This is a genomic window from Methanoregula sp., assembly GCF_049518935.1.
Lineage (GTDB): Archaea > Halobacteriota > Methanomicrobia > Methanomicrobiales > Methanospirillaceae > Methanoregula.
This window is the reverse complement of the sequence record NZ_JBEKRH010000002.1, coordinates 169,843-223,372: the sequence shown is the minus strand read 5'-3', so window position 1 is coordinate 223,372 and position 53,530 is coordinate 169,843. Positions and strand designations below refer to the sequence as shown.

At 55.4% G+C, this 53,530-nt stretch carries 63 protein-coding genes and 1 tRNA gene (2 of these 64 running past the window's edge); 29 read left to right on the top strand and 35 right to left on the bottom strand.

Features of this window, described 5'->3' with window-relative positions:
• Both ABSE13_RS03075 and ABSE13_RS03070 read left to right on the top strand, forming a co-directional pair.
• Nucleotides 1-533 carry the 3' portion of a flavodoxin family protein gene (locus tag ABSE13_RS03075; RefSeq protein ID WP_424027024.1) on the top strand. 313 nt of this gene lie to the left of the window's left edge, so the window shows 533 of its 846 coding nt (coding positions 314-846); the start codon falls outside the window, past its left edge; it ends in the stop codon at nt 531-533.
• Nucleotides 534-899: 366 nt separating this feature from the next.
• Complete coding sequence (locus ABSE13_RS03070; RefSeq protein WP_424027023.1) at nt 900-3,350, top strand: PAS domain S-box protein; 2,451 nt, start codon at nt 900-902, stop codon at nt 3,348-3,350.
• Nucleotides 3,351-3,352: 2 nt separating this feature from the next.
• Here ABSE13_RS03070 and ABSE13_RS03065 read toward each other — a convergent pair whose 3' ends face one another.
• On the bottom strand, nt 3,353-3,667 hold the full coding sequence (locus ABSE13_RS03065) for a DUF4389 domain-containing protein (RefSeq protein WP_424027022.1): 315 nt from the start codon (nt 3,665-3,667) through the stop codon (nt 3,353-3,355).
• 144 nt (nt 3,668-3,811) lie between these two features.
• Here ABSE13_RS03065 and ABSE13_RS03060 point away from each other — a divergent pair.
• Nucleotides 3,812-3,885, top strand: a tRNA-Val gene (locus ABSE13_RS03060).
• A 345-nt stretch (nt 3,886-4,230) separates the two neighbouring features.
• Nucleotides 4,231-4,617 (top strand): nuclear transport factor 2 family protein, encoded by a 387-nt coding sequence (locus ABSE13_RS03055; RefSeq protein WP_424027021.1) that lies wholly within the window; start codon nt 4,231-4,233, stop codon nt 4,615-4,617.
• Nucleotides 4,618-4,635: 18 nt separating this feature from the next.
• On the opposite strand, the gene ABSE13_RS03050 is transcribed toward ABSE13_RS03055, so the two are convergent.
• Both ABSE13_RS03050 and msrA read right to left on the bottom strand, forming a co-directional pair.
• Nucleotides 4,636-4,890, bottom strand: a complete 255-nt coding sequence (locus ABSE13_RS03050) for a hypothetical protein (RefSeq protein ID WP_424027020.1) — start codon at nt 4,888-4,890, stop codon at nt 4,636-4,638.
• A 62-nt stretch (nt 4,891-4,952) separates the two neighbouring features.
• On the bottom strand, nt 4,953-5,444 hold the full coding sequence (gene msrA, locus ABSE13_RS03045; protein WP_424027019.1) for a peptide-methionine (S)-S-oxide reductase MsrA: 492 nt from the start codon (nt 5,442-5,444) through the stop codon (nt 4,953-4,955).
• Nucleotides 5,445-5,552: 108 nt separating this feature from the next.
• Here msrA and ABSE13_RS03040 point away from each other — a divergent pair, with 108 nt between their 5' ends.
• The 3 genes from ABSE13_RS03040 to ABSE13_RS03030 all read left to right on the top strand — a co-directional run bounded on the left by ABSE13_RS03040 (nt 5,553) and on the right by ABSE13_RS03030 (nt 8,217).
• The gene (locus ABSE13_RS03040) at nt 5,553-6,656 is read left to right on the top strand and encodes a glycosyltransferase family protein (protein ID WP_424027018.1); all 1,104 of its coding nucleotides are present in this window, start codon (nt 5,553-5,555) and stop codon (nt 6,654-6,656) included.
• Between the two features lie 57 nt (nt 6,657-6,713).
• Nucleotides 6,714-6,956 (top strand): hypothetical protein, encoded by a 243-nt coding sequence (locus ABSE13_RS03035; protein ID WP_424027017.1) that lies wholly within the window; start codon nt 6,714-6,716, stop codon nt 6,954-6,956.
• A gap of 109 nt (nt 6,957-7,065) precedes the next feature.
• The gene (locus tag ABSE13_RS03030; protein ID WP_424027016.1) at nt 7,066-8,217 is read left to right on the top strand and encodes a hypothetical protein; all 1,152 of its coding nucleotides are present in this window, start codon (nt 7,066-7,068) and stop codon (nt 8,215-8,217) included.
• Here the strand turns inward: ABSE13_RS03030 and ABSE13_RS03025 are convergent.
• From ABSE13_RS03025 to ABSE13_RS03010, 4 genes are all read right to left on the bottom strand, one after another.
• The gene (locus tag ABSE13_RS03025) at nt 8,208-9,860 is read right to left on the bottom strand and encodes an ATP-dependent DNA ligase (RefSeq protein ID WP_424027015.1); all 1,653 of its coding nucleotides are present in this window, start codon (nt 9,858-9,860) and stop codon (nt 8,208-8,210) included. The genes ABSE13_RS03030 and ABSE13_RS03025 overlap by 10 nt on opposite strands.
• A 214-nt stretch (nt 9,861-10,074) precedes the next feature.
• Complete coding sequence (locus tag ABSE13_RS03020) at nt 10,075-10,863, bottom strand: MBL fold metallo-hydrolase (RefSeq protein ID WP_424027014.1); 789 nt, start codon at nt 10,861-10,863, stop codon at nt 10,075-10,077.
• A 134-nt stretch (nt 10,864-10,997) separates the two neighbouring features.
• Nucleotides 10,998-11,180 carry a hypothetical protein gene (locus ABSE13_RS03015; RefSeq protein WP_424027013.1) on the bottom strand — a complete coding sequence of 61 codons (183 nt, stop codon included), beginning with the start codon at nt 11,178-11,180 and terminating at the stop codon, nt 10,998-11,000.
• Nucleotides 11,181-11,191: 11 nt separating this feature from the next.
• Complete coding sequence (locus tag ABSE13_RS03010; RefSeq protein WP_424027012.1) at nt 11,192-11,380, bottom strand: hypothetical protein; 189 nt, start codon at nt 11,378-11,380, stop codon at nt 11,192-11,194.
• A gap of 297 nt (nt 11,381-11,677) precedes the next feature.
• Between ABSE13_RS03010 and ABSE13_RS03005 the strand changes: the two genes are divergently transcribed.
• Entirely contained in the window at nt 11,678-12,811 is a 1,134-nt protein-coding gene (locus ABSE13_RS03005) for a putative sulfate/molybdate transporter (RefSeq protein WP_424027011.1), read from the top strand.
• Nucleotides 12,812-12,842: 31 nt separating this feature from the next.
• On the opposite strand, the gene ABSE13_RS03000 is transcribed toward ABSE13_RS03005, so the two are convergent.
• The 7 genes from ABSE13_RS03000 to ABSE13_RS02970 all read right to left on the bottom strand — a co-directional run bounded on the left by ABSE13_RS03000 (nt 12,843) and on the right by ABSE13_RS02970 (nt 20,452).
• Nucleotides 12,843-14,744, bottom strand: a complete 1,902-nt coding sequence (locus ABSE13_RS03000) for a molybdopterin biosynthesis protein (RefSeq protein ID WP_424027010.1) — start codon at nt 14,742-14,744, stop codon at nt 12,843-12,845.
• Between the two features lie 187 nt (nt 14,745-14,931).
• Nucleotides 14,932-15,687 carry a SagB/ThcOx family dehydrogenase gene (locus tag ABSE13_RS02995; RefSeq protein WP_424027009.1) on the bottom strand — a complete coding sequence of 252 codons (756 nt, stop codon included), beginning with the start codon at nt 15,685-15,687 and terminating at the stop codon, nt 14,932-14,934.
• 141 nt (nt 15,688-15,828) lie between these two features.
• The gene (locus tag ABSE13_RS02990) at nt 15,829-16,635 is read right to left on the bottom strand and encodes a formylmethanofuran dehydrogenase subunit C (RefSeq protein WP_424027008.1); all 807 of its coding nucleotides are present in this window, start codon (nt 16,633-16,635) and stop codon (nt 15,829-15,831) included.
• A gap of 9 nt (nt 16,636-16,644) precedes the next feature.
• Nucleotides 16,645-18,375 carry a formylmethanofuran dehydrogenase subunit A gene (locus ABSE13_RS02985; protein WP_424027007.1) on the bottom strand — a complete coding sequence of 577 codons (1,731 nt, stop codon included), beginning with the start codon at nt 18,373-18,375 and terminating at the stop codon, nt 16,645-16,647.
• 1 nt (nt 18,376) lies between these two features.
• Nucleotides 18,377-19,759, bottom strand: coding sequence for a formylmethanofuran dehydrogenase subunit B (locus ABSE13_RS02980; RefSeq protein ID WP_424027006.1), 1,383 nt, complete (start codon nt 19,757-19,759; stop codon nt 18,377-18,379).
• Nucleotide 19,760: 1 nt separating this feature from the next.
• Entirely contained in the window at nt 19,761-20,171 is a 411-nt protein-coding gene (locus ABSE13_RS02975; RefSeq protein ID WP_424027005.1) for a molybdopterin dinucleotide binding domain-containing protein, read from the bottom strand.
• A gap of 17 nt (nt 20,172-20,188) precedes the next feature.
• Nucleotides 20,189-20,452, bottom strand: a complete 264-nt coding sequence (locus ABSE13_RS02970) for a 4Fe-4S binding protein (protein WP_424027004.1) — start codon at nt 20,450-20,452, stop codon at nt 20,189-20,191.
• A gap of 297 nt (nt 20,453-20,749) precedes the next feature.
• Here ABSE13_RS02970 and ABSE13_RS02965 point away from each other — a divergent pair, with 297 nt between their 5' ends.
• From ABSE13_RS02965 to ABSE13_RS02955, 3 genes are read left to right on the top strand one after another with little or no spacing between them, the layout of a single operon-like run.
• On the top strand, nt 20,750-21,274 hold the full coding sequence (locus tag ABSE13_RS02965) for an OsmC family protein (RefSeq protein ID WP_424027003.1): 525 nt from the start codon (nt 20,750-20,752) through the stop codon (nt 21,272-21,274).
• Between the two features lie 49 nt (nt 21,275-21,323).
• On the top strand, nt 21,324-21,788 hold the full coding sequence (locus ABSE13_RS02960; RefSeq protein ID WP_424027002.1) for a C-GCAxxG-C-C family (seleno)protein: 465 nt from the start codon (nt 21,324-21,326) through the stop codon (nt 21,786-21,788).
• 32 nt (nt 21,789-21,820) lie between these two features.
• A complete protein-coding gene (locus ABSE13_RS02955) occupies nt 21,821-22,972 on the top strand; it encodes a double-cubane-cluster-containing anaerobic reductase (RefSeq protein WP_424027001.1) in 1,152 nt (383 codons plus the stop codon).
• A gap of 333 nt (nt 22,973-23,305) precedes the next feature.
• Here ABSE13_RS02955 and ABSE13_RS02950 read toward each other — a convergent pair whose 3' ends face one another.
• From ABSE13_RS02950 to ABSE13_RS02925, 6 genes are all read right to left on the bottom strand, one after another.
• On the bottom strand, nt 23,306-23,884 hold the full coding sequence (locus ABSE13_RS02950) for a class I SAM-dependent methyltransferase (protein ID WP_424027000.1): 579 nt from the start codon (nt 23,882-23,884) through the stop codon (nt 23,306-23,308).
• Nucleotides 23,881-24,264 carry a hypothetical protein gene (locus tag ABSE13_RS02945; protein ID WP_424026999.1) on the bottom strand — a complete coding sequence of 128 codons (384 nt, stop codon included), beginning with the start codon at nt 24,262-24,264 and terminating at the stop codon, nt 23,881-23,883. The genes ABSE13_RS02950 and ABSE13_RS02945 overlap by 4 nt, the downstream gene beginning before the upstream one ends.
• Nucleotides 24,236-25,420 carry an aminotransferase class V-fold PLP-dependent enzyme gene (locus ABSE13_RS02940; RefSeq protein ID WP_424026998.1) on the bottom strand — a complete coding sequence of 395 codons (1,185 nt, stop codon included), beginning with the start codon at nt 25,418-25,420 and terminating at the stop codon, nt 24,236-24,238. The genes ABSE13_RS02945 and ABSE13_RS02940 overlap by 29 nt, the downstream gene beginning before the upstream one ends.
• 198 nt (nt 25,421-25,618) lie before the next feature.
• Entirely contained in the window at nt 25,619-26,401 is a 783-nt protein-coding gene (locus ABSE13_RS02935; RefSeq protein WP_424026997.1) for an acyl-CoA dehydratase activase, read from the bottom strand.
• A 125-nt stretch (nt 26,402-26,526) separates the two neighbouring features.
• Nucleotides 26,527-27,771, bottom strand: coding sequence for a DsrE family protein (locus tag ABSE13_RS02930; protein ID WP_424026996.1), 1,245 nt, complete (start codon nt 27,769-27,771; stop codon nt 26,527-26,529).
• 104 nt (nt 27,772-27,875) lie between these two features.
• Complete coding sequence (locus tag ABSE13_RS02925; RefSeq protein ID WP_424026995.1) at nt 27,876-28,448, bottom strand: coiled-coil domain-containing protein; 573 nt, start codon at nt 28,446-28,448, stop codon at nt 27,876-27,878.
• Nucleotides 28,449-28,536: 88 nt separating this feature from the next.
• On the opposite strand from ABSE13_RS02925, the gene ABSE13_RS02920 reads away from it, so the two are divergent.
• Together ABSE13_RS02920 and ABSE13_RS02915 are read left to right on the top strand one after the other, a co-directional pair.
• Nucleotides 28,537-29,412, top strand: coding sequence for a ferredoxin-like domain-containing protein (locus tag ABSE13_RS02920; protein ID WP_424026994.1), 876 nt, complete (start codon nt 28,537-28,539; stop codon nt 29,410-29,412).
• A 116-nt stretch (nt 29,413-29,528) separates the two neighbouring features.
• Nucleotides 29,529-29,747, top strand: coding sequence for a hypothetical protein (locus ABSE13_RS02915; RefSeq protein WP_424026993.1), 219 nt, complete (start codon nt 29,529-29,531; stop codon nt 29,745-29,747).
• 187 nt (nt 29,748-29,934) lie between these two features.
• Here the strand turns inward: ABSE13_RS02915 and ABSE13_RS02910 are convergent, their stop codons facing one another.
• From ABSE13_RS02910 to ABSE13_RS02880, 7 genes are all read right to left on the bottom strand, one after another.
• On the bottom strand, nt 29,935-30,198 hold the full coding sequence (locus tag ABSE13_RS02910) for a rubredoxin (RefSeq protein ID WP_424026992.1): 264 nt from the start codon (nt 30,196-30,198) through the stop codon (nt 29,935-29,937).
• Between the two features lie 30 nt (nt 30,199-30,228).
• Nucleotides 30,229-31,029, bottom strand: a complete 801-nt coding sequence (locus ABSE13_RS02905; RefSeq protein WP_424026991.1) for a formylmethanofuran dehydrogenase subunit C — start codon at nt 31,027-31,029, stop codon at nt 30,229-30,231.
• Between the two features lie 11 nt (nt 31,030-31,040).
• A complete protein-coding gene (locus ABSE13_RS02900) occupies nt 31,041-32,747 on the bottom strand; it encodes a formylmethanofuran dehydrogenase subunit A (RefSeq protein WP_424026990.1) in 1,707 nt (568 codons plus the stop codon).
• Entirely contained in the window at nt 32,748-34,073 is a 1,326-nt protein-coding gene (locus tag ABSE13_RS02895; RefSeq protein ID WP_424026989.1) for a formylmethanofuran dehydrogenase subunit B, read from the bottom strand. It abuts the gene before it with no gap.
• Between the two features lie 6 nt (nt 34,074-34,079).
• The gene (locus tag ABSE13_RS02890) at nt 34,080-34,490 is read right to left on the bottom strand and encodes a molybdopterin dinucleotide binding domain-containing protein (protein ID WP_424026988.1); all 411 of its coding nucleotides are present in this window, start codon (nt 34,488-34,490) and stop codon (nt 34,080-34,082) included.
• A gap of 22 nt (nt 34,491-34,512) precedes the next feature.
• A complete protein-coding gene (locus ABSE13_RS02885; RefSeq protein WP_424026987.1) occupies nt 34,513-34,776 on the bottom strand; it encodes a 4Fe-4S binding protein in 264 nt (87 codons plus the stop codon).
• Nucleotides 34,777-35,122: 346 nt separating this feature from the next.
• On the bottom strand, nt 35,123-35,557 hold the full coding sequence (locus tag ABSE13_RS02880; protein WP_424026986.1) for a hypothetical protein: 435 nt from the start codon (nt 35,555-35,557) through the stop codon (nt 35,123-35,125).
• Nucleotides 35,558-35,772: 215 nt separating this feature from the next.
• Here ABSE13_RS02880 and ABSE13_RS02875 point away from each other — a divergent pair, with 215 nt between their 5' ends.
• Both ABSE13_RS02875 and ABSE13_RS02870 read left to right on the top strand, forming a co-directional pair.
• A complete protein-coding gene (locus tag ABSE13_RS02875) occupies nt 35,773-36,435 on the top strand; it encodes an FmdE family protein (protein WP_424026985.1) in 663 nt (220 codons plus the stop codon).
• A gap of 122 nt (nt 36,436-36,557) precedes the next feature.
• Entirely contained in the window at nt 36,558-36,716 is a 159-nt protein-coding gene (locus ABSE13_RS02870; protein ID WP_424026984.1) for a hypothetical protein, read from the top strand.
• Between the two features lie 69 nt (nt 36,717-36,785).
• Here the strand turns inward: ABSE13_RS02870 and ABSE13_RS02865 are convergent, their stop codons facing one another.
• Both ABSE13_RS02865 and ABSE13_RS02860 read right to left on the bottom strand, forming a co-directional pair.
• Nucleotides 36,786-38,081, bottom strand: a complete 1,296-nt coding sequence (locus ABSE13_RS02865; RefSeq protein WP_424026983.1) for a TolB family protein — start codon at nt 38,079-38,081, stop codon at nt 36,786-36,788.
• A 193-nt stretch (nt 38,082-38,274) separates the two neighbouring features.
• A complete protein-coding gene (locus ABSE13_RS02860) occupies nt 38,275-38,886 on the bottom strand; it encodes a hypothetical protein (protein WP_424026982.1) in 612 nt (203 codons plus the stop codon).
• Between the two features lie 174 nt (nt 38,887-39,060).
• Here ABSE13_RS02860 and ABSE13_RS02855 point away from each other — a divergent pair, with 174 nt between their 5' ends.
• Entirely contained in the window at nt 39,061-39,825 is a 765-nt protein-coding gene (locus ABSE13_RS02855; RefSeq protein ID WP_424026981.1) for a winged helix-turn-helix transcriptional regulator, read from the top strand.
• Nucleotides 39,826-39,974: 149 nt separating this feature from the next.
• On the opposite strand, the gene ABSE13_RS02850 is transcribed toward ABSE13_RS02855, so the two are convergent.
• Nucleotides 39,975-40,706 carry a hypothetical protein gene (locus tag ABSE13_RS02850; protein WP_424026980.1) on the bottom strand — a complete coding sequence of 244 codons (732 nt, stop codon included), beginning with the start codon at nt 40,704-40,706 and terminating at the stop codon, nt 39,975-39,977.
• Between the two features lie 120 nt (nt 40,707-40,826).
• On the opposite strand from ABSE13_RS02850, the gene ABSE13_RS02845 reads away from it, so the two are divergent.
• The gene (locus ABSE13_RS02845) at nt 40,827-40,973 is read left to right on the top strand and encodes a hypothetical protein (RefSeq protein WP_424026979.1); all 147 of its coding nucleotides are present in this window, start codon (nt 40,827-40,829) and stop codon (nt 40,971-40,973) included.
• Between the two features lie 115 nt (nt 40,974-41,088).
• Here the strand turns inward: ABSE13_RS02845 and ABSE13_RS02840 are convergent, their stop codons facing one another.
• The gene (locus tag ABSE13_RS02840) at nt 41,089-41,832 is read right to left on the bottom strand and encodes a metal-dependent hydrolase (protein ID WP_424026978.1); all 744 of its coding nucleotides are present in this window, start codon (nt 41,830-41,832) and stop codon (nt 41,089-41,091) included.
• Nucleotides 41,833-42,185: 353 nt separating this feature from the next.
• Here ABSE13_RS02840 and ABSE13_RS02835 point away from each other — a divergent pair, with 353 nt between their 5' ends.
• The 5 genes from ABSE13_RS02835 (at nt 42,186) to ABSE13_RS02815 (ending at nt 45,809) form a co-directional block, all read left to right on the top strand.
• Nucleotides 42,186-42,854, top strand: coding sequence for a type IV pilin domain-containing protein (locus ABSE13_RS02835; protein WP_424026977.1), 669 nt, complete (start codon nt 42,186-42,188; stop codon nt 42,852-42,854).
• A gap of 3 nt (nt 42,855-42,857) precedes the next feature.
• On the top strand, nt 42,858-43,406 hold the full coding sequence (locus ABSE13_RS02830; RefSeq protein WP_424026976.1) for a type IV pilin N-terminal domain-containing protein: 549 nt from the start codon (nt 42,858-42,860) through the stop codon (nt 43,404-43,406).
• Between the two features lie 50 nt (nt 43,407-43,456).
• Entirely contained in the window at nt 43,457-44,464 is a 1,008-nt protein-coding gene (locus tag ABSE13_RS02825; protein ID WP_424026975.1) for a type IV pilin domain-containing protein, read from the top strand.
• The gene (locus tag ABSE13_RS02820) at nt 44,461-44,988 is read left to right on the top strand and encodes a type IV pilin N-terminal domain-containing protein (protein WP_424026974.1); all 528 of its coding nucleotides are present in this window, start codon (nt 44,461-44,463) and stop codon (nt 44,986-44,988) included. Before ABSE13_RS02825 ends, ABSE13_RS02820 begins: the two co-directional genes overlap by 4 nt.
• A 170-nt stretch (nt 44,989-45,158) precedes the next feature.
• Nucleotides 45,159-45,809, top strand: a complete 651-nt coding sequence (locus tag ABSE13_RS02815; protein WP_424026973.1) for a class I SAM-dependent methyltransferase — start codon at nt 45,159-45,161, stop codon at nt 45,807-45,809.
• Nucleotides 45,810-45,914: 105 nt separating this feature from the next.
• On the opposite strand, the gene ABSE13_RS02810 is transcribed toward ABSE13_RS02815, so the two are convergent.
• Both ABSE13_RS02810 and ABSE13_RS02805 read right to left on the bottom strand, forming a co-directional pair.
• On the bottom strand, nt 45,915-46,793 hold the full coding sequence (locus ABSE13_RS02810; protein WP_424026972.1) for a Rossmann-like domain-containing protein: 879 nt from the start codon (nt 46,791-46,793) through the stop codon (nt 45,915-45,917).
• A 54-nt stretch (nt 46,794-46,847) separates the two neighbouring features.
• A complete protein-coding gene (locus ABSE13_RS02805) occupies nt 46,848-47,411 on the bottom strand; it encodes an FmdE family protein (protein ID WP_424026971.1) in 564 nt (187 codons plus the stop codon).
• A 211-nt stretch (nt 47,412-47,622) separates the two neighbouring features.
• On the opposite strand from ABSE13_RS02805, the gene ABSE13_RS02800 reads away from it, so the two are divergent.
• The 5 genes from ABSE13_RS02800 to ABSE13_RS02780 all read left to right on the top strand — a co-directional run bounded on the left by ABSE13_RS02800 (nt 47,623) and on the right by ABSE13_RS02780 (nt 50,969).
• Nucleotides 47,623-48,438, top strand: a complete 816-nt coding sequence (locus ABSE13_RS02800) for a hypothetical protein (protein WP_424026970.1) — start codon at nt 47,623-47,625, stop codon at nt 48,436-48,438.
• Nucleotides 48,439-48,501: 63 nt separating this feature from the next.
• Nucleotides 48,502-49,305, top strand: coding sequence for a hypothetical protein (locus ABSE13_RS02795; protein WP_424026969.1), 804 nt, complete (start codon nt 48,502-48,504; stop codon nt 49,303-49,305).
• A 62-nt stretch (nt 49,306-49,367) separates the two neighbouring features.
• Nucleotides 49,368-49,559, top strand: coding sequence for a hypothetical protein (locus tag ABSE13_RS02790; protein WP_424026968.1), 192 nt, complete (start codon nt 49,368-49,370; stop codon nt 49,557-49,559).
• 8 nt (nt 49,560-49,567) lie between these two features.
• A complete protein-coding gene (locus ABSE13_RS02785; RefSeq protein ID WP_424026967.1) occupies nt 49,568-50,395 on the top strand; it encodes a radical SAM protein in 828 nt (275 codons plus the stop codon).
• Between the two features lie 196 nt (nt 50,396-50,591).
• Nucleotides 50,592-50,969: a DUF5658 family protein gene (locus ABSE13_RS02780; RefSeq protein ID WP_424026966.1), complete on the top strand. Its 378-nt coding sequence runs from the start codon at nt 50,592-50,594 to the stop codon at nt 50,967-50,969.
• Nucleotides 50,970-50,999: 30 nt separating this feature from the next.
• Here the strand turns inward: ABSE13_RS02780 and ABSE13_RS02775 are convergent, their stop codons facing one another.
• Both ABSE13_RS02775 and ABSE13_RS02770 read right to left on the bottom strand, forming a co-directional pair.
• Complete coding sequence (locus ABSE13_RS02775) at nt 51,000-51,911, bottom strand: hypothetical protein (RefSeq protein ID WP_424026965.1); 912 nt, start codon at nt 51,909-51,911, stop codon at nt 51,000-51,002.
• Nucleotides 51,908-52,357 carry a type IV pilin N-terminal domain-containing protein gene (locus tag ABSE13_RS02770; protein WP_424026964.1) on the bottom strand — a complete coding sequence of 150 codons (450 nt, stop codon included), beginning with the start codon at nt 52,355-52,357 and terminating at the stop codon, nt 51,908-51,910. The genes ABSE13_RS02775 and ABSE13_RS02770 overlap by 4 nt, the downstream gene beginning before the upstream one ends.
• A gap of 234 nt (nt 52,358-52,591) precedes the next feature.
• On the opposite strand from ABSE13_RS02770, the gene ABSE13_RS02765 reads away from it, so the two are divergent.
• Entirely contained in the window at nt 52,592-53,254 is a 663-nt protein-coding gene (locus tag ABSE13_RS02765; protein WP_424026963.1) for a type IV pilin N-terminal domain-containing protein, read from the top strand.
• A protein-coding gene (locus ABSE13_RS02760) for a type IV pilin domain-containing protein (protein ID WP_424026962.1) crosses the window boundary here: on the top strand, nt 53,251-53,530 show its 5' portion. 227 nt of this gene lie beyond the right edge of the window; 280 of the gene's 507 nt are visible here — the first part of the coding sequence; it begins with the start codon at nt 53,251-53,253; the stop codon falls past the right edge of the window. Before ABSE13_RS02765 ends, ABSE13_RS02760 begins: the two co-directional genes overlap by 4 nt.

Below are 53,530 nucleotides of genomic sequence, written 5' to 3'. Positions count from 1 at the left end.
ACATCAGCGAGTACGCGATCAACCACTGTTGGTGCTGCTACAGCATGCGGGATGCGGCCTGCACGTACCCGTGCCGGGACCAGCTGGACGACATGCCGGCCTTCCACGAGATGGTGATCGCGGCAAAGGCGGTCATTGTGGCTTCACCGGTCAACTGGAACAACATGTCCGCCCGGCTCAAGGACTTTCTCGACCGGCTCAACTGCATCCAGAACCGCTACCCGCTCAAAAAACCCGGCTTGACCGAAGGGAAAGTGATCGGGATTACCGTCTCGGGCCACGAGGACGGCGCGACCAAGACCGCAATGGAAATCTTCCTCTACTTCCAGCAGATGGGGTATATCCTGGCACCGTTCGGCATCTCCTACCGGAACCACGGGGCCCAGTTCAACACAATAACGGACGCGGAATTCTTCCGGACCGATCCGCTGGTTGTGAGCAAGACAAAGGGCATGGCGAACAATGTCGTGGAGCTGATGCGACTCGGGGCCGAGGAGAAACTCAAGGGGAAACTGGCACCGGTTTGCGAGTGAGATGCCCGTGCACAAACCAAGGAAAAAAGGAATGTTCTCATCTGCCTTCGGAACCGATGGCGACCAGATTGCGTACCCGTTCTTCTTCAGGCTGAAGATCTTCGGTCCGAACCTGGGTGCCCCTTTGGCATTGGCGCATCAGCGACCCGGCAGTTCTGTACCCGGGACGAAAGCCCCGCACGGGTCGCAACCTCTTTTTGAGAAGGATTTCTCCAGAACAATTAATTCGGATTCCCGGGAAGTATTCCCGGGATTTACAAAATTGCCGGAGAACCGCTTTTCCCTGTTTCAGAATTGGAGTGAATGCTTCATGGCACGGTTTTATATCCGATTAACTCAGGAGAGACTGTCAGGAGTATAGCTATCGTGGCAGAACCGAATGCAGGTGCAGCGGCATCCGGCGGAAGAACTGCAGTCCCGGCGGATGGCTTCCGTCAATCCACTATTCTTTTTGCTGCCGGAGCTGCCTCTGTCGGCATTCTGGGACTCGTAGGGCTGGTGCTCGATATTCCGGTACTCAGGAGTATTTACCCGGGATACCAGACCATGGCGTTCAGCACCGCCGTGCTCTGCATAGTGTTCGGGACGATACTCGCATCCCACTCACTACGGCCGTTCCGGGGAAAGGCCCGTGTCTTCCTACAGCTCGTCGTCGCAGTAATCGCTGTCATCGAAGCGCTCGAACTCCCCTTTAATATCCAGGGGAATCATTTCATCATTGAAACCCTGATGGTCCGGATCGGCAACGTGATTGCCGGCCAGCCTACCTCGGCAATCTCACCGGGGAGCGTAGTCCTTGTGATCCTGTCGGCGATCGCGATCTTCCTCCTGCTCGGGTTGCCCGATCCTTCAGAGGGACGGCACCGGGATCAAAATGCTGCCAGTATAACCGGCGTTGTCATAGTTCTGGTAAGTCTCACGTTCTTCCTGAGTTATGTCTACGGAGCCCCGTTCCTCTACGGGACACCGCTGATCCCCATCGCTGCACCGACGGCACTTGCGCTGACCTGCATCGGGGCCGGTCTTGTGGCTGCCGCTGGCCCGGCTGCAGTTCCCCTCCGGTATTTCGTTGGTCCCTCCACCGTTGCCCGCCTCCTCCGCACCTTTCTCCCGCTGACGCTCGCGATCATCCTCTTCGAAAGTTTCCTGGATGTTACCCTGCCCTTGTTCAGCAAAACCCATGATGCGCTCCAGGTGTCGGTTTCCCTTGTTGTATTCTCCCTCATCACCGGGTATGCAGTCATCCGGGCAGCCCGGGGGCTGGGAAGAGCTCTGGAGGCCGAGGAGCGGAAACGAAAAGAAGCAGAAGAAGAACTTTCCCAAAAAAACGACGACCTCACCGCCATGAACGAGGAACTCACTGCCACGGGAGAAGAGATCCAGGCAAACCTCGATGAGCTCGCCCGGAGGGAGCAGGAGTTACGGGAAAGCGAGGAGAAGTACCGTTCTCTCTTTGAGAACCTGCTGGACGGTTATGCCTACTGCCGCATGATCTATGACGATACCGGGCGCCCGGTGGATTTCATCTACCTCGAGGTCAACCGGGCCTTCGACGAGATACTCGGGACAAAGACCGTCAAGGGGAAGAGGGTCACGGAAGTGTATCCCGGGATAAGGGAAGCGTTCCCCGACCTGTTCGGGATCTATGGCAGGGTCGCATCGAACGGGAAGCCGGAGATCTTTGACCTGGATTTCACCCCGTCCGGGAAATGGCTGCATATCTCTGTCTATTCCCCGGCACGACAGCACTTTGTCGCAATTTTTGAAGATATCACCGTCCGCAGGAAAGCCGAGGAGGTCCTGACGCTGTACAAGATCTTCACCGAAAACGCCCACGACATCATCCTCTTCATCCGCAAGCGCGACGGCCGGATCATCGAGGTAAACAAGACCGCAACCATGAACTATGGGTATACGCGGGAAGAGCTGCTCGGCATGACCATCTTTGAGCTCCGGGCCTCCGAGAAGATCGAAACCGTCACAATGCAGATGGACCGGGCTGCACAGGAGGGGATCGTATTTACTACGCTGCACCGGAAAAAAGACGGCAGCGATCTCCCGGTCGAAGTCAGCTCGGTCTCGATGGTCTTCGAAAACGAGCAGGTCCTCGTCTCCATCATCCGCGACATCACCGAACGGGAACGGGCAGAGGAGGCGCTGCGGCAGGCAAACAAAAAGCTGAACCTGCTCTCGAGTATCACCCGGCACGATATCAACAACCAGCTCTTTTCCTTAAAGGCATACCTTGAACTCTCCAAGGTGTCTCTTGGCGATGCTGCAAAGATGTCTGAGTATATCCTCCGGGAAGAGCGGGCTGCGGGGGCCATCGAACGCCAGATCGTTTTCACGAAGGAGTACCAGGATCTCGGGGTAAATGCACCGATCTGGCAGAACGTGGAAGAAACCTTACAAAAAGCGCTGGCTATGCTGCCCATGCGGGACATCAGGGTTACCGCAGACGTCACCGGTCTCGATGTGTATGCAGATCCCCTTTTCGAGAAGACGTTTTATAACCTTGTCGACAACTCCCTCCGGTACGGGGGGCCGGAAATGACAACGATCCGGATCTTCTCGCAGGAATCCGGCAGGGGGCTGGTGATCACCATCGAGGATAATGGTGTCGGGATACCGGCAGAGGACAAGAAGCGTCTCTTCGAACGCGGCTTCGGACACAACACCGGCCTTGGTCTCTTCCTCTCCCGCGAGATCTTCGCGATTACCGGCATCATGATCACCGAGACCGGGGAACACGGTAAGGGGGCGCGGTTTGAGATCCTTGTACCGGACGGTGCGTACCGGTTCAAAGGACGGTCCTGAACCTATGCTTCCTCGTAGATCTTCACCGTCACCGGCATAATCTCCGGCCGCCTGTCAGTCATGAAATACGTGTATGGCATGACATGCACCGTGTACTCAAGGTAGCCTTTCGCAAGATTGGAGAGCCCCTCGTTCCTGCACCCGAGGATCAGGATATGGAACCACTGGATGAAAAGCACGATGAACGCGATGATCCCATAGACCCAGAGGACGATACCGATCAGGATCCAGTAGACGATACGGATGAGCAGCTCGAGCCGTCCCGCTTCGGACTCGAACGTGAAGAGCTGGTTCTGTGCAGGTGTTCCATCGGTCATAAGTACCTGACCGGAGAAGGCGATCCGTGCACATAAATGATCCGGCTTATTAACCCGCAGGTAACGGAAGACGCCCGGGCCGGGCACCAGTGCACTAATTTTTAATAATACCAGAACAGATGCTATAGAGCATCAGACACACGCGGGCTCGTGGTCTAGTTGGCTATGACGTCGCCTTGACATGGCGGAGGTCCTGAGTTCGAATCTCAGCGGGCCCATTATTTTCTTTTCCTTGTGGTTTACCGGTAGAGCCTTGGCCCTGACTGATTCCCAATCTGCGGGCTGATGGAACTGGCAGCCACGTTGAATGTTATTATCGGGAACAGGCCGCCGAAAAGACGGAACGGATTTCCGGTAACGATCTGTCGGTTTCATAAGAGATCCCCGGGCCTGGCCATCTGTACCGGGGAGCGCCTTTGCGTGACCGGGCATTTCCGCAGAATTATATATTGACAACGTGCTTATACCCTTCTTACCTGAGGATCCTTTCCGGGGCGACTTCCGGAGCGGAAGAGCTGCGGAGATCCTTTCAGAACCATGGAACATCAGGCACGGGACACATCATGAAAGACCAGCTGGAAACCAACAAGATGATCGTGCGGGATTTTTACAATCTCGCAATGAACCTCAAGACGCCGGAAGACGCGGTGGCACAGTTCATGGGACCCACTTACCGGCAGCACAACCCCGGGGCAGGGGACGGTCCCGGACCGTTCGTCGCGTTCGTGAAGGGATTTGTCAAGGCATTCCCCACGCTCCACTTCAACTTCAAACGGATCATTGCAGAGGGAGATCTCGTGGTCGTGCACAGCCACCTTGTCCGGCACAAGGACGATCCGGGTGTGGCGGTGATGGATATCTTCAGGCTCGAGAACGGCAGGGTTGTCGAACACTGGGACGTACTGCAGGACGTTCCGGATACATCCGCTAACGAAAATACGATGTTTTAGGAGGGAGGGGATCTATTCTTACTCCCCCTTCCACAGCAGCCACATTGCATAGAGCATCGACAGACACGCGATGAGGAGCAGCAATGCATACTTGTCGGCAGCAACATCCAGCGCGAAGATACGGGCCAGGTCAAAGATCACAAAGATCCCGAAGGTGACTGCGATAAACCAGCCGTACAATTTCTTCTTCTTCCATCCGATCAGGAATGCTACGAATGCAATCACGACTTCGGTCATGGTTGCGATGAGCTGAATGGTTCCGGCAACATCCATGGTACGGAAATAGCCTGACCCGGTTGATAAACAATGCGGATTATTGTATTGCCAAAAGAGAATCAGATGTGGCAGCGCCCGCCGCCTTTCTTTGCGAAGTACTGCTGGTGGTACTCCCCGGCACGGTAGAACTCGCCCGCCGGCTGGATCTGGGTGACGACCTTGCCAAAGCCGAACCTGCCGGAGGTCTCCACGTCATTCTTTGACTTCCGTGCAATCTTTCCCTGTTCCGGGTCATGGTAGAAGATCACCGACCGGTAGTTCGTCCCGATATCCGGCCCCTGCCGGTTCAGCTGCGTGGGGTTGTGGACCGACCAGAAGATGTCGAGCAGCTGCTGATAGCTGATCTTCGCGGGATCATAGGTCACCTGAACTACCTCTGCATGGCCGGTCTCACCGGTACAGACCTGCTCGTACGTAGGGTTCTTCACCGAACCCCCCATGTATCCCACGGCAGTCTTCACGACCCCGTTTACCGTGCGGAACGATTCCTCCACACCCCAGAAACAGCCCCCTCCAAAGGTTGCCGTCTTACAGGTCTCATCTCCTGTCAAAAGCGCATCTCCAATATGCCGTAGACCCCGGTACCATAAGACCCTTTGCGCCAGAACCCCGGAACTAATAATTCATCATCCATCAGGACAAATCCATCCGGCAGGAATATGAAGATCCTCTTTGTTGTCTGCGGCGAAGGGCTCGGTCATGCCTCCCGCAGTCTCCATCTCGGGCATTACCTCCAGCAGCAGGGGCATAACGTGCATTTCGCTGGCTACGGGAAATCCTATGATTTCATGAACCAGCATGGGTGCACGCTCCTCCACCGGATCCCCCGCGAGGTCTGGCTTGAAGGGGAGAACGGGTTCTTCAGCCTCAAAAAGACCCTCTGGTACTCGAAATTCATGATCCTTGACATGATCCGGTCGGCCCTGAGTGTCCGGCGGCTGATCCGCGAACACAGGTTTGAATGCGTGGTCTGCGATACGATGTATGGAGGGGTGCTTGCAGCCCGGTGGGAAGGGATCCCGGTGGTCTTCATCACCAACCAGAACCATTTCAATGGTCCAAACGGCACGACGAACCCGGTCTGGCGTTTCCTCAACTTCACCATCCAGCGCTACCTCCGTCTTGCAGATCATGTCGTCGTCCCCGATTACCCTGCGCCGGACACGGTGAGTGAATACAATATCCGGATCCCGGAGAACGAGAAGGGACGGTACAGTTTCACCGGCCCGTTCTACCAGTTCGACCCGGAACGGTACCACTACGACCAGAAGACCATCTTCACCAGTTTCGGCGGCGAGCCGTACAAGCTCCCGCTGTACCTCCTCCTCAAAAAGATTGCCGACCAGCGCAAGGATCTCTTCTTCGATGTCTTCTATACCGGGTCCGAACTGCCGGAATCCTCGGATAACTTCGCTTCCCACGGGTATGTCCCGAACCTGTACGAGCACCTCGCGCTCGCGAAGATCGCGATCGTCCATGGCGGCCTCACTACCCTCCACGAGACCCTGCTCTTTGAGAAACCGGTCCTGATCATCGTGGACCCTGACCATCCCGAGCAGCAGAACAATGCAAAGAAGATCGTAGATATGGGAGCAGGCGTGGCCATTGACGGGCGGAATGTCACCCTTGAAATGCTGGAGAAAAAGATCGCCGAGACCCTCCTCCTCCCGCCCCTGCCGTTCCGTGCCGTCCATACGGTCATCAACGGCCGGAAGAATGCCGCTTCGATCATCCTTGCCATTGCGGAACGCAGGCAACCTTAATATCGGCTTTGTGCCCTAACCTCTGTAAGAATATCCATGATAGTGCCCGGGGAAGTTGTGACTCTCAAGCTGGACAAGGAGCTCCATATCTGCCCTACCTGCGGGTATGAACTGGGATTCCACACCTTGTTCCAGAGCGTTCATCCCGGGAGCGACACCCCGGTCAAGTCCACCAGGACCGTGTACCGTGTGATCCTTATCTGTCCCGACTGCGGGGCCCGGTTCGATGTCGGCTGGCAGGTCACGTTCTCGGAACCGGCGCCCCGGATTGTGAAGACCACTGCCATCCGTGATATATGATCTTTTTTTCCGGGAGCGGGGTGGGCACCCCTGCCCGTGATGAATACACGGGATTTTCTTCCGGTCCTTGTTTTTCCGGTCCTGTTTCCCTGTATGGGGTGCAGAGTCCATGATGCGGTGTGCGGAGTGCAAGGGCAGGGGTATGTGCGGGCTTCCCCGCTGCCCGATCGTAAGCCGGTTCCATGCCCAGGCCGCATTCCTGATAAAACCGTCGAGCAGTTACCAGGGCAGCTCGCCCTCGGTCTTCATCGGCAGTTTCGGGTACCCCGATGTCCGGGGCGGGCCGCTGCTGATCAACGATTCCGACAACCCGCCGGACTGGGTCCGGCAGAACCTCGGGATGGAGGATATCGTGGGCATCCGGGCCCGGACCCTCCGCGGGAGCTCGGCCCTCCCGTCCGTTGCGGGGGGCCTGCAGGAGATCGCGCTCTCCGCGACCCCGCTCGATGTGGACGTATCTTTCGAGAGACCGGTATCGTTCAGCCTCAGTTTCGATGGAACTATCGCCCCGGTCGGGATGACCGGGGCCGTGCGGAAGATGGATGTAATCGGGAATGCCCGGGTCGAGCGGGTAGTGGACCGGGTCACGTCCGATACGGATCTCGGGGCCACCGAAGCGTGCGTCTCCCTCAAATCCTCGGAGATCGATGTCTACCAGATCTCGAAGCTGATGACCGCGGGACTCCTTGGCCGGAAGCGGAAGTTCGTACCCACCCGCTGGGCAATCACGGCTGTTGATGACACCCTCTCGATCAGTCTTAAAAAAGAGATCGCACGGTACTCTTCCATCGAAGAGATCCTCTTCTTCTCCTGGGAGATCTACGGGAACCGGATTGCCTGCATCCTTGTGCCGGGCGACTGGAAGTACGAGATGATCGAGATCTGGGGGAAGCATACGCTCTGGGGTGGGGAGGAGGACGTGATCGTGCAGGACCGGGAAGGGATGACAAAACAGGGGTATTCCCCGATCTCAGGCGCCTATTACTCCGCCCGGCTCGCGGTCTGCGAGTACCTGGCGGCCAAACGGCGCTGCGCCCAGGTGATAGTGGTACGGAGCATCTCGAACGAGTACTGGGCGCCGCTCGGGACATGGGTGATCCGGGAGGCGACACGGAAAGCGATGACACAGCCTCCGCTCGCTTTCCCCACGCTGGATGCAGCGGTCGGGCAGGCAGTTGCCGTCATCGGGTCGGGCGCATGGGTCGCCCACAGCACCCTGATCCCCGAACTGCGGACCCAGAGGACCCTCTTTCAGTTCTGATAGGTCTGGGCGGAGTTTGCCTGCCGGCCATACCGGGTCCGGATTCCCTCGATCGTCTCGATGTCAGTGATGTCCTTGTCGTCCCGGAGCCTGATGAACCGGGGGAAGCGGAGGGCAAAGCCCGCCTCGTACGTAGGGCTGACCTGGAGTTCCGCGTACCCCACTTCGAAGACGAGCAGCGGCTCGAACGTCACTTCCTTACCGGACTTTGCGATCACGGTATCCTTCAGCATCTCGTACACTTCTGCCAGTTGCTCTTCAGAGAACCCGGTGGCGACCCGGCTGAGCGGGACGAGTTTTCCCTGGTCCTGGCAAGCGACAAGGAACGAGCCGAAGACATGCGCCCGCTTCCCCTCGCCCCACTCGGCGCCGATCACTGCAAGGTCGAGCGTGTCCACCTCCGGCTTGATCTTGATCCAGTTCTTCCCCCGCTGGCCGGGTGTATAGGGCGAGGAGGGCACCTTGATCATGATCCCCTCGTGACCCGCGGCAAGGGCCGCATCATAGATCTTCTCGATTGCGGCCTGTTCGCTGCTGACGAGCTGCGGGGCAAGATACATTGTCACTACGCCCTCGAGTTTTTTCCGGCGCCCGGCAAACGGGAGGTCGATCAGGGTCTCACCATCAAGATAGAGGATGTCGAAGACATTTGGCACCATCTCGATTGCTTCCTGAGCTTCCGCTATATCGTGCCGCCGACGGAACCGGCGCAGTACGGACTGGAAGGGCATCGGTTTCCCGTCCTTGATGGCTATCACTTCACCGTCAAGGATCACGTCATGTTCCGTTGCACTCATCAGCTGCTGGATTACGTCCGGCAGGGCCGCGGTGACGTCTTCAAGCCTGCGGGAGTAGAGCCGGGCCCAGTTGCCTTTCTTATGGAACTGGAACCGTGAGCCGTCGTACTTATACTCCGCGGCGATCTCCCCGTGCTCTTTGATCATGTCCGCAATGGATCCCTGCTGGGCAAGCATCATCCGCACCGGGTGAAAGGGGGTGATGTGGACATCGGAAAGGGCGTCCGGCCCGCGCTTTGCGAGCTTTGCCACCTCGCCCATGTCGTTGAGCGCCTGCATCGCATGCTCCACGAGAGCGGAATCCACGCCAAAGGCTTTTGCGATCGCTTCCCGGACACTGCTCTCGCCCACACCGATGCGGAGTTCCTCGAGCATGATCCGGGCAAGGTAGCGCCCTTCGAGCGGGTGGGCGTTCCCGAGCAGCCGCCGGACCGCGAGCAGTTTCTCCCGCTGGGATTTTTTCCCCTCCTGCTCGGCGATACCAATGAGCGAGGAGTAGACATGGACAAGGTCGAGGTCCTCGTGGAAGAAGGTCATCTGGGACTTGACGGCGAGGAGTTCTTCGACGGCCTGCCCCACGTCACCGGTCCTGTTGATCTTCTCGACCACCTGCTCCTTTGGCACACCTGCCACACTTCCTACGGCGTCGTACAGGAGGTTTGGCCCGATCCCAAGCTTACGTGAACTCCAGTCGGAGAAGATCCGGCCCATGACGAACCGGACAAAGACCGGGAGTTCGTCGTCCGTGAGACCCGGCAGCTCCTTACTGATGATATCGATCATATCGAGCCGGCCGGAGATCGCCTCGAGTCTCTCGCAGCACCGGGAAAATTCCATGAAGAGCATGGTGTTTCTTGCATCTCTGTTGCCCTGTGAGAGGGATTAACGTTCCGAGTGGTTCATCAGAACCACGAGGACGAGAAGAACTCATCAGAGTTCTTCGCTGTGGTGAGGGTCATCAGACTCGAATCCTGAAGTATGGAGACGGACCCTGAAGACAAGAAGAACTCATCAGGATTTCCACAGAAAAATGGACCAGATTTACAGCCAGAATATATCATCAGAGCCGGATCTCCTGAGGTGAGCCGGGGGTGGACCCGCACTGGGTGGCTACGGTCACCCGGCTCTCTTCGAAGAAGAGCCCGAGCCCCTCTCGGGCGGTCACCATCGCCTTCTCCGGTGTATTGTTGATCTCGCTCAGGTGGGCAAGGATTACCTGAGGCACATCTTTCCCGAATGCCTGCAGGCAGGCAGCAGCCGCGGGATTGGAGAGGTGCCCCCTTTTCGACCGGATCCGGCGTTTCAGGGACTCGGGGTAGGGGCCGTTTGCGAGCATGTCGGGGCAGTGGTTGCTCTCGAGCACGATGCCGTCGCAGTTCATGAGCAGCTCAAGCATTGGGGGGGTTATTATCCCGGTGTCGGTACAGTACCCGATCCTGCAGCTGTCCTCGCTGACGATATAACCGCACGGTTCTGCCGCATCGTGCGAAGTGGCAAATGGTTCGATGAGGAAATCCCCGATGGAGAAGCGCTCCCCGCACGTGCAGGTGTGGTGGACGATCGGCTTGTCGGACGTCCGCCGGTGGTTGAGGAAGTCTGCGAGCGTACCTTCCGTGGCATAGACCGGCCGGTTGAGCTTGCGGAGGAGGACATCGAGACCTTTGATGTGGTCGCCATGCTCGTGGGTGACCAGCACCGCATCGATCGTTCCCGGGTCAATGCCCGCGACATCCATGCGCCTGAGGAGCTCCTTAGTACTCAGGCCGGCATCGATGAGGATGGCACCGCCGCTCCCGGCAATTACCACGCAGTTCCCTTTGCTTCCGCTCGCGAGCACCGTGCAGCGCATTGCCTGTACTATTCGTGCTGCTCGTATTAGAGTGTTTGAGCCCGGGATATCCGGGGTTCCGGCGCGGTGGACCCGATGGTCTCCGGCCTCCTGCAAAACAAGTTGAAAAAAAGGATCCTTACTGTCGGATCGTATTATCTTGGCCTGAGCATTTCGTACTCGGCAAGGACCGGGGCAATGGTCTTAGTGGATATAGAACGCCGCACGAGCGTGGTGAGCTTGCGACAGTAGTGGATATGCGCTATCTGGAAGCTGACAATGAGCCCGAAACAGAAGGCGGTGATACTTATCAGAGAGTAACTTACGACGTCGACCATATTTTTCCTCCTCAGGACTCCCGGGTGAGTTCGTCCACTATGGGAATCACGGAATCGACATCCGAGCACTCTTTTGCAACTACCATAAACCGCTTGGTATAATACATGATCAAAAGTTGGTATCCGAGAATCATTCCGATGGTAAAGGTGATGATCCCGATACCCGTGTAAATAAGGAGATCGGTGAGCAGATCTGACATAGCGCCTCTCAATGACTCTTACTGGGCAACCTGATAAATTTATTGAATGGGTTTTTTTACCTGGCCCGGTATCCAGTGAGTGGAGGAAATTTTCAATCGGGCGGGACCTCCCCATTTCCCGGGATCTCCGGTCGTTTGTCCGAGACAGCAGCCAATGCCCGTTTGAAAAGGTTAATCGCTATGGTTACCTGTACTGTATTTTGATCATTCCTGCCAGGGAGATGTTCCGGAACGTACCTGTGATTCCCCGGACCGTCCGTTTTCCACCGGAAACTTCCCTTGTAACTATGTAACACCATGTCCCCGGAACCTGCCCTCCCGCTCTCGTTCTCGCTCTCGGAGCTTGCCGGTTCGCTTGGGGATTTCGGGACGATCATCCCGCTCATCCTCGCGGTGGCCCTGGTCTCGGACGTCAACCCCCGCTACATCCTCCTTTTCTTTGGGATCTGGTTCATCCTCACCGGCCTCTATTACCGGCTGCCCATCCCGCTTGAACCGATGAAGGCGATCGCGGTTGTTGTCATTGCAGGTGGTGTCACGGGCGCCGTTACCAGCGGTGAAATTGCCGTGGCAGGACTGGTGCTCGGCATCGTCTTCCTTGTACTTGGCTATGGCCGGTTCTTTGAGATCATCGGGCGATGGGTACCGGAGAGTGTTGTCCGCGGGATCCAGCTCGGGCTCGCTTTGCTCCTCTTACGGGCCTCGGCAGGGTTCGTGATCCAGGACCCCGTCTTCTTCGGGATTGGCATTGCGATCATCCTTGGTTTTCTCATCCTTGTCCGGTACCGCCAGGTTCCGGACCTCTCATCGATCTGTGTCATTGCCGCAGGATTTATCGGGGGAGTTCTCCTGTATGGCATCCCCCCGGTCAGCCTGATCCCCCCGCCCCATCTCGTCATTCCCGTTCCTTCGGATATTCCCTCCGCCTTCGCCACACTGGTGCTCCCGCAGCTCGTCCTTACGATAGCAAATGCGATCCTCGCGACCTCACTCCTGACAAAAGATCTTTTTGGAAAGGATGTGCCCCCGAAGAAATTCTCGACAACGATCGGTCTGATGAACCTCACCTCGGTCCCATTCGGCGGGTTCCCGATGTGCCACGGTGCCGGGGGGCTTGCCGGGCAGTACCGGTACGGTGCCCGGACCGGGGGGGCAAACATATATGCCGGTCTGATCTTCCTCGTTCTTGCTCTGTTCTTTACCTCCCCGCAGGTCCTCTCCATCATTGCAGTCGGCGTTCTCGGGGCCCTGCTGGTCTTTGTCGGGATCGAGATGGGGAGGCACAGCCTCAAAACGGAATCCCTTCTTATCACCTGCACCATCGGCATCCTGGCGCTGGTCAGCTCGATCACCCTGGCATTCATTGTCGGGATGATCGCGGTGTACGGTTACGGCTGGATCAAAAAGAAAACGGTGGCTTTCAGCCCCTGAAATCATTTCCGGGATATTCAGTGCAGCGGGTTCAGGACGGTTCAGTCCCGTCCGGGCATTTGATCAGGACCGAATCTTCCGACAGGCATCGCAGCACACCGGTCCGGTCCGTAATATATCCTCCGGCCTTCTCCAGAAGAGTCCGGTATGCAGGAGACCGGATCAGCATGATCAACGCCATGAGCCGGGGATCGGATGGTATGTCCCTGCGGATGACAAGCTCGTAGTCTTCCGATGCGATCGGTACGAATTTCAGGCCGTGTGATTCCGCGATGCCTGCAGTACAGATGCCGGCATCGGCAGACCCGTTCCGGATTGCGAATGCCACGGCTGTCGGCCCGCTGACTTCGTTAAGGTACCCGTTCACCCGGGATACATCAATACCCCGGAAGCTGAGCAGGGCGTCAAGGATCACGCGGGCCGGGGACTCGGATTTGGTGTTGATGAACCGGACCTTTGTGATATCGTCCGGCCCAAACCCGTCACGGGAAGCGATGCCATGCCCGATCGTTGCGATATGCACGAAGATTGTATCCCCGGGTGGGATGTGGCGGTTGAGAGCCTGGTATTCCGAAAGAAGCGACCCTGACGGCAGGCTTAGTAATGCTGCATGGCAGGTCTGTCGGGAGAGTGCGAGCATCCCGGCGAGGTTGCCCGTGTTGCTCGCATGAATGAAGAGGCCCTCGTCATGGACGAGGTTTGCCAGTTCTTCCAGGGCCGGATCGAGAGTCCCGGTCAGGATAAGTGTCCGTTCAATGCTGCCCGGGTCCGTGGTCAGCAGCACCTCGAGTTCGGTGCCGGCCTCATAGCCTTCAACTGCAGCTGGAATGTGGGTATACCCGTTGGCCTTGACGGTCGCGGTCTGGACAACCGGCCCCCGGATAAAAGGTGTGCCCCAGAGGCCGGTACCGATGCGGCCCACGAAGACGGGGACGAACTCGTCGAACCCGAGATCGGACGTGACTGCCTGTGCGAGCCTGACCCGGACCGGGTATTTCGGGGCCGGCGGAAATCCCCAGGATTCCAGGAGCGGTGCAGCAAATTCCCGGAGGGCGGTCTGGGCAGCGAGGGGATATCCCGGCAGGCCCAGCACAGGTTTTTCCTGGATCTTCCCGAGCATCACCGGTTTGCCCGGTTTAACAGCAACCCCATGGAAAAGAAGTTCGCCAAGGGAGCTGATGACGGATGCAGTAAAGTCCCGGGTGCCGGCCGATGAGCCGGCCGAGATGATCACGAGATCGTTCTCATTCACGGCGGTCCGGAGAGTCTCTGCGATAAGATCGGGCTCATCGCGGACGATCGGGTACCGGATGCACTTCGCCCCGATCAATCCGAGGAAGACCTGGGCCATGATTGTATTGCTCTCAACGACCTGCCCGGGCTTGGGACGCACTCCGGGTGGCACGAGTTCGCTGCCCGTGGGGATGATACCGATACGGACCACCCGGGCTTCGATGTTGGTGATCCCATAGGTCGCCATCGCCCCGGTGTCGAAGGCCCGGACCAGATGGCCGCGTGGGAGGATCAGCCGGCCTTCGCGGATGTCCTCACCGGCAGGCCGGACATGCTGCCCGGGGGCTGCTGCTTTACGGATCTGGAACCGGTCGCCTGCTTCCCACGTATCCTCGATCATGATGACCGCATCGAACTCCGGGGGCACAATATTGCCGGTATTGACCCGGGCAAAGGATTCGATGGTGACGGGAGTCGTTTCAGATGCCCCAATCGTATCCCGGCTCCGTACGGCGATTCCGTCCATGGCAGACAGGGGAACTTCGGGAACGGAATATTTCGCATACACCGGTGTTGCCACTATCCGCCCAACCGATTCCATGATGGGAACCTGTTCCGTACGCTGCGGTGCTGAAAATGATGATTTCATCACGCTGAGTGCGTGGTCAAGGGAACAGAGCGAGAGGTACCGTTTTGCCATGATCGTATTCCATGCCGGGGGAGAATTGTCGGTGCGTGACGGGATACTGTAATTCGCCGGACACCGGACCTGCTTAACCTTCTCCAGATGTAAAAGAGTATTTCTTGATAATCTTGGATATAGCCATCGATCGGGGTGCAGGGGACGGATTCCGGCTCCCGTATACACTCTTCCGGAGACGGGCCTGTTATCCTATGGTGACGTTCTCTCCCACCGATCCCACGGCCGCAAGGTAGACCGGCCACTGGGTCTCCGGGTCCAGGCCGGCGAGTCTGCTTATTCCTTCGTCATGGAACATATCCGTGGGGAAGACCTGGTACCCGAGGTTTGCTGCGGCCATGATCAGGTTCTGGCAGGTGTGCCCGGCCTCGATAAAGATGCTCCGGTAGCCCCGGTTCCCGAGGGCCCAGATCGAGCGGTACGGGATTGCCACCCAGAGGAAAGTGACGGCAGCCCGGGTCATGACCCTGAAGTTCATGCTTGCCGTGCTCATCTCCAGGATCAGGCCGGAATCGATCCGTTCTGCAACGATACTGTGGGATCTCGGGAGGTACCGGTACAGGCCGGTCTCGAGCCCCTCGACCTCGTTTGCGACAAAGTAGGTCTCCAGCGGGTAGCGGGAACCGCTCGATGGTACGTTCTTGATCTGGACGGTCTCTGCCACGATCTTTTTGAACCCCTGCGTGCACCAGAGCATGTACGAGAGATCTTTCATGGTTATCTGAGAGCGGGAGAAGAATCCAACGGGTTCATACCCCTCGATGGCTTTCCTGACCGGTACGTCCGGGACCTTGAACTTCTTCGGGCTTGGGAGTTTGATGACCATCTGCCCTTCTTTTACCGGAAGTTCGTGCGGGGGCTCCGGGACACGGAGGACAAGGTCCACCGTGGAATAATCCGGGTACTGCGTGCCTTTCATGAATTCCTTGCCGATATTTTTCATGGGAGTGTCCTCATATTACCGGTATTTCCTGAAATAGCTCGAAGAACGCTGATACGTTCTTCTCGTCCTCGAGGTCTGATGACCTCTCGGAAAAAAAGGGTGCCGGTTGTTCCGGCCTTATCTGTGTGATGGACAACGGGTTCATGCCGCCGCTTTCAGGTACAGGTTCGCGTACACGACCTGGCCCTTGCTCTTGCCGTGGCGCTCGCCAAGGTCACCGATGTAGTGGTCGAAGGTTGCCTTGACGCCATCGATCTCCTTCTCGACACGGTCAACTTTCTTGTACCCGGGCAACATGAACTTGATCTTCCCGAGCACGTACATCTCGCCCTTGACCATCTGGCCCCCGACACGGCCCTCGACATCGCCCTTGATGATGACGGTACCGCCCTCTGCATGGGTGGAGACGTGGATGAACGCGTTCTTCTCGATGATGATCGTGCCGCCGAGCATGAAAGTGCCGATGTCGTTACCGGCATTGCCCTTAATCCGGATCGTGCCGCCTTTCATGCCTCTCCAGTCGCCACGGTATGCACAGCCGACATGGTTCTTGGCATCCCCATCAACAAGGAGCTCGCCGCCTTCCATCTGGATCCCGCAGAAGGAGTCCATGTTCCCCTTGATGTGGATCTTACCGCCCTTCATCCAGCCGCCGACATACATGTCAGCATTGCCGTTGACGGTTACCGTCCCTGCGGTCATCCTGGCGCCGATATACTTGACACGGCTGCAGTCCCCGTTGATAACGATGTCCGTCTCTGCTGCGGTTGCGCCTGCATCACCGGTGACGGTGAAGAAATCCCCGATTTTGACATGGATCTTGCCTTCGTGGCCCGGGAGGTCTGCGATCTGGGCTGCAGTCTTTCCTGCAAATGCATCGGGTGTGATGCTGTATCCCTCGAACATGAGCTCGGGGACTTTGGTGGGTTTTAAGGTAACTGTTGCCATGATTGCACCTCAGGCCTCCACATCAACATTGATGACGAACGGGTGGGGAGCAAGGTAGTCCTTGACCGCGTAGTTCTCGAGCTGGACCGTGTAGGTTCCCTTGTGGAATGCCTGGCTGACATCCCGGGTGACCTGCAGGTTCTCGGGCATGTTGACGTTGACCCAGACCGTCTTCTTGTGGCCGTGGCTGACAACTTCTCCGTCCTTGACGATAACTTCACCGTTCTTGATGAAGTAAGCAGCCCGCTGGAATGCAGTCTCGATCTTCTCGGCGTCGCCGGGCATGTTCTTGTAGTTGAGATCGAAGATACCGACGTCCCCGTTCATGCCGGGTGCGAGACCTCCGTAGGTGCTGCCAAGGCCAAGGCATTTTGCCGGGCCGGACCGGGTCATCTGGGCGATCTCGAAGAGGGTGAGCTCGCGGTCGATCCCGTGGATGTAGGTTGCATTGATGACCTTGTCGGAGTTCTTCATGGTTGCAAGGACCGCTTCGCGGGCTTTCTTACTCATGAGCCACTTGATGACGCGGGGATACCGGGTGAACGGTCCTGCATTCGGGTGGTCGGTGGTGAGGAAAGTCCGGTTCATGTCCTTTGCAAAGAGCGCCAGTTCAAGACCGGTTGCCCACTGGATTGCATTTGGCAGGACATCCTTGTTGTAGATATAGGGGACAATACCGGCGGCTGTCTCCAGCTCGACATCAACATTGGTCCATTTCAGGTGGTTGAGGCCGTGAAGGTGGTGCTCGAACGGGCCGTCGGCTGTCATCGTGGTGGTTTCGTCCAGGGTCACGCAGCCGAGATCGATAGTGATGTTCTTCTGCTTGTTGACATAGTCCATGACTTCTTTCGCCTTGGAGCAGAAGGTTCCCCAGCCGTCCCCGCCATACGAGTGGAACTGGAGGTGGGTGGAGTGCAGGACCTGTTCGCGGCCGAACTTGTTTTTCGGCTTGACTCCCTCGGCAATTTTAAGGGATTCAATGGTATCCGGATAGTTGCCGGGATTGCCGAGATTATTCTGGTGGACGTGAATGGAATGCGGAAGACCGAGGTACTCGTTCGCTTCCATAAGGCCCTTGATGATCTCCCCGGGAGTAATCTCGAAGAACGGGACTTTGTCGTTGAGGTTCAAGCAGTTAAGACCCCATGCCCATGCAGCAGTGCCGCCGGGGTTGACGACCTTGACACCGTAGCCTTTCGAGGTCTTGAGGAGCCAGGCAATGTAGGCTGCAGTGTTCTCGACTTCGCCCTTCATGAGGTAGTCCATGACGAACCAGTTGTTGCCGAAGACCGGTAGCGCTGCTTCGTCAATGATGGGGGTATCGTGGATCTCCTCATGCACGTGGGGGGCGAGGAGCGGGGGCATCGCCGCTTCCATGACGAATGTATATCCCATACGGGCGTAATCGTACCCGGTCTTGAAGACTGACGGGATAGAGAAGCCGGACTCCATGCGGTAGCCGTTCTTCTGTGCCATCCCGCTCCTGCAGAATCCGGATAAGAGCTTGTCCTCGGGCCTGAGTAACCGCCCGGCATTGACCTTGGGGCCTGCCACGTGGGAGTGGACGTCCACACCGCCTGCCATGACGACTTTGCCCTTTGCATCGATCACCTTTGCGGATGAGCTGACCTTGTCGACAATCTTGCCGTCCTTGATGGCAACATCGCCTGTGTCGCCGTCAATTTTACGGGTCGGATCGATGATAAATCCGCCCTTGATGATAAGTTCTCCAGACGCCATCTCAGCTCACCACCGGGTTCGTGTTGTGCGGATATTTCCGGTCTTCCTTTGCCGCAAGCCAGATCGGTTCGGTCTTGGTCAGTTCGCACATCCGCTCGTAAACCATGTCAAAGAGCTGTTCGTCGCTCGGAACACCCGGCAGGCCCTTGAGCACTGCCTTGAACTGGATCGGGACGTTGTCCATACGGTAGACTACGCCCGGCTCGTCGACTCCTGCGATCCTGACCGGGATGTGGAGGTCCGAGACCTCGCTTGCCATGTTGAAGTTCGGGTCGATAGTGATGAACGGATGTTTCTTCAAATGCTGGACTGCCTGGATCGGGAAGTGTGCTCCCGCATCGGCGCCGACATTGACAAAACAGTCCACTTCGTCCCTCATTGCGAGGTCGACCGAGCTCGTCTCGCCCGGGTTCATGTGGGCGTGGGTACCTTTCGAGAGGTCGATGCAGTACGGGAACCCGAACTGCCAGGACCAGACCTGGCCGGGGCCGGCAATGTTGTAGTGGCCCCGCATCGCCATGATCGATGCCTTGGTATGCTCGTTGAGGTCACGGGTCAGGCTGATCGCGATGTCGATATTGTGGTTGCGGCCGTCCGTGTGGGTGCAGCCCATACCGAAGAAAATCATGCAGAAGCGGGCTTTCTTCATAATCTCTGCCGACTTGATGATCGTTTCCTTATCAATGCCTGCTACCTTGTCGGGGATATCGTGGCCCCGTAGGACGGTGCGGAAGGCATCGAAGAGCTCATAGTCGTGTCCCTGGTCGAGCATGAGGTGGACGTCGGCGAGTTTCGCGGTGTCGGTCTCACGCGGGTCGATACTGAGGACAGTCCTCTGCATCTGGCCCTTCGTAGTGAAGTAGCCGCGGGGGAAGATCGAGTACCGGGAGGTGTGGCGGGGGTGGGCGTGCATCGGGTTGCAGCCCCAGAAGACCACAACATCGGCACGGTTCTTGGCCTCTCCGAGGGTACAGCTTGGGTAACCGTTGTCGAAGATCGCAAGGAATGAGGGGCCGTGGCAGATGGTCGCACAATTGTCGAGCACGGCGCCTGCCTTCTCAGCAATACGGCCGACTGCGCTCATGCCTTCACAGTTTGTGGAGCCAAAGCCGTAGATGAGGGGCTTCTTTGCCGCGAGCATGGTCTTTGCCATCCAGTCGATTGCTTCCTCGTACGGGATCTCCTTCATGGTGCCGTCGGGCTGGCGCATGCGGGGGAGTCTTGGCCGGGTTGGATCATTTGCATGGTGGAAGAGATTGCTCCCGATGATGCACGAGTTGCGCACTTCCAGCACTTTTGTTTCGTCGTCAGAGACAAGGACTTCGAGATCATCGCAGGATGAACCGCAGTACGGGCATCCGACACCGGTAATAAGTTTTGGCATGTTACTGGCCTCCTTTCCAGAGCCCTACCGCGCCCTGTACGAGCTGGAGGGCGGTCTTGAGTTTTTCCTGAGGTGCCGGCTCGATGGTGACCGGGAACCCGCTGTACTGGGGGGTGCCGGTCGACTGGGTCCGGGGCGGGACAACCTGGTTCGCCCAGACACCCTGGCGGATGTGGGCAAGGCCTGGAGGGCAGTACTGGGTAGGTTCGATTGCCTTCACGATGACGCTGCCGCACTCGCTCGTTACCCGGACATTGGTGTTCTTCCAGATGCCGGCTTTCTTCATGTCTTCAGGGTTCATCTCGCAGATCGAGCATGCGGTGAAGTAGTTGGGGTTGGTCTTTCCCTGCTCCATTGCCGCGCCTTCCTCAATCGAACGCTGGGTGATCATGTTCAGGTGAATTTTGCTCATAGTCAATCCTCCGATCCTCAAGACAACCCAAGGGCACCCGTCTCTCCCCGTCCGGAAAGGGTGATCACCTTGTACGGGCAGGCTCCGACACACACACCGCAGCCTGCGCAGAGTTCCATCTTCACGTCAAGGCTGATCGATTTCCCGTCCCTGACTGCGTAGATCTTCTCCTTTGTCACCGGGTCGACCGTATAGAGCTCGATCGCGTTCACCGGGCAGGCAACCACGCAGTTACCGCATCCGGTGCAGCGATTCAAATTTACATGTACTGCAAACGCCATGCACATCACACCGCATCAAAAGTTAATATATTTTATACAGATCGATCATTGGTTCACTAAAATTAATAAACCTTTTGAAAACAGCATTCATGTGTATTGAATACGGGTCTGCGCCATCGTCTGTATTATAAGTTTCCCCCGTCATGAAACTGATGATACTGGATGGAAATATCCTAGGGTTTTCCGTCAGAAATCCTTCCGGTTTCGGTACCTGGTAAAGGGTACTTCCAGAATAAATAGTAACCATTCAACAAATTATTTTTACCCACCGGACAAATAAAGAAATGGTGTTAACTCATGAGTCTTAACAACATCGACACCACGCAGGTGAAGGAGTACAAGAAGGAGATCCAGGCGGATCCCACACAGGCGAAATTCACCGCACGGATCGAGGGCGACTGGCTCTTTGAAGAAGGCGGCCCGCAGTTCCGGTCCACGGTCAAGGTGAAGGACGGGACCTACACCATGGAATCGAGCCACCCGAACTTTGCCGGCCCGGGCATCCGCCCCGGCCCGATGGCGTTTGGCCTCTTCTGGTTCGCAGCATGCTATTCGAGCACGTACGTGACCGAAGCTGCCATGAGGAACATCCGGCTGAAGTCGGTGAAGACGAAGGTCGAGGCAGATCTCGACTACACCACGCAGTTCGATCTCGGTGACAGCCCGCTCGTGAACGAGTACCGGATCATCATGGAAGTATCCGGCGATGCAACTGACGCACAGCTCAACGATCTCAAGGAGTATGCGCTGAAGCGCTGCATGGGGATGTTCACGATCACCCATGCGATCCGGCTCAAGCCCGAACTGAAGATCATCAAGTGATGTACTGTCTGGTGAACAGTGCAATTTCATCCCGATCACGGTTAAATCTATGCAGAAACGACCGGACCCGGTAAAAATCAGAGCACAGGCCGAGGCCTACTACAGGAATATGGACTATTATTGTTCGGAAGCGATCGTCAGGACGATCAACGATGAATTCGGCCTGGGCTACCCGGACTCGGTGATCAAACTGGCATCCGGGTTCCCGATCGGTATTGGCAGTGCGGGTTGTGCCTGCGGTGCCGTTACCGGCGGGGTAATGGCACTCGGGATTGTCTTTGGGCGTTCAGAGCCCGGTGACCCACGCATTGACCGGTGCCTTGCCCTTGCCCGGGAACTGCATGCACTTTTCATCCGCCGGCACGGGTGCATGTGCTGCCGTACCCTTATTCATGGCATGGCACTCAAGTCGCCCGAACACCTCCGGCAGTGCATTGCATTCACCGGTGAAGTTGCCGAAGAGACAGCAAAGATCATCCTGCGGGAACTGGACATTCTTGCAGGATCAGACTAAAAAACCAGAAAAAACATCCAGGGTGTAAAAGCATGAGAGCAGAAAAGATGACCTATTTCGATTCGGTTATACCGAACGCATCAGCAGCGATCAAGAGCGTACGCGAACAGGGCAAGAAGTTCGTCGGTTTTTACTGTGTGTTTGCACCACAGGAACTCATCGTGGCCGCAGACGCGGTACCGGTGACCCTCTGTGCAACGAAAGAAGAACCCATTGCCGACGGGGAGAAATACCTGCCCCGGAACTTCTGCCCGCTGATCAAGTCCTCTTACGGATTTGCAATCACCGAGAAATGTGCGTTCTTCAACAACTCCGAGTTCATTATCGGCGAGACCACCTGCGACGGCAAGAAGAAGATGTTTGAACTGATGGAGACGTTCAAACCGACCGTTGTCCTCGAAGTACCGCAGAGTGCAAAGGGCGAGGCCCAGAAGCAGTACTGGCGGTCGGAAGTTGCCCGGTGCAGGAAGGAGATCGAGAAGCGCCTCGGTGTTACCATCACTGACGAGAAGATGAAGGCCGCGATCAAAGAACTCAACGAACAGCGGGCGCTCATGAGGGAGCTTGCGCACCTCAACACGGCAATCCCCGCCCCCCTCTCGGGCCTTGACCTGCTCAAAGTGATGTGGGCCCGCAATTTCACTTTTGACCGGGCTGCCTTCAACCAGCAGCTGAAGGACCTGATTGCCGAACTCAAAGCGATGAAGGCAAAGGGCGAGGGAGCGATGCCGAAGACGGCAAAACGGATCATTGTCACCGGTGTCCCCACGGGTGTTGGTGCAGAAAAGGTCCTCAAGATCATCGAGGAGTCCGGCGCTGCAGTCGTCTACATCGAGAACTGCTCCGGCATGAAGCAGTACCTCCACGATGTCGCCACGACTGGCTCACCGCTCGACGCGATCGCCGACAAGTACCTTGAGACTCCCTGCTCCTGCATGAGCCCGAACACCGGCAGGCTCGAACTCCTGGCAAAACTTGCAAAGGAGTACCATGCCGATGGTGTCGTCGATGTCACCTGGGTCGGCTGCCACACGTACAATGTCGAATCCCGCGTGCTCAAGGACTACCTCGCGAAGCACGGCAACGTGCCCCTTCTCCAGATCGAGACCGACTACTCGCAGGGGGACGCCGGCCAGATCAAGACCCGTGTCGAGGCATTCCTCGAGATGGCAAAGAAACACTAATCCTTTTTTGGGTAAGTCACGTTCCGGCGACTGTTTTTATTAACGACATTGGACCGTTTCACCAGCGAACGCTCTTGGGGGCTCCATCACACTCGTGCTTCCGCCCCCGCCGCTGGGGCATCCCCCGTAATGCGATAGGCACTCAGAAGGTTGGCGAAAATATTCCGAAGGGGGGTCAAGGGAGCAGTCCCCTTGGGCTGCCTCCCCCTCTGGGGGAGAGAGGGGGTCACGCTCATAATTGCCAATGAGATTAACCGAATTACAAAGAAAATGATTTCGGAGCACTTTTTTGAGATTTTCTCGTTCTTTTCGTTTGCTCATGTTCTGAGGTGATTACACTCTCCGCCCGCTCATAACGCAGATTCCCCGGGCCTTAGTGACCGTTGAAATATTCACAAATTCAGCATTCCTGAAAAATCCGCGGACTTCTCCGGCAGTCCTGAATTTTGTGTATCGCAGAAACTGCCCCCGGCCGGCCTCCCCCGGATCCTGCAGAGAAATTTCTCCACCTCCTTCGATGAACCCGGCAACGAGTATTCCCCCGGGCCTGATCACACGGTACACCTCGCGGAAAACCAGGACTGGATCCTCAAGGAAACAGATCACGGTCATGATCAACACGTGATCGAAGGATCCTGCACGGTACGGCAGGTGCTCCCCTTCGCCCACCACCATCTCAATACCCCGTTGCTTTGCCATCATCCCAAGCCCGGGAGAGGGATCGATCCCGCAGCAAATACCCAGAGGTACGGCAAACCGTCCCGACCCGACGCCCACATCGAGCCCACGCCCGGTACCCGGTACCGCATCGCGGAGCACCCGGACCTCTGCCTCGTACGCGTCGCGGTGCTCGTCGAACCACCGGTCGTAATCCACGGCATGATCCTCAAAGATCCGGCGCGAGGGTATCACGGACTGTTCTCCTTCGAACGTCCCAGCCGGACGTTCATCTTCGCACTCATGGACTCCTCAATTCCTTTCAGCTGTGCGATCCCGGGCCCGCCCTGCCGGTAGTAGAAGAGCAGGAGGTGGAAGTAGTCTGCCACAAGGTCCTGGAACTCTTTTATATACCGCACCTCGACAGTATTGTCACCGGTAAAGCCCCTTATGGAGATGAACCGCTCCTTTTCGAACGAGAAGTAGGGTTTTTTGAGCTGCTCGAGAGACCGGACCGTGCCGAAGTTTCCCAGGAATTCTAGGAAGCCCTCGGTCAGCGGTTCGTCAAGTACATACTCTTTCATGAGCGAGCCGTCGACACAGGTCTTAGTCTGGACGGACCTGAGAATCCGCACTCCGAGCCACCTCCCGGATCGCGTCTGCCGCCGCCCTGCATTCATCGCGGGTATTGAAATACGAGAAACTTGCCCGGATACATCCCTCCCCGCCGTCGATGCGTTCATGCACGAGCGGGGCGCAGTGAAGGCCGGTCCTCGTGATCACGTTGTAGGCCCGTGCGAGGATGAATCCCGCATCCTGGTTGTCGATGCCGGCGATGTTGAACGATACGACCGGGAGGTCGGGGTTCTTGTTATAGATTGTCAACCCCGGCACATTCTTTAGCTCACGGATAAAAAAGCGGGTGAGATCCCGGTTCTTCTTCCCGATCTCATCCAGACCGGTCGATACGATGAACCCAATCCCGGCACTGAGCGCTGCGATGCCCGGGTAGTTCTGCGTCCCGGTCTCGAACCGCTCCGGCATCCCGCACGGGTGAGTGAGCGTTCGTGAATCAGTGCCCGTACCACCCTGTCGGGTGATCGCGATCGCATCCGGGTCGGGTATGAAGAACCCGCCCGTGCCGGGGATGCCGAAGAGTCCCTTGTGCCCGGTGAATACGAATGCCACGGCCGGGATATCCGAGAGATCGACCGGGATATGCCCGGCGGTCTGGGCCCCGTCCACAATGAAGAAGATGTCGTTTGCCCGGAGGTATTCTGCAATGGGTCGGATGTCCTGCACGGACCCGAGCACGTTGCTCCCGTGGGTCATAACGACGAGCCGGGTTTCGGGGCAGATCGCTCTTTTGATCTCCGCGAGGCTGACCGCGTTGTCCCGGAACGGGACAACCGAGAGCCTGATCGCGCCCTCCTGTTCCAGTGCATGGAGCGGGCGGAGCACTGAGTTATGTTCGAGTTCTGTTGTGATCACGTGGAACGGGGCACTGGCCTTTTTTGCAAACCCGTGGACCAGCAGGTTGAGGGAGTCGGTGGCGTTCTGGGTAAAGATGAAATGTCCGGGAGGCCCGGCATGGAAAAACGCCGCGAGTGCCTCGCGTGCGGCAGAGGGATAGTCAACGGACCCGGTTCCCGTGGTTCTCCCCGGTTCATAGAGCGGCAGCTGCAGGCAACGGGCTACCTCCTCAAGCACCTCCAGCGGCTTCGGCCATGTAGTCGCAGCATTGTTGAGGTAGATGAGCGGGGACGGATCTTCCCGCAGTCCGGGATTCATGGGAACGACCTGCACTTCACTTCTCTTCTTTGTCCTTTCCAAACACTATTAAGTTCATCGGAAATTTTCAATCCGGCCGGCAGCCGGCATTTCCCGGAACAGCGTCCCGGGGAACCCCGGATACGGGAACCGGAATGGTGAGCCGGATTGCATTGCCGGTGAGTGAGGGAATGGTGAAAAAAATCCGCACAATGCTCGTTATCCCTGGTGTTCCCACGCAAGGAGTGCTGCACCGATCGCCCCGGCGTACACGGCATCGTGCGGGACGATGACGGGACAGCCCAGTTCAGCTGAAAGTCTCTGCACAATATCCCCGTTCTGTGAGACGCCCCCGGTAAATACAATGGGGGGCTCCGGCCGCAGGGAGGCGACCATCGATGCCGTGCGCCGGGCAATGGAGGCATGGAGGCCGGCGATGATCGGCCCCCGCTCAATCCCCTGGTTGATCAGGCTGATTACTTCCGACTCGGCAAAGACCGTGCACATCGCGTTGATCCGGTGCGGCTCCTGCCCAAGGGCGTGTTGTGCGAGATGGTCCACGTGGACCCCGAGGGCCTGTCCCATCGTGGAGAGGAACCGGCCGGTCCCGGCTGCACACTTGTCGTTCATGACAAAGTCCTCCACGCTCCCGTCCTCTGAGAGCCGGATCCCTTTCGCATCCTGTCCCCCTATATCTATCACGAACCGGCATCCCGGGACAAGGTATGCGGCACCCCGGGCATGGCAGGTGATCTCGGTGGGGGTAAGCGTCGCGTCCTTTACGGTCCTCCGGCCATACCCGGTTGTGGCGACAAGCGTTGGTGGCGAAGCAAGGCCGAACTCCGCTGCCGCTGTTGCCAGCAGGCTGGAAGCCGTCCCCGCCGGGTTCCACGATGCAAATGTCATGTGTGCGATGTACCGTGTTCCATCGTAGATTACGACTTTGATAGTCGTAGAGCCAAGGTCTATACCCGCTGCATACCGCGGGATGCCGGAGCTCACGCGTGATCCCTGCCGGATTCCGTTTTCAGCAACAACATCAACCGGACCTCGGGGTTCGTGCAGGCAAGGATAGGACAGACCAGACCGCGCTCCTGTTCCCCCGTTCTTATCATCATCGGTACGTCCTAAAAGAATATGACCCGCTGGTGGCCGGCCTGCACGCCCTTTGGGGGATAGAAGAGCAGCTGGCCGAGTTCAGACATCCCGATATCAAGCACGGCATTCAGTTTCGGGTTCTTGGAAATTCCCCGCCGGTGCAGCGAGGGCTGGAACGCGAAGAGCTGGAGGTTATCGCTGCCGGCAACCATATCGATGATCTCCTGGAGGTTGAAAAAGCCGGACTCTTCATCCCGCACATGGTTACCGGTCAGGATGTATACGCCATCCTCGATGAAGATCACCCGTGTCAGGATGCCCTTCGCAGCACAGGCAACGGCCAAAGAGAGTGCCCCGGATGCCCTCTCTGTCCCGTAGGGTGTGCGGGTGATGAGAATGATCACGGGGGGAGCACGACCGCTCTCCTGCAGGGGGAAGGAGGATTGCTGCCCCTCCTTTTTGAGCTCTATGGACGCGGCATTATCACCGAGGATCGTATGGTTGCGCTCAAACCTGCCGGCAAGCTCGTTGAGGTTCCGGATACGGAACGGGCGTATGGTGCACGCTGAGACTACCAGCCCCTTCCCGTCATTCCAGGTACTGTACCCCCGTGCCGTGGCACACCTGGTACAGGCGATCATCTGGCACTGCAGCCCCCGCTTTGCAGCCTTTTCTGCGATCTCCTCGAGTCCCCTGCCAATATTCTCGCTGTCGGTCGGGTTCTGGCCGGTATGCCCGAGATGGATACCATCGAGATAGGCATACAGTTCTGCCGATGCATGGACCTCGAGTGCGGCTGTCATGCACCGGAGGGCATAGACCGATGAACGATGCATATACGGCGATTCGATCTGGAGGTACCCGATGGTACTCGGGATCGGCTGCTCGTGCTGGCGTGCGATCTTTGCCACATCGTTCCAGAAAGAGAGCCGTCCGTTTACACCAAGGCGGTTGTGGTCGATCACCTGGTCCTGGTATTTCATCTTCAGGCCTTCTATGGAGATACCCCGGAGGGCAAGTTCCTCCCGGTCGCAGATGATCCGGACGGATGGCAGCGAGAGGATGATCTCCCAGATCCGCATGGTATCAGGTTCAATGAGACTGTAGAGTGCGTCCCCGGTGAGCAGGAACGTAAAGACCCCTTCCTCGTGCCGGGTATGATGCAGGAGGTTCTCGGGATTGAGCTTCACGAAGAAAAATTTCAGGCTCTCCTCGATCCAGCCAAGCCGCTCCTGCGAAATGGCCCCCCCGAGGAGAAAAAAATGTACTGTCATGACGTGATTCTCTTCTTAAAGTTACACGGACATGATTATTTATTGTTTTGTTGCACGATCATGGTTATTTTTCAGAAGTGGAGGACCGATGCGGGAAAAAAGTATTATGACGAATTGCTCTCTTCGATCTTTTCCCGGACTTCATCGATGTGCATGACCATATCGAATGCCGGACCGGTGAGGCACCATCCCTGGCGGTCGAGGGCATAGACCGGGAACTTCACGAGATCATCCGGAACCGGCTGGGCAGTGAGTTTCTTGAAGTTAATCAGGTCCCGCATGTTCAGGCCTATCTTATCGCAGATCTCCCTGAGTTCCTTGATCCAGCGTTTTAAGTCCCGTACATCCGATCCGTCCCACTTGAAGATCTGGTAGATCTTCATGTAGGCGTCCCGTTCAAGGATAATATGCGTGGAAGTCTTGTCGGATTTTAAGTAAAAGTCAAGGAACGTCCGGACATCCTTGATTGCCTGGGCGTTCTCGTAGGTGATGGCCCGGCACTCCTTGAGCACTTCCCTGAACTCTTCGGGACTGATGTTCTGGTTCAGTGTCCCGATCTGTGCGGAGAGGGCCTTGAGATTATCCTCCGCATCCTTGAGCTCGCTGATCATGTCCTCAAATTTCTGGTTGAGCTCCACGCCGAAAAAAGCCTCCATGTATTCGGACTGCTTCGTCATATAGTACAATAATTGGTACCTGTATCCTATAATCATTAGTACAGTGATAATCTCTATCAGTCCGTACCGCCAACATAAGGTCACTTATATGTCTCGTCGGAAACAATCGATCGATCAGGATCTCTTCACCAAGGGAGGGATCATCACTGAACGTGATCCCGATTTCTGTATCGTCCGCCTCCGCCTGCCAGCCGGTATGATCACACCTGCACAGATCAAGGAAGTCGGGGATATCGCAGCCCGTCATGGGATCGAACATATCCATCTCACCACCCGCCAGACCATGGAGCTGACGCATGTGGATCCCACGAAGCTCGAGCCGCTCCTTGCCGATCTGGCAGCAAACGGTACACCGCTTGGCGCCGAACGGGAGGAAGTTGTCAATGTCACTGCCTGTCTTGGCACCCGCAACTGCAAGTTCGGCATTATCGACAGTGTCGGCCTTGCCGCTGAGATCGACAAGAAGTTCTTCGGCAAGGAGCTGCCCGTAAAGGTGCGGATCGCGATCTCCTCCTGCCCGAACGGCTGCGAGAGCGAGCGGCTCAACGAGATCGGGATCACCGGTATCCAGAAGCCGATCCGGGACCCCGGGCTCTGTACCGGCTGTGGCACTTGTGTCCACTACTGTCGGGAGAAGGCGATCGAAGTCCATGACGGCATCATCGTCCTCCACCAGAACAAGTGCATGGAGTGCGGGTTCTGTATTATGCCCTGCCCGTTCCATCTCATCAGCGGAGCCCCCCCGGAGTACCGTATCACCGTGGGCGGCCACCGGGGCCGTCACCCGTTGATCGGACGGTATCTGATCACCGTGAAATCACAAGAGGATGTGATCCGGGTCGTGGACAAGATCATTTACTGGATCTACCGCCAGGCTTCTACGGGGGCCCTCCTTCCGGAACAGCTCGAAGAACTGGACTTCGAGAAGTTCAAAGAGACGATTGCAAAGATGATCGAAGGATAATCCCGGTCATCCACCACGTTTTTTTATCCGGCATCTTCTCCCGCAATCCTTTTCCCCTCCCCCGCCACATTGCCGCGTGAGGCACCTGAAGTGTGGTGTTCTCGGGATGGATATCCATGAATATGGTATGGGACAGGTTCGTATCAAATGGAATCCGTGAACTGGGATACGATGTTGCAACACGGACAATGGCAGTAGTATTCTCGGATAAGACAACAAAGTACCACTCGCCGGTACCGTATCCGCTCTATGCATCGATCTTCCACGCACGGTTTCCTGAACGGCTCTACAAACAGATCGTTGAAGGGAAGATCCCCATGGTAACCGGTTCCTGAAAAAAACGTGGAAAATACGCGTGGAAAAACAAAACGCCGGAAGAATCATGGACCTCTGCTAGGTGACCCTGTTTTACCGGAATGATTCCGGTGTGTGCTCCCCTCAGGAGCTGTTATTTTTTAGGAAAAACCTCACGGTACCAGAAAAATTACCAATGAAAAAAATGTGTGTGAACCTGCCGGCTCATCAGTAGCTAATCGTCCGCATCGCCGTAAGGGTGTCGGGCACCTGCTTGCGGTAATAGGACTTGGCTGCACCGCAGGTCGGGCATACCCATGTAGCGGGGATGGCTGAGAAATCGGTCCCGGCCTTGATCGGTTCTGCCGACATGATCTTGCATGCATACTTATCCATCTCGGACGAGTTGCACAGGATCGTGGTGAACGCCTTGGTCTCTCCGACTGCGGGGTTATAGATATGGCCGCACATCGTGCACGTGTATTTGTCCATCGTGGTAACCTCCTTGTGATCTCCAGAAATCTAGTTCTTCATGTAAAGCTTGCCGTAAACAGGCACGCCCTTACGGGTCGGGTGGCGCTCGCCCATGTCACCGGTGTATTCGGTGAACCGGGCCTTGGTGCCGTCGACTTCGAGTTCGGTCTCGCCGATCTTCTTGAAGCCGGGCATCATCACGTTGATGGCGCCGAAGACATAGACCTCGCCCTTGACCATCTGGCCGGCGACACGACGGTTCGCGTTGCCCTTGACGATGATCTTGCCGCCTTCCATGTGGGTACCGATATGGATATCCACATTGCCTTCGACGATCAGCTCGCCGCCGGTCATGAAGGTGGCTACATCCGAGCCTGCGTTGCCCTTCACGCGAAGGACCCCGCCGCTCATGCCTCTCCAGTCGCCACGGTATGCGGCGCCGAGATAGTTGCCTGCATTGCCTTCAACGGTGAATTCCCCGCCCTTCATGGCGAGTCCGCAGAAGGAGTGGACATTGCCCTTGACGAGGAGTTTCCCTCCGGACATCCAGCTGCCGGTGTACATATCGCAGGTAGAGTTGACTACCACTTCGCCGGCGGTCATCTTGGCGCCGATGTACTTCATCTTCGTGCAGTCGCCGTTGATGACGATCTTTGTATCCGCTGCGGTAGCGCCTGCTTCACCGGCAACGGTGAAGTAGTCGCCGATCGTTGAGATCTCCTTGCCCTGGTACGCACCCAGCTTTGCAATCTGGTCGAGGGTCTTGCCGGCAAATGCATCCGGGTTGACGTGCTCGCACTCCAGGAAGAGTTCCGGTGTCTTTTTTACGGTCAGTGTAACAGTGTTCATTTCTTGTCACCTCACTGGGTCGCATCCACGGCGATGATGTGCTGGTGCGGTGCATAGCTCTCGGGGACCGGGTAGTTGTTCTCGTTCACGCTGTAGTAGCGGAGGAACTTCTCTTTGATATCATGCATGACCTGCTTGTTCTCGTTGACTTTCGCATCCACCCAGAAGGTCTTCTTGTGACCCATGTCGACAACTTTACCGTCCTCGACACAGATCTTCCCGTCCTTGAAGAGCCAGGAGACCTGGGCGAATGCCTTCTCAATCTCCGGCCCGGTTGACGGGAACTTGTCGGGGTTGATGTTGTAGATGGCGATGTCGGCGTTCATGCCGGGGGCGAGGCCGCCGTAGTCCTTCATCAGGCCGAGTGCCTTTGCGGGACCTGCACGGGTCATGGCTGCAAGCTCGTAGAGCGTGATCTCACGGTCCATGTTTGCGAGGTTGGTGGCGCCGATGACCTTGTCGGCTTTCTTGAAGCCGTTGAGGAGTTCGTCACGGACCTTCTTGCTCATGAGCCAGGAGTAGACACGCGGGTAGCGGGTGAACGGTCCTGCGTTCGGGTGGTCGGTGGTGATGAAACAGCGCATCGGATCCTTTGCATAGAGTGGAATCTCAAGACCTACTGCCCACTGGCAGCAGAATACGGCGTTGCTCGGATCGTAGATGAACGGTACGATACCTGCTGCGGTCTCGAGTTCCACGTCCACGTTGAACCACTTGAGGTGGTTGAGGCCGTGGAGGTGGTGCTCGAAGGGACCGTCGGCAGTCATCGTGGTGGTTTCGTCGAGGGTGACGTTACCGGTATCGATGGTGAGGTTCTTCTGCCTGTTGACGTAGTCCATGACTTCCTTTGCACCGGACTCGAAGTCACCCCAGTTGGTTCCCTTGTAGGAGTGGAACTGGAGGTGCGTGGAGTGCAGGACCTGCTCGCGGCCGAAGTTGTTCTTGGGCTTGATGCCTTCTGCGAGCTTGAGGGAGTCGAGGGTGGTCTTGTAGTTCCCGGGGTTGCCGAGGTCGTTCTGGTGGAGGTGCATCGAGTGCGGAAGACCGAGGTACTCGTTTGCATCGATCAGGCCCTTGATGATCTCACCGGGCGTGATGTCGAAGTACGGGACCGGGTCGTGGATGGTGAGACAGTTCAGTCCCCATGCCCAGGCTTCCGTGCCGCCGGGGTTGACGCACTTGACACCGTATCCCTTGGTCTGGCGGAGAATCCATGCAATGTAGGCAGCGGTGTTCTCGATCTCCTGGTTCTTGAGATACTCAAGGATGAACCAGTTGTTACCGAAGACCGGGAGTGCGGCCTCATCGATGATGGGGGTGTCGTGGATCTCTTCGTGGACATGCCGGGCATAGAGCGGGGGCATGGCCGCTTCCATGGCGAACGTGAACCCCATGCGGGCGTACTCGTAGCCGGTCTTGAAGACGGTCGGGATCGACTTGCCACCCTCGATTCTCGTAATGCCGGGCGTCTTATGGGAGTCGAAATGCTTGTCTTCGGGGCGGTACCAACGGCCTGCGTTGACCTTGGGTCCTGCCACGTGGGCGTGGATCTCCAGGGCGCCTGCCATGACGGTCTTGTCCTTCGCATCGATTACTTTTGCGCCGGACCCGACCTTGTCGACAATCTTGCCGTCCTTGACGGCAATGTCCTTCTTGTCGCCCTTGATGCCCTGGACCGGGTCAAAGACGTGACCGTTCTTGATGATGAATTCTGACATTTACGCGCCTCCCTTGGCAAGGAGTTCGTCAACACGCAGGTTGATCTTCGTTAAGAGTTCCTCGTCCGTGAGCACGCCTTCCGGCGGGTCGACCACCTTGCGGGTCTCAATCGGGACATTGTCCATACGATAGGCGCAGCCGCCTACTTCAACGCCGACTAATGCGACCGGGATGTGGATGTCCGAGATCTCGGTTGTGCAGTTGATGTGCGGGTCAATGCAGACGGTTGGTTTCCTGGAGCTGCTGATCATCGCATCGACCGGGAAGTGTGCACCGGGGTCGGTGGCAATGTAGAAGCAGGCCTCGACTTCGTTGCGGTTGAGGAGGTCGACGGAGGTCGTCTCACCGGTCTGGTGGCGTGCCTGGTCTCTCCGTGAGAGGTCGACTGCATACGGGAACCCGTACTGCCAGCCGAGCACTTGGCCGGAACCGGTCACATTCCAGTGACCCCGCATTGCCATGATCGCGAACTTCGTGAAGTCGTTCATGTCGCGGGTCAGGTTGATGGCGATATCGATGTTGTGGTTCCTGCCCATGGTGTGGGTAAGGCCCATGCCGAAGAAGATGATACCGAACCGGGCGGACTTTAAGTCCTCGACGATCTCGATGATCTTCTCTTTCGGGACACCGCCGACGGTGTCGGGGAGCCATTCGCCGCGGGCTGCGGTCCTGAATGCATTCAGGAGTTCGTAGTCGTAGCCCTGCTGGACCTGGATGAATTCATCGGCGCACTTTGCCGTGTCCGTGTACCGGCAGTCCACGCAGTAGATCTTCCGGCCCTTGTGGCCCTTGACGGTGAAGAAACCGCGGGGGAAGATCGAGTACCGTGACATGTGCCGGGGGTGGGCGTGTGCCGGGTTGCATCCCCAGAAGATGACGCGGTCGGCACGGTTCTTGACCTCACCGAGCGTACAGCTCGGGACACCGACATCTTCGATGGCGATGAGCGAGGAGCCGTGGCAGACGGTTGCGCAGTTGTCGACAATGCCGCCGACCTTCTCTGCGATCTCGTGCCCGATGCTCATGGCCTGGCAGCTCGTGGATGCCCAGCCGTACATCAGGGTCTTTCTCGACTTGACGAGCATCTTTGCGGTCCAGTCAATCGCCTCATCGTAGGAAATTTCCTTGTAGCTGCCGTCGGGCTGGCGCATCCGCGGGAGCTTGACCCGGCCGGGTTGCCGCTGGTGGTTGAACTTCTCGGCGCCGATAGCGCAGGCGTTCTTGACCCCGAGGATCGTCTTGTTGTCATCGGATACGGTGACGACAAGATCGTCGCACAGGGTACCGCAGAACGGACAGATTACATCAGTTACTTCTTTTGGCATAGCTCCTCACTTCCTCAGGAGGCCGCAGGCGTGCTGCAATACCTCGACTGCGCCCATGATGCGTTCGTTCGCGGCAATCTCCACATCGACCGGGAATCCCTTGAAACAGGGTTCGCCCGTGGAATACGTATAGGCCGGTACGATCTGGTTTGCCCAAGGTCCCATCGGGATGTGGGCAAGGCCCGGGACAAGGTCTTCGCGGGTCTCGACGGCTTTTACAATAACGCTGCCGACCGAGCTCGTGACCCTGACATTGGTATTCTTCCATACACCGAGTTTCTTCATGTCCTCAGGGTGCATGTGCATAATCGTGCAGGCATCGAAATATTTCTGGGATGTCTTTCCTGCTTCCATGCCGACGCCCTGCTGGATCGTCCGGCATGTGATCATGTTGAGGGTAATTTTCTTCTCTGCCATTGCATCTCCTCGCGTATTAATGTCAGACCTTAGCCAGGATCTCGGTTGAGCCCTTCCCGGAGAGGCTGATCACGTCATAGGGGCATGCTTCAACACATACACCGCATCCTGCACAGAGTTCAGCCTTGAAATCGAGGCTGACTGCGACACCATCCTGCACCTGGTAAATCTTTTCCTTGGTGACAGGGTCGAGCGTAAAGAGCTCGAGAGCATTGACCGGGCAGGCAACAACACAGTTGTTGCAGCCGGTACACCGCTCCATGTTTACATGTACTGCAAACGCCATGCACATCACACACAAATTTTTTTGATCAAATTTGCTTAAGTCTAAAGTTGACCAAGGGCAGTAATTAAATATTGGGAAATTCACAGACGGTAAAGTGGAATAAATTAATCACCCAATCTGATTTTTACGAGTAGTTAACATACGACTCATTTTTTTTTTGGATGTTGACAACCGGTGAGAGAAAAAAACGGATTCCGATCGGTTCAGCTGAGGGAAATTTCGTATAATGGTATCTTGAATATTTGTAAAAAATTTAAAGTGCCCGGATTCCGCCGAACGCGCAAAACGGGGAGTCACCTAATGGCAGGTACACCAAGTCAATTATCCTTTGCACGTATGGGTTTATTCAGGCAACAACCGGCTCTTTTTTTGTCTGTTCCTGGGGAACAACTTTCTTGGCGTTCTTCTTATTTGTCAGCCAGACCAGCTCCCCTTGTGCAAAGGCAAATGCCTGCATCAGGAGGACACGAATGTGGGGCGGGATGGCAGAGGTATTGGTTGCCTGAGGGGTAAGCAGGTACTTCTTTGTCCGGGTACTCCAGCCATCGGGCTGGTTATCGAATGCGGCGAAAATATCATCCGTTGGTGCCGGATCGAAGGAAACTGCAACCAGGACGACCTCCTCCCCCACCCATTTGTCCCGCGAAATGCGGTAGTAAGATCCCGCTGACTGGAGTACTGGTTCGATTTTCCATCCATCATTGCCGGAAAATAACTGGCGGATATCTCTCTCTGCAAATAGTGCCATCACGTCCTTCTGGGAGCCCATAATGATCACCATTCAGTGGTATTTCCGATCATATAAGTTTTGGGAATTTACTTGATTTTTACAAAAAGTTAAATGTTAATAATTAATAACTCTCTGGCAGATCATGATCCATTATTGGGTAGGAAATCCCAATATCCGGCATCATAGAGCTGATATAGCGATCCTGTAAGGAAAAGCATGCTGCCAATGGCCGCTAATTCACCCGTACCAGAGCAGTGAGGAATCAGATGGATACCAAAGACCACAAGCATACGAACCACCGGGAATACACTTTGGAAGAACTGAATGCCCGAATGGAAATACACGGCGTGGATCCCCGGGTCACGGAGTACCTGAACCGGTGCATCGCGTTCCACACCTTCCCGGCACCCGGCCTCCTCATCGGGGCCTTCATGGTCGATTATGCCCTCGAACTGCTGGGAGCCCGGACCGATGAAAAACTGTATGCGGTGTGTGAGACGCACAAGTGCGCTCCTGATGCTCTCCAGGTGATCGCCCATGCCACGTACGGGAACAACCGGCTGCGGATCGTCAATGTCGGCAAGTTTGCCATCACGATCAACCGGGCTTCGGCTGGGGATTCTTCGGATGGTGTCCGGGTGTACGTGGATCCAAAGAAACTGGCCCGTTTCTCCACTATCCATACATGGTTCACAAATAGTCCCGATTTTAACAAGAAGACCATGAATAACCAGCTCTTCGATGAGATCTTCTCTGCCGGGCGGGCGATCCTGTCCAGCGAGCGGGTCATAGTGAAGGTCGAAGGGAAGCAGAAGTGGAAGGCTGTCACGTGCCCGAAGTGCGGGGAGATGGTGCCGGATTATTCTGTCGGTGCGGATGGTGTGTGTGCTGCGTGCGGGCCGATGGGGTATTATGAGAAGATTGGCTGAAGGGAATCTGTTTACACTGTGTTTTTTAAAAAGGGAATTAATCGATCCCCGCTTCACTTCGGAAGCCTTGACGAGTGCAGAGACTTTCTTACCCGAATGCAGGTCCGCGTGAGTGGGCAGTGATGGAGGAGACGAATGCGATTCTCGACACATTCGGGAAGAACGAGCACGTGAAGAAGGTGTTCTGGGCGGTCTTTTCCGCAGTTGCCGGAATTGTGCTCGCACAGGTCCTGGACCCGGCCACGGCGCAGCAGATCGTCGGAATTATCACCGAGATATAGAGTGAACAGAACCTTCCGGGAACAAAGACTATTCCCGGTTTTTAATTTTTATATTTCAGGAAACCCGTCTTATTTTTTTGACCGACCGTTCATGATCCGGCAGAGAAGAATCCCCACTCCGATGGAAAATGGAACTGCGCCCGGAAAAGCAGTCGCAGCATGGTTTTCTGTCTTCCCAGATACTGGATCTGTTACTGTTTTTTCCTGTGCCGGGCCTGGAGGTGACGTGACATCCGTCAGGGAAACCGGTGCAGATACCGGAACGTCCATTACAAAGAGATGGACAAAACCCTCATTGAGGGTCCTGGTATCGGGATCAGCATAGACGATCCGGTTTTGACCAACGGCGAGAAGCTGGGGATGAGTGGTCTTTACCGGAAGTATTTCACGCACGCCGGAGATCGTGTTATAGACAACAATCGTACCGGCCCGCTCATCGCGCAGGTCGAAATCAGAATACTCCTGCCACACGACGAGATCCCCCGAGAGCAGGGGTGCATCGGTCACGAAAAGATCCCTGTTGATACGGATGGTAGTGCCGGATGAAATGTTGTACAGGTAAACGGCAGGTTTCCCGTTACGGTAATCCATCCACACGATCGAAGTGCCGGAAATTTTTGGTTTCTGCTGCAGGCCGCTTTCAGTACAGATCGGCTGTGTTATTCCTGTTCCAAGATCGTACAGATAAATATCCCCCCCGCCCGGCTCGTTTCGTTTATCGGTCCATACTATCCGTGAGCCGGAGATCGACGGATCCGTCTGGTCAGCGGCAGCGGTACTGATATTCTGCCGGGTTCCCGTAGTCAGGTTCATGAAGACAATATCCTGATCATTGGAAGACAGATACGGTTTCCTCTTCGCCCAAACCACGCGATCCCCGTCGATATCCGGAAACGCATTCTGCCATTGCTGGTCGGGCGCTGATCCATCGGAAGTCAGGGCGGTTTCCCTCCCGCTGGTTGCATCGTACAGGAAGAGATCGTCCCTGCCAAATTCACTCCAGACAATATACCGTCCCGAGACTGCGACGGGAGGCCTGAACTCAGACTCCTGGTGGATTCCCGGGGTCCCGGAGATCATTACGGTGGAATTATCAGTGAGATTCATCAGGTAAATACGGTTCAGGACACGTTTCTCCTCAATCTTTCTCTCGGCCCAGGTATTCATCCAGACCAGGTTTGAACCATCGAGAGCGAAGAAACCGGAATATTCGTAATGGTCGGGAGAACTTTCATCTGCGGTAATATTCGGTGAATGGATCAGGATCTCATGCCCGGCAAGAGCACTGGCATGCAGGGAGAAGAGCGCGGTAAACCAGAATAGCCCCAGGAGAAAAATTCCGGTATGTTTCCTGATCCCGTTCACCGGATAATTATCACAGGGCCGGTTACCCGGAAAAAAATCCGTGTGCGGTCGACAGAATTCAAAACGGGATTGTCCCGGTCCATCCTTCCTGCGATCTTCCTGCATGAGTATCCTGTCCTTATCCTGTCCTATTGGTTTACTGTAATCTGTTAAGAGGTTGTTATATATTAAAAAAAATTTCAAAAAAAGGAAATTATCCTGCGAAATACTTGGACGCAGAATGATCTGATCCCTCAGTGCTCGGGGTGATGGTATATCCCCAGGAATGAACATGGTAGTATCCTGCCGCCGGCCATGCCACATTGTTGTATGCCGAGACATAGGATCCCGATGTCGATCCTGATGTGGAACCTACCGTGCTGTCAGCTGCGTTCTTCAGGAACGATTCCACGTAGATATACGATGCCGACTGCGTACAGGAGGAATAACTGCTGAAATAGATGTGATTCGTGTAGATCGTCAGGTCACCGTGTACCGTCAGTGTTGCAAGAGTCGAATCCGGCTGCACGGTTTTCGGGGTTACCCCGTTATCTTCGGGCCAGTGCATCTTTCGCTGGTGCATCTCTTTTATGACTTCGTCAGAGACGCCAGCAAGCTGCTCGGGATGGACCTGCTCCATGTAATCACCAATGGTGATATCAGAGCCCCAGAGATGGTTGATCTTATCCACCTGGTCAGGAGTTGCCTGGACCATGCGGATACTGTGGCCGGCCGGATCCGCTGCGCCGACAATTGGTATACTTGCGATACAGATGAGGCTTAAACAGGCAAGCATCATCAATAGTTTTGAAAATTCATGTTTCATGTTTTCCCCCAAATTTTTTTTATCCGGACTTCAGTTAGATAGAGGTTCATGTTCTGATATTATGATAAAAATAAAACAGTCTTAAATTTTATGTGACAAAATTTTATCGATTAATTTTAATATCAGGATCTCAAAAAAGAATTACAGGAAACTGGAAGTACGATGGTCCGGCGAATGCGATCGGTTATAAAGTATATTTTCCTGGCAATCGTTGCCGTCGCCTGCACCTATGCGATCCTCAATTCCCTTACCCTGGCTCTTTGGGGTGATCCATCGGTGCAGGGTGTGCCCCGCATCTTCCACCCTCTCCCGATTGTGATCCTGCATTACGCCAGGATGATCTCCCCGTTGCTCGGCAAGGGCGTAGAGATTGCCATATTCTTGGGTATAGGATTCCTCGCAGTCTTTGGTTTCCGTCAGCTGACAGGAAAAAACCTGCTCAACAATCCCGTCCGGAAAGATCTCGTCGATTTCATCCGGATGCATCCCGGCCTGCACTTCCGTTCAATCATGCGGGGAACCGGCATCAACCGGGGAACCCTCTATTATCACCTGAACCAGCTGAAGTCCCTGAGAATGGTTACTGAAGTGAAAGATGGCGGGTTTACCCGGTATTTCCTGCGAATGAACGGGTTTTCGCCACTTGAACAGAAGATAATCACCCATTCTGATAATCTCATCAGGTACCGGATCATCATCACGTTGAAAGATCATCCCGCTATTGCAAAAACGGAGCTCCAGAAAATTGTTGGAATATCCGGGCCATCCCTCTGGTATCACATGCACCTCCTTGTAGCAGATAAGATCGCCTGTCCTGAACCGGATGGCAGGAGAATCCACTACTCTCTGACCCGGGAGGTTACTGCGATAGTGAGAACTGACAGGGCCGACCCGGCTTACCCCCGGACTCCCCGGGCCCAAGAGGCCCCGGCCACGTAATGCGTTACGGGCAGGTGACAATCCAGACGCCCACGAGTAACATAGTCTGGTATCCCGCAACCCCTTGACAAGATCCCCATTAAAAAAAAATATCTTGAATACGTGTTCCCGGTCACGATCTCCGTACCAGCCGGTGGGCGATTGCCGTATCAACAGATGCTTCCCGGGGGCCGGATCCACGTCTTCCGGTATTCGATCACTTTGCCCGATACGGAGTCTACGTCAACGGTGAATCCGTCACTGTCGCAGGGATCTTTCTTACCGAGGCGATCATAGACGAATACATATGCGCCTGCGATGGCGCCTGTGATGCCGGAATCCGGCATACCGATGGGATCGTACCGTTCTTCACTCATATTGAGAGAGAGAATACCGTTGCGGTTCCTGATCTCATTGTCGGAAGCGATCCGGGCTGTGCCGATCGTGATTGCCGGGCTTGCCGGGCGGCCAAGACGCTTCACCGGAATCGCATACCATACCAGGCTCCCGGTCCGGGGATCCAACTCCCCCTGGCCGATCCTTTCGTGGTTTTTGAGAAGATCGAACCCGAAAGAGGACTGGCTGAATTGGTCTCCCGGGTTGTACGTGATATTCACCAGGTCCGGGTCCAGTTCAGGCAATGCCCTGCGGGCAAGAATTCCGGCCTGATCTGCCGTAATCGTTGTATTTTCCAGGCTGCCCGGTTCGACCGGCGACTGATACGACGGAATTGTGCCCGGGGCAGGTGTTGACAGGGATACTGTTGCTGCCGGTAACGATGAGGATCGATCCGACGACTGTGGGGTTACCTGATGCGTTTGCCGGCTGTCGAGCGCGTAACCTGCACAAATTATCACTATGAATACCACTGCGATAATGATACCTAGATTTTTTTTGTCCATGGAATATACCTCATATCTCTTTTTGAAACAAGAATCGGATACCCGAGCGCATGGGTATCCCGGCCCGGTATTTACCCATATTGTCTAGGTTTATAAACAAGTTCTGTGACAATCTTTTGTATGTCTCTGAGGGATCATGCTACACAAAAGAGAGAAAATACAGGACCATGTTTCATCGCAACGGCAGAGGGGATAGTGCTCGCACAGGTTCTGGACCCGGTCACGGCTCAGCAGATCGTCGGGATCATTACGGGAATGGGGGGATAATTCCCTCATCATCCCCGGGGAAAAAGGATTTGCCGGTGAAACGGCTGCGGAAAAAACGTGGCCGGTCTCCGGTAGAAGACCCGGCCCCCGCTCCGGCACGAACCGGTCTCTTTTTTCAGGAAGCGGAAGGCAGGAAGGCCGTGGGTGTATCGTCATGCTCTCCGCCAGTAGTTGCCTTGCGGATGCCGGACAGAAGTATCATGATTCCGATGAAAGCACAGGATCCGAGGAGCCCGGCAGGCAGTACGAAGCCGGCGGTGGATGGGCCTGCGAGAATCAGGACGACCACGGCAGCAAGGATCACCAGCCCGACAATATGAAAATCCCATATCCGGTGATCGGTTGTATCGCACGGACGGATCGATCCCTTGATCCGGAGCGGGCTGAACGGAAAGAACGGAAAGACACCTTTCCTTGTGCAAAGGTCAAACACCATGTGCAGCCCGAGACCGAGGGTCAGGCCAGCAAGAAATGCCAAGACGGCGATAATGATCGCGGAATTTCCTCCCATGACAGCAGGAATGACGAGGAGTGTGGCAACACTCAGGAAAATAAAGAAAATTCCCGGGATCGAATGCGTCAGCCTTTTGTCAGTTGGTTCGAACCGGTCCCGCAGGATCAACCCGTAGATCCCACGCATCACCGGGACGCTGACTTTGTCGGTGAACCTGGTGAGATTGTAGGCAAGCGTGAGCAACCTTAATTGGGACGGCTTCTTCATCTGGGTATCCGGCAGGATGGATCCTGCCAGGGCGCCGGTAACCCCCAGCCCTCCTAGGATCAGGCTGCCCCGGAAAAATGCGCAGCACAAAATGAGCGTGCAGAGCAGGGTGAGGGAGAGGTGGTGCCGGGTGATCATGCCAATACCGCGTGCAGGAAGATTACCTTGGGCAGCAATAAGTTTTGGTATTGTAATTAATTCTCATAGAAGTCAATCAAAAATACTGCGAATCTTTTCTTCAGCTATCCAGCGGCCGGCATTTCCTGCGTACCATCTGCCTTTTATTCCTTGAAACGATCGTACTGGCGACGATATTCACGAAGATAAATTCCGGTTAATTATAAACATAAAATGATTAACAAATGATCATAGTTAAATACATTTTTTTACAAGTACTTTGTTGGCATGGTGGCTATGATGTGCACATATCGTTCCACTATAGCAGAACCGTTCGTCAGATCATTACGAATGAAGGGGAGAACCAGATAATTATGATTAAAAATCGGAAACTACGAGAAACCGAAGGTGCCGTTTCGCCGGTGGTCGGTGTGATGCTGATGCTCGTCGTCACCATCATCATCGCGGCAGTGGTGAGCGGTTTTGCCGGCGGGTTGATCGGGGGGGGAAGCAATCAGAAGACCCCCACGCTTGCCATGGATGTGAAGATTACGAATAACGGAGAGAATGGTACCAGTATTTTTTCTGCAACAGTCAACAGCATAAGTGATCCAACTCCCTCGAAGAATCTGCTGCTGACAACGTCCTGGGTGACCACAATGAAGAATCAGGCCTGGTCGACCGGAAACAAAGCATCTACCGCGGTGGGAACCGCATTTGCCAGCGGTGGGAATTCGACGATTGGCAGCGCACCTTATGGATTCGGCCCCGGGGTTACCGGGCTCACCGTTCTGTATGCGCCCTATACCGGAAACCAGACCTATGGCAACTTCACGGTTACGCAGGGAACCGGGCTTGTTGCCGAACCCAATTCACAGTATTCCGGGTATCTTAACAGTGGCGGCGTAAACAGTGCAATGCAAACGGTCCTCGGGAGTGGCTGGGAACAGTTGAGTCCGGGAGATACCGTGACGGTTCGTGTCATTTATGCACCAACGGGAAAGGCCATTTTCCAGCAAAATGTGGCAGTTACGGGGTCCTAAACAATGTCGAAGATCAATGACTATGGAGTTTCGCCGGTAGTTGGTGTGATGCTGATGCTGATAGTGGTGATTATCATCGCTGCAGTGGTATCAGCGTTCGCCGGTGGTGCAGTGAGCGGAGTGAACAAAGTTCCCCAGGCAACGATCACCGGGAAATTCAGTCTCTCGAATGGCCTGGAAATCGATCATGCCGGTGGTGATGGACTTGCAACCGCTGCAACAGTCTTCACCATATCAGATGGCCCCATGTTCGGGCAGAATCTTGGTCAGAAGACCTCCCAGGTCATTCCCATGAGCCTGATCACCGATATCAATGGCAATCCCCTGAATAGCGGTTACGCGAATGTTTCGGCATTTTTGCCCGGGGCTTCACTTTTCGTCAGCAGTACAAATTCGGCCTGTCAGTATCTTCAGCCGTCAGTTTATTCAGCGGATCCTCTACAGGAGCTCTGTATCGACAATTCCGCAAATGTCGGCAAGACCTTCTCGCTCATTGTAAGCGATAACCACGGGAATATGATCTCTAAATCGGATGTGACCATTTCACCATAACCGTTAGTACGGATGCACGGAACTCAGTCGAATTAAAAAGGAGAGAGTACATGAAACAACAGAATGAAAGGGCAGTATCCCCGGTTGTCGGCGTGATGCTGATGCTGGTCGTGGTGATCATCATCGCAGCAGTCGTCTCCGGGTTTGCCGGCGGGCTGGTCGGGGGCAAAAACCAGAAAGTTCCCCAGCTTGCCATGGATGTCACTATTGCGAACAGCGGTTACTGGTCAACGAGTTATATCAAGGGAGAGGTAACCGGCGTGGATGCCCCCATCGCCACCAAGAATCTTCAAATTGTAACCTCGTGGACTAAGAGCTTTAATAACGGGACCGTTATCACTGGGGGGGCAACAACCACACCCGGGATAGTTAATTTCAATGTGATCTACAGTACGCATGGATCCTATGCGTATGATTTGTGGCGGGATACTGTCCCGCAGGGCTATGGGACCGGCGTTGGACTGAACTCGTCGATTTTCGCACCTGGTCAGGGAGGTAATATCTTCTGGACTGTTGATGGTCACGGTACCGAATATAATCTCAAGCAGGGAACTGTCACAAATTCTTCATGGTGGGGGAATTACAACCTCCAAGCCGGTACAGAATTATTATGCCGGCCGTTTGGGGGATCGAATAGCGGACAGCAGGGAGGCAATTCGCAGTATATCGTTGGCTATGGTGTAAACGCCAGTGCCACCAGCCCTGCCGTGCAATACCAGTACGTTTACGGGACCATCCCCCCAACTGGAGGAAGTTGTCCATTAACCATGGATGGGGGTTTAGGATATCCAGCGGTGACATGCTCGGGTGCAACCTTCCTCCCGTACCCCACCGGTAATCAACTTCCCGACCCGGAGCCAACCACATTAATCCCGAGTCTTATTCCTGGAAATCCCTGGGATCCCCATACGTACAGCATCGACCAGATGCAGGGAGTACTCGGTGCGAACTGGTTCTGGCTGCGGCCCGGTGATATCGTTCACATGAAGATAATTCACATCCCCACCGGGAAGATCATATGGGAGAAAGATATTGTCGTGCAGGGGAGTGTAATATGAGACTACAGAATGAACGGGCCGTATCCCCGGTGGTAGGTGTGATGCTGATGCTGATCGTGGTGATCATCATTGCAGCGATTGTCAGTGGATTTGCCGGCAACCTGGTAAGTTCAAACAACAAGGCCCCCCAGGCGAATATCCAGGGAACCTACAGCGCGTCGGCAGGCATACTCCAAATGTACCATGCAGGTGGCGATGAACTATCGACTCAGAAAATTTTCGTCACAATGAGATTGAAGGATGAAGAGAATGGAGGTTTCTCCGGTACGATGTCGAGAAGCAGTACCAATAAATCCAATATATGTAATGCTGCAGGAACATGCTGGCTCGACGCTATGACAGGAATGGTTGATCTGCCGGTATGGACTCCCGGCCAGACCATGTATTATACCGGGCTCACCGGAACTGGCATGACCACGGCTACGGGCCTAACTCCAAACGATGTCGGGAAAACCTTCACCCTTGAAATCGATACCATCGATGGAAAACTGGTCTCTAGGAACGATGTGAAGATTGGTCCATAGAGAGGACAATTTTCACTGGACAGATCTCCTATGAGGGAGGTTTCAACCCTCCTTTAAGAAGTGATCATCAGTTTTCTTTTTTTCATTCTCTCATCTCACCAGAAGTGTTGACTGATAAAATAAACCTCAGTAAAAACAACAACCTGCAGGCAATACATGAATGAGATCCCATGACCGACTCCCCCGATCCCTTCTGGAAGTCTGCTGACGATGCCCGACAGTACGACGAGTTCTCGAAGACTACGTTTGCCCGGATCTACCCGGTCATCGCCAACGAGATCCTCGACCGGACCGGAATTACGACAGGCACCTGCCTCGATGTGGGGTCCGGCCCGGCTTCTCTTGCGATCGCCATTGCCCTCCTCTCGAATCTTTGCGTGACAGCCCTCGACAGTTCGCGGGAGATGCACGCTCTTGCTGTGCAGAATATCCGGACCCACGGTCTTGCGAAACGCGTGATTCCGGTTATTGGCGATGTCCATGCGATCCCTGCTGGCGACGGAGCCTTCGATCTCGTAGTGAGTCGTGGCTCGTACCACTTCTGGGCTGACCTCCCGGCCGCATTCCGGGAGATTTACCGGGTAATGAAACCGGGCGGTACTGCCTATATTGGCGGGGGATATGGGACCTCACAGATCAAAGCAGAAGTTCTTGCCGGGCGGAGGGAGCGGGGGATCGTGGACGATCCGGATCACCCGACACGCACACGGTTCCGTAAGTTCCGGCCCGGGGAGATCGAGCAATCGATTGACGCGGCCGGGATCAGCGATTACCGGATCATCAGCGATGATGCCGGGTTCTGGATGATTCTGCGTAAATAATACGTGCGGATAATAGCGTATCCTAAAGAGTAAGAACGACCCGCGTACCTGTCTGGTGACATAAAAAATAATAATCAGATACGGGGGAGAATTCCGCTCCCGTGCTCACAGATTTTTCAGGTTGCCCACGTTATACTTCCGCTGGTGCTTCCGCAGCGCCGTCTCCATATCCGGCGCATTCATCACATCAGCTGCAAACCGGACCGGGTCGCTGATGGCAACGGACATGACAATGTTGATCCCGTTCTCAAAGAGCACATCCGGGATCAGCTGGGCACTCGACCCGTAGAGCGCCCGGATACGGGCATTCTTCGCATACCCCATAACCTCTTCGAAGGTACCGTTCACGAGCGTTGAGCCAGTGATGATCGCGACGTCCGCATCTTTGAGTACTTCACGGTTCTCTTCTGCTGAGTGGACGATGATACCGGCCGGCCCGTAACTGACAGTCTCCCCGACAATAGTGGTACGGAACGTCTCTTTCGGCCGCTGGTCGGTGACGTGCAGCTCCCGGCACCGGCCTGCATAACTCTTCACCAGCCCCCCGTATCCCACGATCACCAGCTTGTCGTCTCTCCTGACCAGATCCTTCACCTCAAGCCCGACCGCGTATCCCTTGAATTGCAGCATCTCATCCGTGACGAGCGGCTGGGAGAGTGCATTGAGCAGGGTGAGGGCGATCGAGCGCCGGCTCACACGTGGATCCGTGATATTCGCAAACGCCACGTCAAAGAGTGACGAGCCTATGCAGGATTTCAGGTACGCAAGATCCTGCAGGGTCTGGTCGGTGCCGTAAAGGGGATTGTTGTCTTGGAAGCTCATTGCAACCCCGCAGCACCCCCCGGTTCCGATCACGGCATTCCAGCCCGGGTTGAGCCCGAAATTCTTCACAATGACGTCGGGCAAGCCGAGCCGGTGGTATTCGCTGAGCAGTTTTTCGTACCCCTTTTCGAGGATTGCGTGGGGGTTGTGCGGTATCATCATCTCATCCAGTCAGTATCCGGAGAATGCATGTGCAATTAATGATATGACAGGGACTCATGCCAGATCGGTATAGTAGGGCACGCCTGCGCAATTCCCGCACAGGACGTTCCCTTCATGGGCGATCTCTTTGCTGTCAACGATCATCTCGTTGCACCGGCTGCAGCGGGCCCGGTGTTTCGGCATGCCCGGCATGTCCCCGTTGGGAATAACGAGATTGACCCGGCGGATCCGGAGCAGCTCGGATTCCGGGGTTTCGAGCAGGATCCGGACTGCGTCCTGCATTGCGTCCTTACCGGTCTTCTCCGTCCTCTTCTTCTCGACAACCGCAACCCGGACTGCCGTACCGTTCTTCAGGTCAACATACGTGGCAGCAAACTTCCCGTACGGTTTGTACTTCAGCGTGCGGTGACCGAGCGAACAACCGGTGATCGCCTGGATCGCGTCGGCAATACAACGATCGATCTCCACATATACGATCAGGTCGCGGTTCTTCTCCTGAGGATTCATACCCAGTTCCCGCATCCCGGCAATAGTCATCCGGGTCCCAAGCACAATCCCGGCGCACATATCCCCGTGGAATTCCTTCGCTTTCCCGAGCAGGAGATCGAGATCAGTCATCAGTCCCCGCCTCGCGTACCCGTCCGTGTGGAACAGTCATGTGCAGGGATCTGGGTGCCGTAATGGTAAATAATTTGTTTTAATTTCGATCAAAGTTAAATGAAAATACTTATTAAATTACCAGAAGAAACGATATTGATCCAGACAGCTGACCGGCCAGACGATACCTGCCCGGCAGCGACGCGGATACCCGATGGTTGAGGAATTATACATGACAGATGAGACAACACCGACCTATTTGACGAACCGGATTAAAGGATATTTTTCCCCGCAGGAACTTGGCATCATCATCGCCCTGGCAGTCATTGCATTCCTGACCAGCAGTTTCGGGCTCAGCCATCTCCTCCCCGGCGGCAGCGCCCCGGGACTGGTCCACGCCTTCCTGAAACTGCCGGGGCCGGGCGCCGGGATCTTCATTGCCAGCGCCTTCACCTGCCTGTGGCTCGTGCTCGGGATACTCATTACAAAGAAACCCGGTACCGTCATCCTCATGTCGGTCCTGATCGTTCTGTTCAGCCTGGCCCTCTCGCTGGCCAAGGTCGGGAATGTCCGGCTCGATTACCTTGCCCTTATGGTCGCCATCATCATCGAGTGTGCCGGGCTGCTTCCGCTGGAACAAAAACCATGGAAGTTCATCTTCCCGTCTCTCCTCTCCATCATGGGCATCATCACGCTTGCCCTGATGCTCACCAATAACGCCAAGATGGGGGAGAATGGTGCGGCAGCAAACGTCTTCCCGCTCGGGTACGCGGTGTCAGGGATCCTAGCCATCGCTCTCGGTGTGATCCTTTGGTCCTACCCGTCGGCAAAATACATTATCGGGGCCGGGTGCGCCGAGGTCTTCTATATCGTATTCTCCTGGGCATTCAACGGAAAGAGCGGGTTCTTTTCCTGGGCTCCGGTGGCCCCGGCGATACCGGCACTTATCACGTTCGCATTTGTATGCGGTGCGTTCATGGCAGCTCTCGCCTACGGGTTTTACCTGCTCTGGACCGTCTACGTACAGCATGGAAGCGCCAGTACATAGACCCGGGATCCTGGAACAGCTGAAAGGGCCGGGACATACCCGGCCTCATTTTAAGGCACATCAATGAAACCAGCAGCAGAACCGGCAGACACTATCTATTTCACCCTACAGGAACTGGGTGTTATCATCGTACTTTCGGTACTTGCAGCCCTGAGCGGTGCTCTCGTTCCCTCGTGGCTCTTTCCCGATAATACGATCTCGGATTTCGTATACAGTACCCTTGGCCTTCCCGGCCCGGGTGCCGGGGAGCTGGTGTTCGGGAGCATCCTGTTCTTCTGGCTGCTCCTGGGATTGCTCCTCGTGAAAAAACCCGGTACGGCTTTCGCCATGGCTGTAGTCCTGATCGCAATCGATCTCATGGCAGGCAGTCAAGTCCTCGTTATCCATACCCTGGATGTCCTGTTGTTTGTAGCGCTCATTATCGAAGTGATCAGTATGGCCCCGGTTGAACGCAGACCCTGGAGCTACCTGCTTCCCGCGTGTCTTCTTGTTTTCGGGATAACAACGCTTGCTATCGCAGTTCTCGGATTTGCAACAACCGGCGAAATGGATACAGCAGTTAGAGGGACACCCTGGTCGTATTACCTCTCCGGTATTATTGGATTGATCAGTGCGTTCATCTGCTACCGGTATCAGGTACGGTATCTGCTCGCTGTCGGACTTGCCAGTATGTATTATATGCTGCATTTCTGGCTCTTCTGGGGAAGCGACTTCGCTGCACGGTTCCCTCCCGACCCAGTGATGATACCCGTTCTTTTTCTTGTGGCGTTGCTCGGAGGTGTTATTTCTGCAGCTGCTGCATATGGCATCAGCCGTGTTCTCCGGTACCATGTAAATACTGGCAGGCCAAATTCTCCAGATCAATGAGAAATGTTTATCATGATCAATATGTTAATTACTTGTAATCAACCATAAGGAGGTGAAATCATATGTGTGCACCAATAGTTTTACCTGAGGCAGCGATCGGCCTTGCAGCAGCCCATATCCTGGGTGTCGGATTGATTGTGGGAATCGTCATTTTCAATTCCAACGGGGTAAGAAAGGGCATGAGTTCCCTCCTCGGAATCAGCGATGGGATCGGTTCGGCATTCGACCGTGTCATATCCACGATGTCCCGGTAAGGAACCGAATGTCAGTACTGAATTACGCCATACCTCCGATCCTGCAGCTGGAACCAACGACAGCCTGCAATCTTGACTGTCCGTTCTGCCTGCGCAGGTCGCTGAACCGGTCGGAGGCCTCTATCTCTTTTGATGAATTCCGGCAGATTATCGATAGATCAAAAAGCCGGTTCCTGACCCTGCACGGGTGGGGTGAACCGCTCCTTCACCCGGACCTTCCTGCGATGATCCGGTACGCAGCCGGGAAAAAGATCTTGGTTAATTTTACCACGAACGCAACGCTGCTTCCCGGAAAAACGGATGCGCTTCTGGATGCAGGCCTTGATGCGATCGCATTTAGTTTTCCCGATTCAGAAAAATTCACCCCCGTTATCGCAAAAAATGTTGCCGGGTTTATGCAGGAGCGATCTGCAAGGAAACAAAAATTACCCAAAACGTATATCAACATCGCGTTGATGGAGAAGCACCTTGATTGTATCGATAAGGGGCTCGAACTTGCAAGGACTACCGGGGTTGATGTGGTGAACTTCGAACGTTCATTTCCCTGGACGGATAATCAGGCAAAGACTGAAAAAAGCTTGTTTGTCCAGATCAGGAGTACGGCCAGAAAGACCGGGTGCACGGTGACCATGCCCCCTCCCCATACAAATCCCTGTCCGCTGTTCCGGCTGACGCTCTTTGTCCGGACGAACGGGGATGTCGCACCTTGCTGTTACCGTGCCGATATCGCACTCGGGAACCTGCTGAAGGATAACCTGTCTACCATATTGCATAACCGGGTGGCATTTCTCAAAAAAATGAGAACCGACCCGATATGCAGCGGATGCAGAGTATAGGCGGGAAACTTTATTTTTCAAAATAATCTGTCCCGAAAGATCGTGAAAAAAAGAGTATCTGTTCTGATACCTCACCAGAACTGTAAAATCCTTTAACTTTCCTCAAAAATCAATTATTTTCGTTGAATTCCAAATCCATCATCAGATTGGCCGTTTTTACAAAAACCATTAATGCGATGAAGTGCAGGTATCTGCTATGTCCGCAGGAAAAACCGGGCATGCAGCCCCGTTTGCATTCCCGGGATATCGTCCACTGGATCATGAGACCGTACGCCGGATTGTGGAACTCCTGCTGGTTCTCGGGACATTATTCCTGCTCGACATTATAACGACCCAGATCATTCTCCGGATGGGCGGCATAGAATTGAATCCCTTTATGGCGGGAATTGTGACACACCCGGCCCTGCACCTGGTCATCAAGGCGGCAATCCTTCTCATCATATTTCCGGTCTCTCTCATCGCAGAGCAGCGGGTGAAAGGATCGGGCGCCTTCTTTTATTGCGTCCTTATCCTGCTTTATATCGCCGTGATCCTCAACAACCTGTTGTTCATAGTGCCGCGGATTGCAATGTAATCCAAAAAATGCCGGCGGGTAATGATCGTTTCAGTCTGCCCCGAGTGTTATCTCTGCTATTTTCCGGTTCAGGGTCATGTTGGGAATCGTATCAAACGTTACTTGGATCGGGGGGTCCGGCTCCAGGGGATCCGTGGGGGGAATTCTATGCGCATTTCCACAGTTCAGGACTTCGCTCGCGCTCTGGTTATCAGCATCGTCCCACAGGGCGTCCCGGAATCCCCCGGGCAGAGCGGGATTGATGCTGACCGTCATACTCGTAGTATTGGGGAACTGCTGGCTCACGACAGCACTTTCCAGCGTGAGCATCCCGTTCCCGTTACCGCTTGCGTGAGTATGCCCGGCAGAAGGGGTTATGTTCACGATATATATGTTCATCTGGGAACAGGTAGCAGGGTCATCCGGTAAGGGGACGGCATCCAGATCGAACAGGGTCCCGGCCATCCCGTACGTGATCGTATCCATGCTGGTATACTGGAGGGGTGTTTCAAGCGTCCCCTTCGTCACGTTCACGTTGCCATATGACCAGGTATACCCCTGGTCCTGCCAGAAATTATTCACCGGCTGGTACGAATAATTCGCAAAACGGAGGATGTTACTTGTCGTTGCGGGACTGGTCCCGTTGATGATGCTGATGCGTAGATATCCGTCCGTCTCATTCTGGACCCTGAGTAATCCCCCGGATTTTACCGCATCGAAGGTAAAGTCCCCCCCTCCAAGCGGAATTGGTTCTGACAATTGCATATTCCGCTTCAGGGAAGCAGCGGTCCCGATATCCGATGAGAACCGCAGGAACCCGGTCTCGACATCCCTGAGATGGGTAACCTCGGACTGCGCTTTCATGGAGGGAACGTAATAAGCATTCCATGCGGCAAAAAACGTCACCCCTATTGCAAAGATGAGCATCGCAGCAACGACCGGTGCAACGGCATCCTCGCTCATGGGCTAATCTCCCCGGTAAAGATCACCGTGCGGGGTGTAACCAGTTTGACGGTCTCATTCCCTAAAAGAGGGGTTGGCATCTGTACCGTTATATTGCTCCCGAGATCGAACACGGGATCGTACACGGTTTTATTCGGGACAAGGACAAGTCCCCCCGGGCAGGTAGTGTAACAAAACCGGTGGGTCGCATCTCCGGTCGTGATGATCACGGTGAGATCGCTGGCCTTTACAAAGTCCCCTCCCTTGTGCCAGAGGGTGACATTTCCCAGGGTGTCATTCGTCATCATGACGTTAATGCTCGGATCGCGATCGGTCGGGAGGAAATTGTAGAGTGCGGCAGAAAATACGGAGAGTAATACAATGGCAAGAGCGATCATGAGCATCTCGCCGACCACTTCCGAGACCCCGGCATCAGGCACCGTTCCTGCTGTTGTCTTCCCGTTCATCAGTTTCCCGTTTTCATATGCCGGTGTTCCCTGTTCGCATATACCTTCAAAACCCGGTAAAATTGGTATAGTGGACTATTGCTTGTAAGCTAAAATGTTAAATTTATAAGTAATGTTAACTACACTTATTAAATAAATTATCTTTTCAAAACCTGTGCAGGGAACAGAGGGATACATAGAGATAAAATGAATACGGGCGGGACACAGCCGCCCGTAGTGCAGGGATGTGCCGGAATGGGAACGAATGAGGAGGGAGTATCCCCCGTAGTTGGTGTCATGCTGATGCTCTCGGTGACGGTGATTATCGCCGCTATCGTCAGCGCAGCAGCCGGTGGTTTTTCCGGCACGAAGGATAAAGCCCCCTCCGCAATCCTCGAAGTGCATTTCTATGAAAACCGGTCGTATGGCAGTTTTTCTGCACCCGCGATGACAATCGAGCACGTAAGCGGGAGTCCCCTCCAGACAAAGGACCTGAGTATCACTACCTATTTCAGGAACGAGTCGGGGCAGCTGATCAAGGGCTCCCTGCCCGGTGAGAAATCCGTACCGGGAAACGATGCGTGGAGTGAGAGCGGTTTTACCTCCGGCACGTACAGCGGAGTCATGTTCATCAACGACCAGGACCGGTTCGGCTCACCGCTCCAGAGCTCCGGCTCCGGGTATAAGAGCTGGTTCGGGAATGCGTCGGCAGTCCTGATGGCCGGGGATGTCCTTGTTACCCCGGCCCAGTACTGCGGGCCGGAAGAACCGCATATAAATCCCGGCCTGAATTACATCCTCAATTTCGATACTACGGATCCTGCCAGCGGGTTCCAGGACGGTGCCGTTGTAACCGTCAAGATCGTCCACGTCCCGAGCGGGCAGGTCATCTTCAACAAAGATGTGGTGGTTGTGTGAGACCGGGCAGGCACCGTGCGGATGCGGTCTCACCGGTTGTCGGTGTCATGCTGATGCTTGCGGTGACCGTTATGATCGCGGCAATCGTAAGCACGTACGCCGGGGGATTTTCCGGTGGGGCTGAAAAGAGCCCCGAGAGCTCAATAAGGGCAACGCCTAATGTGGACGAGTCCCGAATCTATTTTGAGCATAACGGGGGGGATCCGTTCACGCTCAGCTCCATTGATGTTGTTTTGCGCGCTGGCGATAACACGACTACCCTCTCTGCCAGTGATG

What these genes read in the sequence shown, in the direction of transcription:
- ABSE13_RS02885 (WP_424026987.1), bottom strand. Translation starts at nt 34,776, where the DNA reads ATGGCGTTTGCAGTACATGTAAACATGGAGCGGTGTACCGGCTGCAAC.
- ABSE13_RS02900 (WP_424026990.1), bottom strand. Translation starts at nt 32,747, where the DNA reads ATGTCAGAATTCATCATCAAGAACGGTCACGTCTTTGACCCGGTCCAG.
- ABSE13_RS02960 (WP_424027002.1), top strand. Translation starts at nt 21,324, where the DNA reads ATGCAGAAACGACCGGACCCGGTAAAAATCAGAGCACAGGCCGAGGCC.
- ABSE13_RS03015 (WP_424027013.1), bottom strand. Translation starts at nt 11,180, where the DNA reads ATGGTCGACGTCGTAAGTTACTCTCTGATAAGTATCACCGCCTTCTGT.
- ABSE13_RS02825 (WP_424026975.1), top strand. Translation starts at nt 43,457, where the DNA reads ATGAAACAACAGAATGAAAGGGCAGTATCCCCGGTTGTCGGCGTGATG.
- ABSE13_RS02810 (WP_424026972.1), bottom strand. Translation starts at nt 46,793, where the DNA reads ATGATGATACCGCACAACCCCCACGCAATCCTCGAAAAGGGGTACGAA.
- ABSE13_RS02970 (WP_424027004.1), bottom strand. Translation starts at nt 20,452, where the DNA reads ATGGCGTTTGCAGTACATGTAAATTTGAATCGCTGCACCGGATGCGGT.
- ABSE13_RS03005 (WP_424027011.1), top strand. Translation starts at nt 11,678, where the DNA reads ATGTCCCCGGAACCTGCCCTCCCGCTCTCGTTCTCGCTCTCGGAGCTT.
- ABSE13_RS03055 (WP_424027021.1), top strand. Translation starts at nt 4,231, where the DNA reads ATGAAAGACCAGCTGGAAACCAACAAGATGATCGTGCGGGATTTTTAC.
- ABSE13_RS02940 (WP_424026998.1), bottom strand. Translation starts at nt 25,420, where the DNA reads ATGAATCCCGGACTGCGGGAAGATCCGTCCCCGCTCATCTACCTCAAC.
- ABSE13_RS03020 (WP_424027014.1), bottom strand. Translation starts at nt 10,863, where the DNA reads ATGCGCTGCACGGTGCTCGCGAGCGGAAGCAAAGGGAACTGCGTGGTA.
- ABSE13_RS02980 (WP_424027006.1), bottom strand. Translation starts at nt 19,759, where the DNA reads ATGCCAAAACTTATTACCGGTGTCGGATGCCCGTACTGCGGTTCATCC.
- ABSE13_RS02875 (WP_424026985.1), top strand. Translation starts at nt 35,773, where the DNA reads ATGGATACCAAAGACCACAAGCATACGAACCACCGGGAATACACTTTG.
- ABSE13_RS02990 (WP_424027008.1), bottom strand. Translation starts at nt 16,635, where the DNA reads ATGGCAACAGTTACCTTAAAACCCACCAAAGTCCCCGAGCTCATGTTC.
- ABSE13_RS02805 (WP_424026971.1), bottom strand. Translation starts at nt 47,411, where the DNA reads ATGACTGATCTCGATCTCCTGCTCGGGAAAGCGAAGGAATTCCACGGG.
- ABSE13_RS03050 (WP_424027020.1), bottom strand. Translation starts at nt 4,890, where the DNA reads ATGGATGTTGCCGGAACCATTCAGCTCATCGCAACCATGACCGAAGTC.
- ABSE13_RS02845 (WP_424026979.1), top strand. Translation starts at nt 40,827, where the DNA reads ATGTCTCTGAGGGATCATGCTACACAAAAGAGAGAAAATACAGGACCA.
- ABSE13_RS02835 (WP_424026977.1), top strand. Translation starts at nt 42,186, where the DNA reads ATGATTAAAAATCGGAAACTACGAGAAACCGAAGGTGCCGTTTCGCCG.
- ABSE13_RS02780 (WP_424026966.1), top strand. Translation starts at nt 50,592, where the DNA reads ATGTCCGCAGGAAAAACCGGGCATGCAGCCCCGTTTGCATTCCCGGGA.
- ABSE13_RS03025 (WP_424027015.1), bottom strand. Translation starts at nt 9,860, where the DNA reads ATGCTCTTCATGGAATTTTCCCGGTGCTGCGAGAGACTCGAGGCGATC.
- ABSE13_RS02930 (WP_424026996.1), bottom strand. Translation starts at nt 27,771, where the DNA reads ATGACAGTACATTTTTTTCTCCTCGGGGGGGCCATTTCGCAGGAGCGG.
- ABSE13_RS02830 (WP_424026976.1), top strand. Translation starts at nt 42,858, where the DNA reads ATGTCGAAGATCAATGACTATGGAGTTTCGCCGGTAGTTGGTGTGATG.
- ABSE13_RS02860 (WP_424026982.1), bottom strand. Translation starts at nt 38,886, where the DNA reads ATGAAACATGAATTTTCAAAACTATTGATGATGCTTGCCTGTTTAAGC.
- ABSE13_RS02770 (WP_424026964.1), bottom strand. Translation starts at nt 52,357, where the DNA reads ATGAACGGGAAGACAACAGCAGGAACGGTGCCTGATGCCGGGGTCTCG.
- ABSE13_RS02775 (WP_424026965.1), bottom strand. Translation starts at nt 51,911, where the DNA reads ATGAGCGAGGATGCCGTTGCACCGGTCGTTGCTGCGATGCTCATCTTT.
- ABSE13_RS03065 (WP_424027022.1), bottom strand. Translation starts at nt 3,667, where the DNA reads ATGACCGATGGAACACCTGCACAGAACCAGCTCTTCACGTTCGAGTCC.
- ABSE13_RS02815 (WP_424026973.1), top strand. Translation starts at nt 45,159, where the DNA reads ATGACCGACTCCCCCGATCCCTTCTGGAAGTCTGCTGACGATGCCCGA.
- ABSE13_RS02765 (WP_424026963.1), top strand. Translation starts at nt 52,592, where the DNA reads ATGGGAACGAATGAGGAGGGAGTATCCCCCGTAGTTGGTGTCATGCTG.
- ABSE13_RS02915 (WP_424026993.1), top strand. Translation starts at nt 29,529, where the DNA reads ATGAATATGGTATGGGACAGGTTCGTATCAAATGGAATCCGTGAACTG.
- ABSE13_RS03010 (WP_424027012.1), bottom strand. Translation starts at nt 11,380, where the DNA reads ATGTCAGATCTGCTCACCGATCTCCTTATTTACACGGGTATCGGGATC.
- ABSE13_RS02955 (WP_424027001.1), top strand. Translation starts at nt 21,821, where the DNA reads ATGAGAGCAGAAAAGATGACCTATTTCGATTCGGTTATACCGAACGCA.
- ABSE13_RS02965 (WP_424027003.1), top strand. Translation starts at nt 20,750, where the DNA reads ATGAGTCTTAACAACATCGACACCACGCAGGTGAAGGAGTACAAGAAG.
- ABSE13_RS02895 (WP_424026989.1), bottom strand. Translation starts at nt 34,073, where the DNA reads ATGCCAAAAGAAGTAACTGATGTAATCTGTCCGTTCTGCGGTACCCTG.
- ABSE13_RS02910 (WP_424026992.1), bottom strand. Translation starts at nt 30,198, where the DNA reads ATGGACAAATACACGTGCACGATGTGCGGCCATATCTATAACCCCGCA.
- ABSE13_RS02995 (WP_424027009.1), bottom strand. Translation starts at nt 15,687, where the DNA reads ATGAAAAATATCGGCAAGGAATTCATGAAAGGCACGCAGTACCCGGAT.
- ABSE13_RS02785 (WP_424026967.1), top strand. Translation starts at nt 49,568, where the DNA reads ATGTCAGTACTGAATTACGCCATACCTCCGATCCTGCAGCTGGAACCA.
- ABSE13_RS03000 (WP_424027010.1), bottom strand. Translation starts at nt 14,744, where the DNA reads ATGGCAAAACGGTACCTCTCGCTCTGTTCCCTTGACCACGCACTCAGC.
- ABSE13_RS02870 (WP_424026984.1), top strand. Translation starts at nt 36,558, where the DNA reads ATGGAGGAGACGAATGCGATTCTCGACACATTCGGGAAGAACGAGCAC.
- ABSE13_RS02890 (WP_424026988.1), bottom strand. Translation starts at nt 34,490, where the DNA reads ATGGCAGAGAAGAAAATTACCCTCAACATGATCACATGCCGGACGATC.
- ABSE13_RS03040 (WP_424027018.1), top strand. Translation starts at nt 5,553, where the DNA reads ATGAAGATCCTCTTTGTTGTCTGCGGCGAAGGGCTCGGTCATGCCTCC.
- ABSE13_RS03030 (WP_424027016.1), top strand. Translation starts at nt 7,066, where the DNA reads ATGATGCGGTGTGCGGAGTGCAAGGGCAGGGGTATGTGCGGGCTTCCC.
- ABSE13_RS02820 (WP_424026974.1), top strand. Translation starts at nt 44,461, where the DNA reads ATGAGACTACAGAATGAACGGGCCGTATCCCCGGTGGTAGGTGTGATG.
- ABSE13_RS02790 (WP_424026968.1), top strand. Translation starts at nt 49,368, where the DNA reads ATGTGTGCACCAATAGTTTTACCTGAGGCAGCGATCGGCCTTGCAGCA.
- ABSE13_RS02985 (WP_424027007.1), bottom strand. Translation starts at nt 18,375, where the DNA reads ATGGCGTCTGGAGAACTTATCATCAAGGGCGGATTTATCATCGATCCG.
- ABSE13_RS02800 (WP_424026970.1), top strand. Translation starts at nt 47,623, where the DNA reads ATGACAGATGAGACAACACCGACCTATTTGACGAACCGGATTAAAGGA.
- ABSE13_RS02795 (WP_424026969.1), top strand. Translation starts at nt 48,502, where the DNA reads ATGAAACCAGCAGCAGAACCGGCAGACACTATCTATTTCACCCTACAG.
- ABSE13_RS02880 (WP_424026986.1), bottom strand. Translation starts at nt 35,557, where the DNA reads ATGGTGATCATTATGGGCTCCCAGAAGGACGTGATGGCACTATTTGCA.
- ABSE13_RS02905 (WP_424026991.1), bottom strand. Translation starts at nt 31,029, where the DNA reads ATGAACACTGTTACACTGACCGTAAAAAAGACACCGGAACTCTTCCTG.
- ABSE13_RS02840 (WP_424026978.1), bottom strand. Translation starts at nt 41,832, where the DNA reads ATGATCACCCGGCACCACCTCTCCCTCACCCTGCTCTGCACGCTCATT.
- ABSE13_RS02850 (WP_424026980.1), bottom strand. Translation starts at nt 40,706, where the DNA reads ATGGACAAAAAAAATCTAGGTATCATTATCGCAGTGGTATTCATAGTG.
- ABSE13_RS02920 (WP_424026994.1), top strand. Translation starts at nt 28,537, where the DNA reads ATGTCTCGTCGGAAACAATCGATCGATCAGGATCTCTTCACCAAGGGA.
- ABSE13_RS02975 (WP_424027005.1), bottom strand. Translation starts at nt 20,171, where the DNA reads ATGAGCAAAATTCACCTGAACATGATCACCCAGCGTTCGATTGAGGAA.
- ABSE13_RS02855 (WP_424026981.1), top strand. Translation starts at nt 39,061, where the DNA reads ATGCGATCGGTTATAAAGTATATTTTCCTGGCAATCGTTGCCGTCGCC.
- ABSE13_RS02925 (WP_424026995.1), bottom strand. Translation starts at nt 28,448, where the DNA reads ATGACGAAGCAGTCCGAATACATGGAGGCTTTTTTCGGCGTGGAGCTC.